The following is a 57671-nucleotide window of genomic DNA, read 5'->3' on the forward strand; positions in this document are numbered from 1 at the left end:
TGAGGATCAGAAAGCTTGTTTGAATCGATGTATTTCATCCGCAGATTATGCACGAATGCTAAGAAATCCGGAGTGCAAATATTAACCAAAAAGAAGATCGTTTTTTGATTTATGAAAGAGATCTAATATCTAAAGCTTTGGAAAACTCCAACTCAAAGTCAATCCAAGTATCAATGTGATTCAAATGATGACTAAAAAAATTATACCAAACATTGTTTTGAAGCCTAAACTTCAAATTTGCTATCTCTAAACTTGAGATAGATATTTTATCTACTTGATATATAGATTTTGTTTTTTGAAAAAAAACGTTCTCTTCGTCAAAGATATCATCAAAGTACATATCTTCATTAGGTTCTGACCAATTCTCTATATTTTTCATAACACTCATGAAGTGTTCATACTTTGTCGGCAAATAATGCGACAAATCAAAGCCATTTCCGACAATTAAAATATTCATTGTTCTTATTTACCCCAATAAAAAAGCGCATCAATCGATACGCTTTTTATGAGGCATACTTGCCTAAATTTCAACCATAAATCAAAGATTTATTAAGGACACTTCGCCGATTGGAAAGTCTTGGTATTTTTACCACGTTGGCACTGATATTCCTTTTGCGTATTTACACGCTGCCAGTCACCATCCACCAATCTAAAACTATAAATGGTACGAATTGATTTCACCGAATCATCCATCAAACCCGTTTCCGTCACTTTTACCTGCCCCGCATTTGGCGACTCAACACGGTTAAAGTACTGACGAATTTCTACAGTCGACAGCTCTTTACGCAAATCAGGACGTTCTTTTAATACCTGATCGAGTGGCGTTGCAGAAGAACCGACTTTAGACACAATTTTCTGCGTTGTCGCACAACCCGCCAACATCCCCACACACAATGCAGACACAGCAATTAAACGATACATAGAACCAACTCAAATTTATTATTCAGTCCTATCATGCCGAACATTTGTCCAAAACACTATTTAAGCAATGTAAAAGAAGTACCTCACTCCACAAAATCACCGTGCTGTTTCTCATCCATACGCGGCTAAAAAGCATGCTATAGCCATAAAAAAACGCATCCGAAGATGCGTTTTCAATCGTCTTTAAAAAATTAAAGATCGAACAATTTACCTGGGTTCATAATTGCATTTGGATCGAATACTTTTTTCAATGCTTTCATATATTCGATTTCTTCTGCTGAACGTGTGTAATCGAGGTAAGGCTTCTTAGTCATACCCACGCCATGTTCTGCAGAAATTGAACCGTCATATTTTTTCACGGTTTCAAATACGTATTTGTTTACCACTTGGCATTTTGCAAAGAATTCATCTTTACTTAAATCCGCAGGTTTCAAAATATTTAAGTGCAAGTTACCGTCACCAATATGACCGAACCAGCAAATTTCAAAGTCTGGGTAGTTCGCTTCCACAATTGCATCAATTTCTTTAATAAATGCAGGAACATGTGTAATCAGAACAGAGATGTCATTTTTGTATGGAGTGAACGGTGCGATTGACTCTGAAATGTCTTCACGTAAACGCCATAAGCTGTGTACTTGGTCTAAGCTTTGGCTCATCACGCCATCCAGTACCCAACCTTGTTCCATGCAATGTTCAAAGATTTCCATTGCCGCATCCATGATCGGTTCAAATGGTGCTTCAAACTCAAGTAATACATAGAATGGACATGGTGTTTCAAACGGACGTTGTACATGACCATTGTCCAATACTTTTTGCATTGCAAGCTCACCAAAGAACTCAAATGCAGTCAGGTCGATTTTCTTTTGGAAGGCATGTAGAACAGGCATAATCGCATCAAAATCAGGCACACCGAGAACCAACACTTGTAAGTCATGTGGTTGGCGTTCAAGTTTGATTTCAGCTTCAGTCACGAGGCCCAAAGTACCTTCACCACCAATAAATAAGTGTTGAAGCGCATAACCAGTCGCGTTTTTGATCATGCCTTTGTTCAAGCGCAGGATGTCACCTTTACCTGTAACCACAGTCATGCCCAACACCCAGTTACGGGTCATGCCGTATTTGATGACTTTAATACCACCTGCGTTGGTACCAATGTTGCCGCCAATTTGAGATGAACCTGAAGATGCAAAATCAACTGGGTAGTACATGCCTTGTTCTTCAGCATAGTTCTGAAGCTGTTCAGTCACCACACCTGCTTGTACGCGTACCATACGGTCAGCTGGGAAGAATTCCAAGATTTGGTTCATCTTGTCCATGCTCACCACGATTTCACCGTTTGCAGCCACAGCACCCGCAGATAAACCTGTACGACCACCACTTGGTGTGATCGCAACATTAAATTGGTTGGCAAGTTTTACAATTTGTTGAACTTGTTCTGTGCTTGAAGGGAAAACGACGACCGACGGGTTTGGATCGAAGTGCTTAGTATGGTCACGACCCCAATTTTGGAGACTATCCGCATCGGTTTTAATTCGGCTTTCGCCAACAATAGCGGTCAATTGGGTCAATAACTCTGGGGTTAAAGCGACTGGAGCATTCATCGTTTTCAGACCTTGCAAGAAGTAAACAAGTTTTTTTAAAGGTCCAGACTTCATTCAGTCAAAACTGCGGTAACGCATATTTCAAGGGAAAAAGCCTGAAACAGAGCGCATCAAAATGTCAGGGAATTGGTCATGATGATTTTGAGCGGCACCATTATAAGCTATAACTGGGCTTTTTTTGACAAAACCCAAAGAAAAACGTGATTTCAAAATGTCACGAGGAATATGACCAAGTTAATTAGACCAAATCTAAAAAATATTGACTCATCATTCGCCAAAATAGCCATGACGTCGGTCATAAAGGAAATGTATATCAGGCGACTTCCTATGCTATTATATGCGCACTAAATTTGGCCTTTGTAGCGGAGCCGTAATGAGCCAACATCTTTCTTTACCTAAAGATAAAATTCGTTTCTTGTTGTTAGAAGGCGTTCACCAAAACGCAATCGACACTCTAAATGCTGCTGGATACACCAACATTGACTACCGTAAAACTGCGCTTGAGGGTGAAGCGTTGAAAGAAGCGGTTAAAGATGCTCACTTCATTGGTATTCGTTCACGTACTCAATTAACTGAAGAAGTTTTTGAAGCGGCGAACAAACTGATTGCTGTGGGTTGTTTCTGTATCGGTACAAACCAAGTGAACTTAAATGCTGCAATGATTCGCGGTATTCCAGTATTTAACGCACCATACTCAAATACTCGTTCAGTTGCTGAATTAGTACTTGCTGAAGCGATTCTATTACTTCGTGGTGTTCCTGCAAAATCGGCTTCAACTCACCGTGGTGGTTGGAACAAGTCTGCAGTTGGTTCATTTGAAACTCGTGGTAAAACTTTAGGTATTGTTGGTTACGGTTCGATTGGCTCGCAACTTTCTGTACTTGCTGAAGGTTTAGGTATGCACGTGATTTATTACGATGCAGTGACTAAGCTTCCGATGGGTAATGCACGTCAAGTCGGTTCTATGGGTGAACTTCTTGCCAATGCAGACGTCGTATCTCTACACGTTCCAGACGTTCCATCAACTCGCAACTTCTTCGGCAAAGACCAATTTGCTCAAATGAAAGAAGGCGCAATCTTCCTCAATGCTGCACGTGGTACATGTGTAATCATTGAAGATCTTGCTGATGCAATCAAATCTGGTCATATTGCTGGTGCAGCTGTAGACGTATTCCCGAAAGAACCTAAAGCAAACGGTGAAGAATTCGTTTCTCCACTTCGTGGCTTAGACAACGTGATTTTGACTCCTCACGTGGGTGGTTCAACCATGGAAGCGCAAGCGAACATTGGTCTAGAAGTGGCTGAAAAATTCGTTGCTTACTCTGATAAAGGTATGACTTTATCTGCAGTGAATTTCCCAGAAATCGCGTTACCGTTGACTGAAGGTAAACACCGTTTACTTCACATCCACAAAAACGTACCGGGCGTTCTTTCAAAAATCAACAACTTGTTTGCTGAACACGGCATCAACATCTCTGGTCAGTCTTTAATGACCAAAGGTGATGTCGGTTACTTAGTGATGGACGTTGACGCAACTGCTTCTAAAGAAGCTTTGGATACACTTCACGAAGTTGAAGGTACGATCCGAGTTCGCGTATTGTTCTAATCGCATTAGACACTGAAGCCACAGCCTTCGGGCTGTGGTTTTTTTATTGTTATAAACTTTTAAAATCTGGCTAGTGCCACTCTCCCGCTCTTCGAGTCATCGAAACAAATTTAGTTTATGCCAAATTTTAAAGTTGCACCGGCTGTCCAAGCACCGCTGATCTTGCTTATTGCTATGATCAGCATGCAAAGCAGCGGTTCCTTTGCCAAATATCTTTTCGGTCAATTTCCCATACTGACCGTTTCGGCCATGCGTTTAATGCTAGGCGCTTTGATTTTGGCGATTATTTTTAAAGTTTGGCAGATCAATTTTAAACAAGTGAAATGGTCGTCTATTCTGAGCTATGGCTGTGCCTTAGCAGGGATGAATGTATTATTTTACTTGTCGATTGATCGTCTTCCACTCGGCATTGCCGTGTCTTTTGAATTTATTGGCCCTTTAAGTGTTGCATTATTGGCAGCAAGACGAAAATTCGACTTCGTCTGGGTCGGCCTTGCAATTCTAGGCCTAATTTTACTGTTTCCATTTGATCAAGCAGCACAACGTCTTGACCCAATTGGGATCTTACTTGCCCTCGGTGCAGGTGCGTGTTGGGCACTCTATATCGTGGCAGGTCAAAAACTATCAGGGGTCTCAGGCAATCATACCGTTTGCTTAGGCATGTTCGTCGGCATGTGTGTTTTGATGCCCATCGCAATCTTTGCAGGTATGCCGGCACAGGCGTTTGAGCCAAGTAGTCTGCTGTATTTTATTGCACTTGCGACCTTAGCCAGTGCTTTACCTTTTACTCTAGAAATGATTGCGCTACGTAACATGACTGCGTTGAGTTTCGGTACACTCATGAGTTTGGAACCCGCTGTTGCCGCTCTCTCGGGTTTTATCTTTTTGCATGAACAATTGTTATGGACACAATGGTTGGCATTAGTAGTGATTATCAGTGCTTCGATTGGCTGTACTTATACCACGCAAAAGGCCAAATCAATTTAAATTCAAACCGCCTTAATCTTTTGAAAATATCTCCATTTTTTATTTTGAATTTAAAAATAATGGCAATTTATAGACGATTTTTTATATCCAATTTGTTTAAATTCAAAACCTAAAAATTGCATTTCTGCATTTGAAAAGTCATCAATGATTCAACATTAATCGCTATACTGAGCAGACTTAAAATAGGGGGCAATTTGTTTACCCCACCATAGCGTGCCGCATGCCAAACTCACAATTATTAGCAGTCGTTTTCATGGTACTTTCCATGATCTCCTATCAGATCAGTGCTTCATTTGCCAAACAACTGTTTTTGGTGCTTGATCCACTCAGTGTGACCATTTTACGACTCTGTTTTGCTTCAATTATTATCTGTTTAATGTTTCGTTCATGGCACATTTTAAAACGGCTGTCTTTTTTAAAATGGCGGGATCTGCTCTGCTATAGCGCGGCACTCTGTTTGATGAATGTGTTGTTCTATATGTCACTGGGTAAATTGCCACAAGGCATTGCCGTGGGTTTAGAGTTTATCGGCCCTTTGGGTCTGGCATTGTTATCCATTAAAAACAGCAGTGATTATATTTGGGTCTTTTTAGCAATCTTAGGCATTACCTTGATGGTGCCTTGGGGACAAGCTCATGATGGTAATTTCTCAATACTTGGGGCAGCCTGTGCCTTAGCAGCGGGACTCTGTTGGGCATTCTATATTTATTTCGGGCAAAAAGTCGTACACCAAAATATTGGTATGCATGCGCTAACGATTGCCATCACACTGTCCGCACTGACCTTGCTCCCGATTGGACTATATAACAATGCACCCGCCCTACTCGATACCCAATATTGGCCGAAAGCCTTATTAATTGCGATTTTAGCCACGGCCATACCTTATGCACTGGATTTAAAAGCGTTAAAAATCCTCAGTAAACTTAGTTATGGGACTTTATCGAGTTTGTCGCCTGCATTAGCTGCCATTACAGGTATGGTTCTGCTTGGCGAAAATATTGGAACGTGGCAATGGGTGGCCTTAGTCTGCATTATGTTGGCGTCCGTCGGGGTGACTTTACGTTCCTCTCGCAATACTCCGAGCAGCGTATCAGACTAAATTTTTATATTTATAGTTGAAACAAAAAGACGGCCTCTGCCGTCTTTTTTTTGATTTTGCATTCGTCTTCAGGCTTCACTTGCGTTTAGCCCGTCAAACTGTCTTTATCTGCTTTCTTGTATTTCTTATATTCCGCCAAATATTGTTTGGCTAAACTTTGCTTTTGTTTTTCATCTAAGATTTTACCTGCTTGCTGAAAAAAGCCGTGCTCTTCTTCCTGCAAATGATGATGTACCGTTTCAGATAATTTTTTCGCAATCGCCAACCAACCTGGATTACTAAATTCAGTTTCCGTCAGTTGCTCTAATAATTCATCCATCTCATGATGTTCCGCCAATGCATGACGGGTGATGTTTAGGCCTGAATCAGTCATCATTAACGGGATGTAAAAATAACGATCTTCGCCAACAGCATGAGCAAATAACTCATTTTTGAGCAGCTCAAATAAATCTCGACGCTCAGGTGTATCCCCTGATGTTTGAATGAGTTTTTCAGCAAGTTCACGTTGCTTTTCATGACTTTGGCGTAAAGCTTCAAATATATTCATTGTAGTGATGACCTCTGATGCTTAGCTAATTGTGTATTATGAAATTTAATTATTATCCACAACTCAAACGAGTCGCTTATTTCATACTAATCATTTCAGCGACAGAATTCAGCAACGCTCTGTTAAGATTTGTTTTAAGCTTGTCCCGTAAAGGTTTGATAACCCAACCGTACAATCAAAATACTCACCAAAATCAAAAATAGAATTCGAATAAAGCCACTACCGTATTTAATTGCCGCACGTACACCAACGATCGAGCCTAAAATATTTGCTACAGCCATCATTAAGCCTATCGCAAATAACACATGGCCAGTGGGCGCAAAGAAACTCAGTGCAGCCAAATTGGTGGTTAAGTTGGCCACTTTAGACAAGGCAGAGGCATGTAAAAAGTCTGCTTGTAGATAACGAATAAAAAAGAAAATAAAGAAACTGCCCGTACCCGGCCCAAAGATACCGTCATAAAAGCCAATCACCAGACTACCAATAGCAGCTAGACCGAGGATTTTAGGAGTCAGTTCTTGGCGTACATGCATCTGACCAAATTGTTTTTTGGCAAAGGTATAGATCGCAATCACGATCAACATGACCAAAACAAAAGGACGTAAGACTTCTTTTGGAATCATTGATACACAGGCTGCTCCCACAAAGGAGGCAACAAATGCACAGCTTGCAATGACCGCAAGTAATTTCCAACAGAGTTTGACTTGGCGTAAAAAAGAATAGGACGCCGAAGCCGTACCAAAAATCGAAGACAACTTATTGGTGCCAAACACCGTCGCCGGAGATAAGTGCGGCATGGCATTCATAATGGCTGGAATTTGAATTAATCCTCCGCCCCCCACTGCTGCATCAATTGCACCGGCAAAAAATGCAAAAAATAGCAGGCTTAAAATGATTTCAATTTCCATAATTTGGCTTCAGTGGCTGTTGATGACTATTCAAGATTTAATACACGTTTTGGTACTAAGCGCTTACGATCGGTAATTTCCGCTAGACCTAAGCAACGTTCCCCATCAAATACCAAAACCTGCGCTTCCGCAGCATGCTCAATATTACTTTCCATTCCACGACTAAAATATTCAGCTCGACCTTCCGGCGCTTGCACTTTGCAGAAATGATCGACAGGTGAATACACCGGCAGCAATAATGCTTCACGCTCAGCTTCGGTCAGACTCTCTAAATATTCAATGGTAAAGCTTGGGTTAAGATCAAAATGACCCGTTTGAATACGGTGTAGATAGGTTAAATGTCCAAAAGTACCCAATGCTTTGGCAATATCTTCGCCTAATACACGAATATACGTGCCTTTGGAACAGGTGATGTCGAGTGTAATACTATTCTCATTAAATGATAATAACTCGATGGCATAAATCGAAATTGGACGTGCTTCACGCTCAATTTCTATGCCTTTACGCGCCAACTCGTACAGCGGGCGACCTTCTTTTTTCAGCGCAGAATACATCGGTGGAATTTGTTGGATATCTCCCACGAACTCTGCCAGTACCTGCTGAATAGATGCCTCGGTCAAAACAGGTACAGCTTGTTCTATCAATACCTCACCTTCCACATCACCCGTCGTGGTGCTGTGTCCTAAAAAGACGGTGGTTTGATAACGCTTGGTCGAGTCGAGCAAGAAATGTGAAAACTTCGTCGCTTCACCCAAACAAATTGGCAATAAACCTGAAGCCAGTGGATCAAGCGCACCAGTATGCCCTGCTTTTTGCGCACGATATAGCCAACGAACCTTCTGTAAGGCTGCATTCGAGCTAATACCTAATGGCTTATTCAAAAGAAACACACCATGTACAGGACGACGTTGGATCTTAGGAGAGGCTTTTTTCATGTCAAAATTTGGCTAATACAGGAACAGCGCAATGGTAACAACCCACCTCTAACGTTTACAACTCTTCTATGTTTTTATCTGCGTTTTATGTCATATTGAGTTCGCATTTAGAACTCTAAAACAATTAAAAACGGAATAAAGGTGCATTGGGATATGCAAAAAAATAAACTTTGGCTCATCATTGCCTTGGTCGTTATCGCTGTTGCTGCATTTATATTTTGGCTGACGCCAAAAGCATCACAAAATGATCCTTCAGATCAATCGATTCAACAACAAAATACGCCTTTAGCTCAGGGCGAAACCGCTACGGCTCAAGCAACAAGCGGTTCTTCGCTGCTCAGTCCAAGTCAACAAGACACGGAAGTTAACTGTCAAATCAGTATGGATGGTTCAAACCGTTTGATCGTGAATGAACAAACACGGAATTGCTTTGAATATTTCATTACTCAGTATGGTGAAAAGTCGATAGATCAAATTAAAAAGGATTTTAAAGCCTACATTGCACAAGGTCATAAAGAACCTGCGCTGTCCCAAATTTATGATTTGTGGGATCGCTATATGAAATATCGTGAACAATTAGGTCATTTACAGCCACCAAGTGATGACAAAGAATCACCACAATATTATCGCTCGATCTATAGCAGCACCCAGAATTTAAGAAAACAGTTCTTTTCTGATTATGAAATTGAAGGTTTATTTGGCAAAGAAAATACCTATCACGAATACACGCTGAAACGCATGGAAGTGGTGAATGACAAAAAGCTGTCTGAATCAGAAAAAGCCAAAAAACTAAAAGCCCTGTTTGATGAACTCCCAGAAGACTGGAAAGAAAATCTGGAACAAATCAATAAACTTGAAGATTTACGCAAACTCACTGCGGATATTAAAGCCCGTGGTGGTTCAAGCGAAGAAATCCATCAAATGCGGTTAAATTTAGTTGGTCCTGAAGCCACTCAGCGCCTTGAAAATCTAGACAGCCAGCGCAGCTCTTGGAAATCTAGCGTGAATCAATATCTCACAGAGCGTGACAGTATTGTGAAAAGCAATATGAGTGACAGCGCTAAACAACAAGCAGTGCAGCAACTCCGTAATCAACATTTTAAATCGAAGGAAGATCAGCTCCGCGTCAGTACCTTTGAATCTGTGCATGATCAAGGTGGAAAATTACCTTTCGCAGAATAACTGCAAACAACAATTTAAAAACAACCTCAATTTCAGGATGAAATGATGAAAAAACCACAAGCTCTTTTATGCGCAATTATGGCTGTATCAGCAGCGATCGCCAGCACACAATCCCAAGCTGCAGCAGGACTCCAACATATCACCGCCAACAGCTCGGCAAACTATGCCAAGACCAAATATCCGATTGTGTTTACCCATGGTATGTTCGGGTTTACTCGCATTGGTTTTGACAGCTTTGGCATGGATTATTTTTATCAAATTTTGCCAGATTTAGCTCGTAATGGGGCCAATACCTTTGCTGCCCAAGTTTCTCCGCTAGAGTCGACAGAAGTCCGTGGTGAGCAATTGCTCTCTCAAGTCGAGGAAGTTCTTGCTCTGACCGGCCAACCCAAAGTGAACCTCATTGGTCATTCACATGGTGGACCGACAACTCGCTATATTGCAGCGATCAAACCTGAGTATGTAGCTTCGGTCACTGGGATTGCAGGCACTTATCGCGGCTCTCTAGTCGCAGATAAAATTCAAGCCAACAAAACCATAGACTCAATCTTTGGCATACTTGGAGATCAACTTTTAGCACCTATTATTACTTGGGCTGAGGGCAACTCTAGTCTACCTAACAGTGTTGATGCATCACTTACCGCGATCAGTGAAAAAGGTTCGGCTGAATTTAATGCAAAATTTCCAACCGCAGCACTAGCAGCGAACTGTAATCAATCGGGTGCCAAAGTCGACAATGGCGTGTATTACTACTCATGGACTGGTACAGCGCAAACCACGAATGTATTAGATGTATTAGATACGGTCATTAGTCAGCTTGCCCCTTTGGCCTATGGAAATCGTGACAATGACGGTTTGGTTGGACGCTGTAGTACTCACATCGGACAAGTAATCCGTGACGACTACAATCACAACCACTTAGATGAAGTGAATATGGTCTTTGGTCTACGCAGCCTATTTTCACCTGACCCAGTTGCGCTCTACCGCCAACATGCCAATCGTTTAAAATTACAGGGTCTGTAACCTCAAAAGTTGGTTCCCTTTCAGCACTGAAAAGGATGCCTTTAAGCGTCCTTTTTTGTTTACAATGTTTTTATTTGTAAGTATTAAACAAGCTAATTCAATAAGTTATTAAATCATAACAACTAAAATAAATAGCAAAAATAAAAGACGAATGTATATAAATATACTTGTCACCTCAACGCCGCCCATGTCCTAAAATGACATGGAATTTCAAACCGAGCATGAAAAAATGGCAAGGCATCTTTGTCTATTCAAACTCTCTAAAATCAAAGATATGGCCTGGCCAGTCACAAAGATGTTGCTTAAAAACAGAGAGTATTTTCATGATTAAAAAGTAATAAAAACAACATCAGATCAAGGAACATTTATGCGATCTTTAGTAAACACGGCCAAGATGGCCTCTGTAGCTGCAGTTGCAGGCTTAGCGATGAGTATATCGGCAAGCACTCAAGCTGCGCCTAGCGTCCTCCAGGTGAAGGAAACGGCAAAATCGGACTACGCAAAAACCAAATATCCAATTTTAATGGTGCATGGTTGGCTCGGTTGGTCACGTATCGGCACCGACACCATCGGACTGGATTATTGGTACCAAATCTTGCCAGATATGGCACGAAATGGCTCAACCGTATTCGCAGCGCAATTATCTCCTGCAAATACCACAACACATCGTGGCGAGCAGTTAATTGTACAAGTTGAAGATGTTTTGGCTATTACAGGGAAACCAAAACTTAACTTAATTGGTCACTCTCATGGTGGTCCAACTGTATTGTATGTTGCTCAAACAAAACCACAGTACATTGCGTCTATTACAGGTGTTGCAGGTACCTATCACGGCTCTAAAGTAGCGGATGATATTCAAGGCAACTCACTTTCTCGTACTGCCTTCAATATTTTAGGTGATTATATTGTCGGCCCACTGATTGCTTTAGGTCAGGCAAAACCTGAGCTTGAAATTGATTTCGATGCTTCTATGAAATCATTATCACAAACAGGCTCTGCTGCATTTAACAGTACGGTTGCAAAATCTGCTGTAGCTGACGGTGTTTTGGCATCTTCAGAAAATTGCAGTAAGAACTTAAAGCAAGTCGACAGCAAAGGCATTCAATACTATTCATGGACCGGTGTTGCGCAAACCACGAATTTACTTGATATCGACACGATCCTAATGCAACTCGGGCCATTGTCTTATGGCAATAAAGACAATGACGGTATGGTTGCACGTTGTAGTGCTTATATCGGTAAAGTCATTAACGATAGCTACAAACTTAACCATACCGATTTAGCCAATATGATGTTTGGCTTAACAGGGCTATTTGCACAAGATCCTGTGGCGCTGTACCGTCAACATGCAAACCGTTTAAAACTGCAAGGACTTTAATTCTTATCGTTGAAATTTAAATGCAATAAGAGGGCTTCGGCCCTCTTATTTACTTTAATCGATCTGATAAATCATGCTCTTTTATTTTGTTACATTTAGCGGCGCAGTTAATCTTTTTCAATTTGCAACAGGTGATCTTTATTGCTTTATTAGAAGTGACAATAAATATTGTCATAAAACAATAATACATTGAGGATCGCTCATGAAATACGGACCATTTTTAGCAGGTTTAATTGCAGCTACGTTCATCGGTAATGTATCTGCATCGCAAGCAACCCAAGTCACCGCCAAAACTAGTTCTAGCTATGCAAAGACCAAATATCCAATCGTATTTAACCATGGTATGGGTGGTTTTATTACCGTTGGTACGGACTCATTTGGACTCGACTATTGGTATCAAATCCTTCCTGATCTTGCCCGAAATGGTGCAAATGTTTGGGCAACTCGCGTATCGCCTTTTAACTCTACCGAAGTGCGTGGCGAACAGCTTCTACAACAAGTTCTTGAAATCCAAGCACTCACAGGTGCGGATAAGGTGAATTTGATTGGACACAGCCATGGTGGGCCAACAATTCGTTATGTTGCCGGTGTGCGCCCAGATGTGGTGGCTTCATTAACCAGTGTTGCAGGACCTCATCAAGGCTCCCCTGTAGCAGACTTAATTTTAAAAGCTGAAGGCACCGCTGTCGAAGCACCCTTAGTCGGAGCTGTGAATTTTGTCTCTAAAGCCATTGTTTGGGCGCAAGGTCTAGATCCAACGACTTATCCTCATGACGCATTGGCAGGTGGTTCAAGTTTAACGCTAGCGGGTTCTGCAAAGTATAACGCCGCATTCCCTCTGGGCTTGCCTAAATCCAATTGTGCTGATGGCAATAGCGTGGAAAAAGGCATTTACAACTATTCATTTACAGGCGTTGGCCAAATCACCAATATTTTAGATTTAGACTCAGCCCTAAAAGTGACCGCATTACTGATCGATGGCGGAAAAGACAATGATGGCCTCGTATCACGCTGTAGTGCCAAATTTGGTAAAACCATTCGTGATAACTACAACTGGAACCATTTAGATGAAGTCAACCAAGTGCTTGGTCTCAAAGCGTTGTTCGCACCAGATCCTGTCGATGTTTATCGTCAACATGCCAATCGTTTAAAACTTCAAGGTTTATAATTTAGTAAAGCTATACATTAAACCCTGTAAATTCAGGGTTTAATGATATTTTCATTAATCAATATACAAAATATCTTTCATTCTATCGATTAGTTCTCACATTTTTCTTTCCTTTTTTATAATCCTTAATGACAATAAAAATTGTCAGATAGGCAATTTTGTCTATTTCCAAACTAAACTGAATCAAAGTTTGAAAACCAAAACAAAAAGAAAGGAATGAAAAATTGCTCTGTGCCACGCTCCTTGCAAGTATGGCAGTGACCCAAACGCATGCTGCATTGGGTATACAGCAAGCGACCACTAAAAAAGTCATCGACAATTATGCTGAAACCAAATACCCCCCTAGTGTTTGTACACGGGATGTTTGGTTTTAATCGCTTAGGCGGTGCCGTTTTTGGTCTAGATTATTGGTATCAAGTTCTCCCTGATTTAGCAAGCCATAAGGCTACGGCCTTTGCTACACAAATCTCCCCGTTGGAGTCCATTGAAGTTCGCGGTGAACAACTGTTAGACCAAGTTGAACAAGTGGTTGCGATTACTGGCAAACCTAAAGTGAATTTAATTGGTCACTCACATGGTGGCCCTACGGCTCGATATATTGCGGGTGTACGACCTGATTTGGTTGCCTCTGTCAGTACGGTCGCAGGAACCAATGACGGTTCACCTGTGGCAGATTTAGTACAGAGTGTCCCGATTTTAAATGGCGTATTAGCGACTGTTATGGATGCCTTAATGACCCCAGTGATTAACTTCGCCCAGCAGTCTAACCTCCCTTCAAATTTTAAAGCTTCGATCTACAGTATGTCTCAACCGGGTGTGAAAGCCTTTAACGCAAAATTTCCACTCGGTATGCCTGCAACCAAATGTGCTGATGGCTCAAGTGTTGCCAATGGCATTAGCTTCTATTCATGGACAGGTATATCTAACACCACCAACTTACTTGATCCAGATACGATCTTTACTGCAATGGAGCCAATTGCATTTAGCGGACAACCGAACGACGGCTTAGTGAGCCAATGTAGCAGTAAATTGGGTAAAACCGTCCGTGATAATTATAAGTGGAACCATTTCGATGAAGTCAATCAAGTATTGGGCTTGAAAGGACTATTTGCACCAGACCCTGTTTCAGTCCACCGTCAACATGCCAACCGTTTGAAACTTGAAGTTTTATAACTTTCTTTCATGCATAAAAAAATGCGCCTAAAGGCGCATTTTTTTACAGCGTTGTAAAACAAATTATTTTGCTTTACGAGCTGGTAATTTTTCACGAATACGTGCAGCTTTACCAGACAATTCACGTAGGTAGTAAAGTTTAGCACGACGAACGTCACCTCGACGTTTCACTTCGATACCAGCAACGATTGGTGAGTGAGTTTGGAATACACGCTCAACACCGAAACCGCTAGAAATTTTACGTACTGTGAACGCAGAGTTCAAACCACGATTTTTCTTAGCAATTACAACACCTTCAAATGCCTGAAGACGTTCACGCTCACCTTCTTTTACTTTAACTTGAACAACTACTGTGTCACCAGGAGCAAAAGCAGGGATGTCTTGTTTCAACTGTGCATTTTCAACAGCTTGTACTAAAGGATGTTTACCGCTCATGGGGTATCTCCGATTATGCGAGTTAGAAGAGGTCTAATCATCGCTGGGGCTAGAGGCTAAAGCGCATAGACCCGATTGACTTTCCCTTTATGCTTGACCGCTTCAATGCATAAAGAGCCTAATATAAGATTTAAAAAATTAAACCTTGGAATCTTTTAGCCATTTCTTTTGCTGCTTGGTCAATTCAACTTTTTCAACCAACTCAGGTCGGCGTTCTAAAGTGCGTTGATATCGCTGCAAAAACCGCCACTTCTCAATATTGGCATGATGTCCCGATTTTAATACTTCAGGAACATCTAAACCTTCAAAATGGTCTGGCTTGGTATATTGTGGGCAATCTAAAAGACCATCCACAAATGAGTCTTGCACATGTGATTGCTCATCAGACATTGCACCCGGAAGTCTCCGAATCACACTATCCAATAAAACCATCGCAGGGAGTTCACCACCAGATAAAACGTAATCGCCTATTGACCATTCCTGATCAACATATTGTTGGATCAAACGCTCATCTACACCTTCATAACGACCACACAATACAATCAATCCATCATATTTGACGAAATCTTGTACCGAAGGTTCATTTAAGGTTTTTCCTTGCGGCGACATATACACCACAGGGACATGAACAGCACCCGCTTGCTTGGCAAGCTGTTTGGCACGATGAATTGCTTTCGCTAATGGCTCAGCCATCATCACCATACCTGGACCACCACCAAATGGACGTTCATCCACTCTTTTGTAGTTGCCCTCAGCAAATTCGCGTGGATTGATACAATGAACTTGCACAATGTCACGTTTTGCTGCGCGCCCGCTAATACCGTAGGCTGTAATCGCTTCAAACATTTCAGGAAAAAGCGTAATGACTGCAAAAAACATCGCAGACTCCTCTATTTTCCTGCTGCGTCAATCCTTAAAGGATTAATAATCTACGCCCCAATTTACGTAGATACGACCAGCTTCGAGATCAACACGCTGTACTACATCTTTATGCCATGGAATCATTCGCTCTTCGCTATCGACACTGTCAGCAGTAGCGCGAACTACCATCACGTCGTTAGCACCTGTTTCAAACAATTCGTGGATTTGACCGAGGTTGACTTCTTGTTCATCTTCTCCAAGACCTAACACTGTTAAGCCCTTCAAATCTGACCAGTAATACTCGTCCACGCCTGCTTGAGGCAGTTGCGATTTAGAAATCCAGATATTTGCGCCAACCAAGTTATCTGCCGCGGTACGATCACTCACATCTTTTAGCGAAACAACCAAGCCTTTGCCATGTGGTTTCCAACGTTTTACATCTACTGTTTGCCAACCTGCTTTGGTCTCAATGTACCAAGGGAGGTAGTCAAAAATATTGCTCATAGGTTCTGTATTGGAATAGACCCAGAGCCACCCATTTAATCCATATGCTGAACGTAGCTGTCCAATCTGAATACGATCTTCGGGAACATTCTGTGTTGGTGTCATGGGTAACCTACTACTAATTAAGCAGTAGCTGCAGCTTTCTTAGCTTCAGCAGCTAAAGAAGCAACACGTTCTGAAGGTTGAGCACCTTGTGAAACCCAGTGAGCAAAACGGTCAGCATCTAAACGAAGTTTTTCTGCTTTACCTTGAGCTGTAGGGTTGAAGAAACCGATACGTTCGATGAAACGACCGTCACGTGCATTACGGCTATCAGTCACAATGATTTGATAGAACGGACGTTTTTTAGCACCACCGCGTGCAAGACGAATAACAACCATGATAGAACCTTATAGTTTTTACGGATTATCCCTGTACCGACCATCGATACATTTCAAACCCCTTTCATAGAGGGCAATATTTTACGTTAAATTCATTCAAAGGGAAAGATTAATATTTACTTATCCACAGCTTTGAATTTAATCTCAATCCCAATTAGATGTGCCATCAGGTATACAGCGTGTTAAATCATTATTAGGTGTCCAGCATTTCTGCCCTTGACTATCTAAACCTAAGGCTCCATCCCCCTTTTGGTTATTATCGGTGATGGCAACTAAAAGCCAACTGTTTTGCGTTACATTTTCAATAGAAACCTTATACGTAGCTGTACCGCTCTTTGGAAAATTCGCAATACCCGAATAATCAGCAGCATATCCCAAATCAGAAAAAGTAATAGCTGTACCATTTGGTGTAAAAGTATGATGTACTGCCTTAAACTGCTGCAGTTTAGATGCAATTTCTAAAAGCTCACTTTGCATTTCAACTCGCTTTGTTTTACGTACATGCTGTTGATATGACGGAATTGCTATTGCCGCTAAAATTGCAACGATTGCAACAACGATAATCATTTCGATAAATGTAAATCCTTTAGACTTAATCAACTTCAGCCCTCCTATTTACATTCATCTGGAACATTACAACTGGTATCAGACCATTCACAATGAGCGCCTTTACTATTCTGCGCAAAGTTTTTATAACGGCTGGCATTATCTAACGCACTATTTACACACCCCTTCATCGTCCATGTTTGGACTTGAGGATCTATAGAAACCGTATAAACCACCTCACTGGAAGATGGATTTTTCATAATTTCAATATCTGCATCAGGAAAATTATTGTAACTGAAATTACGTGACTTCTCTTTTTCAAGTTTCAGTGCAATATCACCCATCTTTTGTACGACTAATTTTTCATGATTTTTTCTAACGTAAGCCGCATAGCTGGGTAATGCAATAGCAGCTATTACTGCTATTACAATTACCACAACCATAAGCTCAATCAAAGTAAAGCCTTTCATAATTTTCATTATTTATTACTCTTTGCTTTGTATGGCGAATACTCAAACCATTTCTTCGGCAAAAGCTTATTCGCTGTTACGTATTCATCTGGCTTAGGATTTGGCGGCTGATTAAAAATAAATGTTCGATGGTCATCTTTTGACCCTGGACCAACTGTAAGCCCAAGAATACCTGCACCTAATTTACCCACCTTATCGACACTTGTTTTGCTGGCACCACAATCACCATCAGGCAAGCAAAACTTATACAAAGTGCTCTCACCCGTAATGCCGCCTGTACAAGAGGTAGCATTCTCGCCAGCTGTACTATTTCGCGGATCAAAAATAGCCATATACAGATCATTATCTAACGCAACACCCTCTTCAATAATTCGGCTTTGATATGTCTCACTTTCGACACTTTGTTTTGGTAACACGTAATACCAGCCTTTATGGTCAGCTGTCTGCTTTTGGCTCTTATAAATTTCTCTTAAATTCCCCTCAAGAATTGTAGCTTGAGCACTTGGCGTTCGTTGAGTCACACCATAGTCATACAATCCAACCAATAAGTCATTCACTTGAGAAGATCTTAAAGGACTGCTTCTATCACCAGACCCCATCGACAGGACTGCGTATCGTGTCATTCCTGACTTATGAATTGTGAATGTAGGCGGCTCATAAAAACGGCGCTGTCCCAAATCAGCAAACTCAAAAGCATTTAACGTAAATGGCTGGTTCTTATCTTCATCATCACTAATAAAATGTTTAGGATTTAAATCAATTCTAAAGACTTTTCCACCTAAATCACCTGTATACAAATGATCTGCAATACCATCACCATCACGATCAATTACTTTAATTCGTGATGGAATACTATTATACATTGTTCCAATTTCATTAAAGGCAGGTGTAGTGACAGCACCATCACTATCTAAAACAGCATCCGATGACTCGTCCGCAGTTGTATTTGTACCTTTACTCGCCCACCACAACAGTTGGCCATTTTTAGCATCAAAAATGTAAATACCATTACCTTTGACCGATTTTGAACCATCATTATTGGTAAAAGCTGGATCCTCATATTCCTTGTCATAACCGCCACCGACAATCATCGCAAGTTTCTTTTCGCCATTCCAGCGAATATAAGCTAACGATGGTTTTGACCAGCTTTGCCCCATATGCGATATCGGACCAGACTCAACCGCATCTGGATTAATATGGAACATCAATTTTGGTTCCGCCATATCCGAAAGATTCAAAGCATAATAGCTGCGGCCGCCCATACGTAAACCGCCATAGACATATTGATGACTTTTAGAACTATTTGCCTTTACAACCAACGACCCGCTTGTACTTTCTAAAACTTTTTTACCATCTACTTCTTTATAATTATCAGTCACCTGTGGCTCATATACAGTATGCGCTACCCAAGGGCCATCCACGCCATATAAGAATGTATCTACAGAATCAGTGCGTTCCATAGCTAAAGATTCAGCAAAACCTTTCGCTTGATTTGCAATAAACTCTTGAGGCACAAAGCTAAAGACATCAGTACCGCCATTAACATCAATGGCATCTGTGTCCTGCTGCCCTGCTTTTACAATATGCAGCACACCTTGCGTGGTGCCAAACATAATATAATCTTCACGATTTTTAGAAGACTGGACTCCTTTCACAACCTCCACAGCACCTTTCTGAGTCAGCAGTACTGGCGTAGAGTGAAGCACAGAACCTAACTGATGGCCTCTAGCATCAGTTTTACCTTTTAAATATTCTAGCTGCTGCGCAGAATTCATGGTTTTCAAAGTATCAAAATCAGCTTGTTTTAGTTTTGAAAACCCTAAAAGGCCATATAAATATTCACTATTAGCAAGTTTATTTGCGTCAGATAAAACAACAGATGCTTCTACAAGCTCATCGCCTCTATTTATATACAATTTACGATTTAAGTCTGGTGCACCATCCATTTTTGGTAAATTATTGGCTTTTAAACGGCTTAAATGCCCACCCCAGCCCACTGATGGATCAGCATCACTGCTGCCAGCATCACTAAACCAGAAATCTCTTAACTTTGCACGAATTTGATCTTGGTCAAAAACAGTCGCATCTTGAGTATCGTAAATAGAACCATTACTGACCTTAAATTTCTTTAAATTGCCCACCCAGAGCTGCGCCTTTGTACCAATGAGCGGTTTAAACATTGGGAAATACGAATAAGGCTGTAATTGCGTTGAATTTAAAGCATCTACAGGAATTGTACTTGTGCCCATTGTTGAGCCTTCAACAGGAACTGATACATCACTAACAAATTGCTTAATGCTGCCTACAATATCCTCAGCCGACTGTGCATTGTAAAATCCACCTTGACCATATTTTTGGTTTTTAGTGCCCCATAAGCACAGACCTTTTTCAGGGTGGCTATACACAGAACATTCAAACTCACCATTTTTGGCATAATCAGAAGTTAAGTAATACCCACCACCAAAACCTACAGTTGCTGTTTTAATTAATTTTGAACCGTCATATAAAGTTTTAGCTTTACCAGCAACTCTACGCCAATGATCTGTTGTGAGATCATTACCGTACCAATCCCTGCCATAAACATAATCAAGCGCTGAATCGGCAACTTTTTCATCTTCAAAAAAATCTGTTGTTGCTGGATCAGGCTGTCCATCCGTTAAAAAGTAAATACCATTACCACTGCATGATGGCTTAGCATTACTTACAGAATTACCAGTTGTAATTATCGAGCTGGCTTCTCTATAAGCCGATGCAATAGGTGTACCACCATTGGCTGTTAAGCCCTGCACTATTGCCGCGACCTTAGCTTTCCCCTCATCCGTCATACTTGTAAAAGATATTTCAGTAGAAAGATTAGTACTGGAATATTTTCCAATCGCAAAATTATGATCTTTTGTGATATCAGAAGAATTAATTAATTGATAAAAGCCTTTTTTTAAGTTAGCTAATCTAGTAAGACAGTTATATTCTCCAGCCTGACCCTCCACAGGTTCACAGATTTTCTTAATTCTTGTCAAATAATTTTGGTCGGCAGCATTTGATGCATTTAAATCCGCCTCTTTGACTAAGCAATAGGCTTCACCACTCTGCGCATAATCATACCCATGTTTAGATAAGGTTTTCGACAATGTAGTACCGCTCCAAACCCACCCTTTTTTATTATGCCAAGATGACCATGATTCCGGACAGATATTAGTGCTTACATTATTACAGCTTTCAACCGTTACTTCTGTCGCATTATAGCTAGCAGCACCATAAAAACTTTTTGTGTCGATATTTTTTATACTGTAACGACCCTTGTTTTCGCCAACAAACACATAGTTTTTTCCATCTTTTTTATAGCTCCCCTTATTGCTACCTTTATCTTCAAAAGTTATGTAGTAATTTCCTGTACTAGATTGCTTATACGTAATCCCTTTATCACTATTACAAACCTCTTTTGTAGCAGTATACCCATAATCATCTGGCAGGCTAGTACTCCCCATACTGCCAGACACGTCCAGCATAAAATAAATATTAATTGCGCCTGTACCGCCAGATTGATAAATATCAATATCTGAAGCAGAAATTTGGGTAGGAATACTGCTGACAATTAGCGCCGTAATAGATGTAGATAAAGCCGATACTTTAAATTGCATCCATTTTTTCTTAATGTATGTGCCATTTTTCATAACGACTCTCCTAAACTGCAACTTTTTTAATAAATTGTCCCAAACTGTATTCAGAGACTTGGGTTTTAAATGGAACCGAATGCTTACTTAAACACTCAGCAACCGTTTCCGCACTTACAGATGCATCTAAATAGCTCATCCCTCTTAGGCAAGCATTAATTGTCGCATTTGTCTCAGAACTTAATGCAGGCATAACCGTCGTAGCTGTAATAATTAACCGTACAGCCTCATCCAACTTGCCTGTTTCCGTATCCGTTCCTTCTTGATAAAACGCGAAAGGATCACTATCCGCTCCAGTATCCCCTGAAACTCTTACCGCAATCTGGGTCATTGCAGCTGCACGCCCGCTGACGAAATCTGCTTTATCACTGGATACTTGACAAAAACCCGAACGTGAAGCGCCGCCAATATTTTCTGTTTTAACTTCATCAACGCCATCAGTTTTTTCTATATAAGCCAAGCTTGCACGGTAGAATTGATAAAACTCAGTACTCTTGCCTCTATAGCAGATCACCAATTCTTTATCTCGGTTTGTATCCATTTTAGGATAGCCAAATAACCCCGTACCCACTAAGAACTCAGGAAATTGTGCACTGTCTTCAATCTTAAATAAGGCTGCATCATTATTTTGATCCATAATTCTGGAAACTTGGCTGCTCGTCGCCACATTCAAGCCAAATATGCCAGAACGTACCGCCATAACACCAATAATGGTCAGCAGCAGCACAACAACCAAAATGACGATTAACGCTGAACCCGTTTGCTTATTTTTAATCATCAGCGCTCCCCTAAACCATTTTTTAACGCAATCGTTTGCTCTACAGGTATTCGAATAAATTTCGTTGTCATCGTATCTGGCTTATACACACTGTACGATTCATTCAATAAAGAGTATTGCGTTTGTTCTGGTGTATTCGTTCCAGAACTGTCAATCGAACGTGCCAATAATCCAACCTGCAGAGAAACTGCACGCTTCCCTTTGTCAGCACTCACTGCTGCAGGCACTGCCGCAAACTGAGCTAAAGTCATATAACTAAGTTTATTTGTTTCAATATCTTGAACCCCAACCAACACCTTAAAATGGTCAATTCGGGGCATAATTATTTGACCGCCTTTGGTACTATCAGCATTCAATCCGCTAACAGTAGTTGATGCAGCTGTATATCTTCCAGCATCACACGCCAAAGCCAAATCATGTGCAGCTCCATTTTCATCTGGTCTTAAAAAATAACGCTGAACCACAACTTCTTGAGTACTTTCAATTAATGTACCTTCGCAATCGTATCCTCCCGTAACATTCGGACGGTATTGAATCACCAGTACATCACTTTTCTCCACTTGAGTACTGGCACTAGCCACCCCAGTAGAACTCACGCTTCTATTTGCCGTAATTAACGATGGATAATTTGAAGCATTTACAACAAGGCCTGAAATACCCGTGCTCTTCATATCGCGATTAATAATATTCAAATTCGTTAATTTCAAATCACTGACAACATAATTCAAGCCAATGTTCGCATTATCCTGCACATCAACCATTGCTGTTTGGAAAGCTAAACTTTTTTGACCTGACAACAGCATTTGCACAGCAACCAAGACAATAATTAGACCCAATGCAAGCGAAATCATTAACTCTACAAGCGTGAAGCCCAAATTCTTTTTATTCATTAGAAGGCCTCAATGACAATACATTTAGATTCTGGATAGTATGCAAAGTTATCGGATGCAGTACATGCATTATCATCCTCATCACCTTGTTCAGCTTTAGTTTCATCCCAAGCAACATAAATACATGCTCTGTTATTGGCAGTATCTGGACAAGTCAACAAGTTAATATCCATCGCTTTAGATTCTGCAATAGACTTAACATCTGCAATATCTTTAGCCATAAAGTCAACAGGATCACATTCAACGATCGCATTATCCTTACTCAAACAATCAGAGACATCACCTTTATCTAAAAGCCCTGAATCATCCGAATATACAATTCTATTTACATAAATACGTTCAGATAGATTACGAGCTAGATTGACTGCCTCAACTCTTTGCATTGCCTCTGCTGCTAGCTCAACAGAACGATACTGCAAAGCCATAAACCCTAAAACAGCAATTGCCAACACTAAAATTGAGACTATGATCTCAATCATTCCAACACCTTTCTGATAATTCATGGCTCCACCTCTCCACAGGCTCCATTAGAAGCCTGCTGCATCCCCAACTGCGACAGTTCTATTTTTTTTGTTTGTCCGCTTTTAATATGCGTCAGCTCGAAACATAACGGAAAATCCCCTGCAGCCGGATCTATCACACCATTATTTCTAAATAAAATCTCTTCACCATTCATATTAAAATCATATTTATCTTCATTAACATGCAAATATAAAGACTGATCGGGATCACCCGTCTCAGGCTCCCTGAAATATATAGGGACAGATTGGTTAGACACTCGGGATGTAGTTTTGCCATCACCCAGCACATATCCAAGCTCTTTGAATTCTTTTTTTAATTCATAATCATAAATCATAGATTGAAAAGAAGGCACCGCCATCATTGCAATAACTGACATGACCGCGATTACAATCACAAGCTCTATCAGCGTAAATCCTTTGCTTTTATACATGCGCCCCCCAGCAAACAGACAATTTCCTATTTGCATCATATCTACTTATTTTACAAAACAGACACAAATAGAGATAAAAGGTATAAAAAAACAGATCATTGCCAAAAAGCAATGATCTGTCAAATGATTAGAAATATCAGAATGTTAAGTCATTAACACTTTATGCCTGAGTTACAGGAATACGTAACTCTTTTGGCAGACTAAATGTAATATTTTCTTCGCGACCATCCAATTCTTGCGGCGCTTTTGCCCCCCAATCTTGTAGTCGCTGAATTACCTGTTTAATTAAAATTTCAGGTGCAGATGCTCCTGCAGTTACACCAATTTTAGTCTGTTCATTAAACCATTCTTGCTGCAACTGATCTGCATTGTCCACCAAATACGCATGCTTACCCATCCGTTCAGCCAATTCACGTAATCGGTTCGAATTCGAAGAGTTCGGTGAACCCACAACCAATACAACATCACATTGTTCAGCCAGATCACGTACGGCATCTTGGCGGTTTTGAGTGGCATAACAAATATCATCTTTGCGTGGCCCCTGAATTTCAGGGAACTTCTGACGTAGAGCATCAATCACTTTTGCGGTGTCATCTATAGAAAGCGTTGTCTGAGTTACAAACGCTACTTTTTCAGGATGCACCACTTTTAGATCAGCAACATCTTGTTCATCTTCAACCAAATAAATCGAACCACCATTTTTGGTGTCATATTGGCCCATCGTCCCTTCAACCTCAGGATGACCTTCATGACCAATCAAAATCGCTTCCACACCTTCACGTGCATACTTGGTCACTTCTATATGCACCTTGGTCACCAAAGGGCACGTCGCATCAAAAACTTTTAGCCCACGGCGCTCAGCTTCTTGTTGTACCACTTTAGATACACCATGCGCACTGAAAATCACGATATTGTCATCTGGCACTTCATCCAGTTCATCCACAAATATCGCACCGCGTTGACGCAAGTCGTCCACCACAAATTTATTGTGAACCACTTCGTGACGTACATAAATGGGTGGGTTAAAGCATTCCAATGCACGGTTCACAATCGCGATGGCGCGATCAACACCTGCACAGAAACCGCGTGGATTAGCTAAAACAATTTCCATAGAATCCTCAATGCCCACTCAATTTTACGGGTATCACTTGAAATAAATGTAAACAATAGACGTCTGACTATTTTGTTTGGCGCGCGTCTACTCTAAAATAGAGAAGATATTTTATCATATCAGGAAAAATATCATGTCGGGTCTCTTGTTTGTCGTTTCTGCTGCTTCGGGAACGGGCAAAACATCCCTCGTTAAAGCCCTGCTTGAACGTGTAAACAATTTACATGTCTCTGTTTCTCATACCACTCGTGGTCAGCGTCCTGGCGAATTAGACGGCGTACATTACCATTTTGCAAAAAAAGAAGATTTTCTATCTTTGGTAAATGAAGGTGGCTTCATTGAATATGCAGAAGTTTTTGGTAATTATTACGGTACTGCACAGCGCACAGTAAAAGAACAATTGGCCAAAGGTCATGACGTTTTACTTGAAATTGACTGGCAAGGTGCTGAACAGGTTCGTAAACTTTTTCCTGAATCTAGACAAATTTTTATTCTCCCTCCGAGTCAGTTCGATTTACGTCAACGTTTATCCAATCGTGGTACAGACTCTGTCGAAGTAATTGAACATCGTCTCAGCTGTGCCGTAGAAGATATGCAGCAATACGTTAATTTTGACTATATCATTATTAATGATGACTTTAATAAAGCACTGCATGACTTAGAGTCCGTTATTATTGCCAATCGTCTTGTTTTAAAACAACAAGCCATGCGCCATGAAAACCTGATTGAGAAATTAATCACCCCTACGGAACAGTGATTAAAACTTGAGTCTATAGACAAAGCACCTTATACTGCACAGTCTGTTAAAAATTTATATTCAAACGAGAATTCTTATGGCACGCGTAACCGTTGAAGATTGTTTAGACCATGTAGACAACCGCTTTGAGCTTGTACTAGTGGCAAGCAAACGCGCGCGTCAATTGGCACGTCAAGGTATCGAACCTACTGTTGAGTGGGACAATGACAAACCAACCGTTGTTGCTCTTCGTGAAATCGCAGCGGGTCACGTTTCTAAAGACATTTTGAAACAACGTGAACAAGACTACCAAACTTCAAGTTTAGACCTTGCACTTTCTGCAAATAACCTAAACTTAGACGGTTTTTCTTTCCAATAAGATAAACCTGACCTTAAAAGCCTAGTTTTTAACTAGGCTTTTTTTATGGATTCTCTTTAATATTTTACTCAGAACAGTTATAACATAAGCTTAAGACGTGCAAAGCAAGCAAAAAAGATTTTCATTTTTTTAAACTAAAAAATTGACAAGTCATGCGATATGCATTTCATTAAAGTATTAACCGTTTCATTTGTAAATCAGTAGTAAAAGGGTGTTCTATGCCAGGCCCAATGGTCAGCCAAGCCAAGCAACAGTTAAATGTGATTATCGACGCTTACCTTTCAGTAAGTGATGTCGAACGCGTGCTTGAAGCTTGCGACTATGCGGATATTGCCCATGATGGCATTACACGTAAAAGTGGCGAACCCTACATCCTTCACCCGATTGCGGTGAGCTGTATTTTGGCGCATATGCGTCTTGATGCGGAAACGTTAATGGCCGCTTTACTACATGATGTCATTGAAGATACTGAATTTACCAAACAAGATATTACTGAAAAATTTGGTCTGACCGTTGCTGAACTCGTCGATGGCGTCACCAAACTCAGCCATTCTAGCGATAAAGAATATAATAAAGCCGCATCCTTCCGTAAAATTCTGCAAGCCACCCTACAAGACCCACGTGTCATTATTATTAAACTGGCAGATCGCTATCACAATATGACCACACTAGGTGCTTTACGCCCTGACAAACGTGCTCGTATTGCCCAAGAAACCTTTGAAATTTTTGTGCCTATGGCACGCCTTGTCGGTATGAATGAAATGGCCGACAACCTTGAACATTTGTGTTATCAAAATCTAGATTTAGATATGTATAACAATGTTCAAGAAGCTTTATTGCAAACCAAACCTAAACGTTGCGAATACCAAACCAAGTGGGAAAACAACCTTACCACCCTACTAGAACAGCACCATATTTCAGGTCGAATTAAAAAGAAAAATAATAATATTGAATTACTTCGCCACTTTGTAAAAAATGATATCGATCTGCAAGAGCTCACCCATAGTCATGCCTTTGAAATTATTTTACAAAGCATCGCAGACTGTGACCGACTTGCAGACATCCTCAAAGAAAGCTTTAAAGTCCTTAATTACGCCGATCATATCCGTCGCCCACTCCCAGGTGGCAACCAGTCACTAATGATGCGCTTAAAAGGTGAAAAGACCATTTTATCACTGACCATCCAAACAGAGTTGATGCGTAAAGCAGCGCGCTTTGGTGTGGTCCTCGGTGAAAATGCGCCGCAAGCTTGTCGTTCAGCGATCCAAGCCTCCATGCAAAACTTAAATGCGTTAGTCGATGGCGCATGCGCCAAGACCACATTTAGTGAATTACTCGATTATCTACATCAAGAAAAAATTTGGGTTTATACCCCACACGGTCATTTGCATGAACTCCCTCAGGGTGCAACAGCTGTTGATTTTGCTTATTCAGCAAGCTTATTTTTGGGCAACCATGCCGTTGGTGCAAAAATTAATGGGGAAACCAAGCCCCTTTCAACACCATTACTAAGTGGTCAAGTAGTAGAAATCATCACCGATGTTCTTGCAACACCGAATCCTGACTGGCTAAGCTTTATTAATACCCAAAAAGCCCGTCGTGCATTACAAAATATCCTTCGTGACCAAGACCAAGATGAACAACGTTTAGTTGGTCAGCAAGCTTTAAATCGCGCATTAAAACTCTTTAACCGTTCTGTGAGTGATTTGACATTAGCCGATTGGGAAAATGTGCTGAATTGGCGCCATTTAAATGATAAAGAACAATTATTTGAACAGATCGCCGTGGGTGATTTACTGCCTCAATTGGTTGCCAATCACTTATATGCTCAAGACACCATTCAGACTTCAAACTCTGCACGCTTGATCTTGGGCACTGATGGTGTCGATGTTAAATATGCGCACTGCTGCAACCCAGTTTTAGGCGATCCAATTCAAGGTCATTTATCACGTCGTGGTTTAATTGTGCACCGTTCACGTTGTCATAATTTATTGCATGAACAGCATTTACATCCTGAAAATATCATGCCTTTACACTGGACCACAGAAGACAGTGAAGACATTAGTTTTACAGCCTATTTATGCCTAAACATGCTGTTAAATGATGAGCAAATTTCAGAACTGATCTATCTATGCCGTAAAGAAAAAGTCGGTGTAGAGACTGTCCGCTCACATGAAGAAAAAACCTATGTGAATATTGTTGTACATAACCGTAAACAAATTGCCGAAATTATCCGTAATTTAAGAATGCATTTTGGCTTCCCACGCATCAGTCGTTTGGCACAACCTGTTGCCATTGCTGAGCCTGCGAAAGTTGCCAGCTAACCTGACACCGCTTATTTATATATGTTGTGTCTGTGATGATAATAGGAGAAATAGATGTCCCGCCAGGTAATCCATACTGAAAATGCACCCGCTGCAATTGGTACTTACTCACAAGCCATTTTAGTGGGCGACACTTTGTATTTATCAGGTCAAATTGGCTTAGATCCATATAGCATGGAGCTGGTAGAAGGCATTGAAGCTCAAATTCGCCGTGTATTCGACAACTTAAAAGCGGTATGTGAAGCTGCAGGTGGTACGCTAGCAGATATCGCTAAGCTGAATATTTTCCTCACTGACCTTTCTAACTTCCAATTGGTCAACCAAATTATGGGCGAATACTTTGCTCAACCCTACCCAGCACGTGCAGCACTCGGTGTAGCCAGCCTACCCAAAGGTGCGCTAGTTGAAATGGATGGAGTGGTGATTATTAATCAATAAGTTAGTAAACATCGCTTAAGCCCTTCACTAAATATCACATTCTAAAAGAACAAAAGCCTCACATGGAAATCTGAGCATTACTCAGATTTCCACTTAAATGACATTTTTTATTCAAAAACTCAATCACCTTAAATGCATTTTTAAATGATTTTTATTGACAAAAGATAATAATTATCAATAATATTACCTATCCCATTTATTCACTTGGTTTGATTTCATGTACGTTTGTTTGTGCCGTGGTATTACTGATCAAGACATTAAAGATGCAATTGCCAATGGTGCAGAAAGCTATCGTGAAGTTCGCGATATGCTTGATTTAGGCACCTGTTGTGGTCGCTGTGCTCCTGAAGCTCGTATGATCATCAGTGATGAAGTTGCGCAAATTGCAGCCCGTATCGCAATTGCTGCATAAGCCAAGCTTTAAATTTTCTCAACAATCATAATTATAAAACCAATGGTCTCAGACCATTCCTCCTCCCCCGCTTCTGACTCTAAGCGGGTTTTTATTTATTAAAGGCCTAAAAATTAGTTCCTTGTTTTGATTGTGATTTTCATTTGCTGTTCTATAAAACACTCGCTAAATTACACTTTGTTGTTTAAGATATTTCTATTCTCATATCGAATTTATATTGCTTAGTTCGAGCTTTATTGTGGTTAAGGAGTCAGACATGAAAGGCAATCGTGATGTAATTAATCAGTTAAATCAGGTGCTTTATCATCATTTAACTGCGATCAATCAATACTTTCTTCATTCACGTATGTTTAACGATTGGGGCATTGAGCAACTGGGCTCTGCGGAATATAAAGAATCCATTCGTCAAATGAAGCATGCTGATAAAATTATTGAGCGTATTCTATTTTTAGAAGGCCTGCCTAATTTGCAGCATCTCGGTAAACTCTATATCGGTCAGCATACTGTTGAAGTCTTAAATTGTGATGTGCGTAAAGTCAAAGAGAACATTGAAGCCATTCAAACTGCAGTTAAGCTAGCAGAAGAGCAGTTAGATTATGTCACTCGAGATCTGGCTCAAGAAATCTTAGAAAAAGAAGAAGAATGGTTGGATTGGGCAACAACTCAGTTAGACCTTGTTGAGTCTGTGGGTATAGAAAATTATATTCAAAGTCAGATTTGAGATTAATTGATTAATATAAAAAAACCTGCTTAAGCAGGTTTTTTTATACTTATTTTGAATACCGCAAATCTACAATTTTTACAATTTCCGCCTTATCTTTATCAATTAAAACAACTAAAGGTAAAGCATATGTTTCTAACGGTAACCACGCTGTCGCATGGGGGTTTTCCTTTAAAATTTTTTCAACCTCTAATTTAGAGTTTACCTCATAAAGTTCAGATATATTTCTGGCTTCTTGACGCAAATCATGACTCAGCCGCGTAAGCGGCGTGTAGCGTTCTGGAAATTGCGCCAATGACGTTCCATTTAATAGTGATGACATTTGCTCAACTTGCCGCTGTTCAGCATTTTCAGCTTGTTTTACACCCACAAATTGCGGGTAAAGTAGCGATGGTCTGGAAAATTCTTGTTCGACCGCTGTATCAGCATTAGTTTGCATTTCATTATTACGAACCAGCTCAAATTTATCTGCATTAAAAGCAATCCATACTGGACGGGCTTGCGCAATGCTATAAACCCCATAACCAAGAGCAGAGATTTGAATCAATATAATGACCGTCAAATCAAATTTTAATGTCTTTTTCCCTTCTTTAAAGACTAAAAACCCCAACAATGGCCCCAAAATCACATCAATGATCAGCAGCATCAGAAAAATATGAGTAACACCAACTGCCTTGGCTAACGGTGATGGATACCATACAAAAAAAACAAAGCTCATCACTAGCAATGCTGCAAATACAGAAATCAATAAATGGCTTAGAAAAAATTTTTGCCGCTTGGACATACGCCAACTCTTAACACATAGGTAAACCTAATCTACGCAAATTTCAAACACAGTCAACTGGTTTCAATTTAGCTTCAATGCCAATAGAAGTACCGCACCGCCATGTGCCATTTAAATCACGGCTTAAATAAACATAGCTGCCATTTATAATCGTAGCTGAATTCTGCAATTTACAGACTAAAGCCTGGGAAGAATTTCCTGAATTGTCAGGCGCATTTACAGCATACACACAAGTCTTAGATTGTGCGCCAGAAAAAAACATATTGGGAACACTAAAATCATTATCACCTGAAGCTGAGCCATTATTAATAATGAGTTCATATTGCGGCTTTGCGCCATTTAACTCAGCAATTGCTACAGTGATTTGCGATTTCGCAACATATGTCTGGTACATAGGAATTGCAATTGAGGCCAAGACACCAATAATTGCAACGACGATCATTAACTCAATAAGAGTAAAGCCTTTTTGCATTAGATTACCCTCTAAATAACAGCAACAATACAAAAAGTATGCCAAGATTTATTTTTATATATTTCAACAACCTAAGACTATAATGAGTTATTTCACGTCAATAATTTACATTTTTTGTCACAAAGGTGAACTATTTATCTAAAATTTGATAGAACTTTTTTTCCAGCAAATTTTCATCAAATTTTTTATCTAAAAGTGAAGCTCCATTTCCAACCCACACTACCACCTCACCCGCCTCACTAATCGCAGTCAAAGAGGTTGCGGCGGGCAATCCGCCATTTCTAAAAAAAACCTTTTTAGAGCTGTTATCACGTTGATATACCCACATTGCAAATCCATTGCAGGATTTAAAAGTATTGATATTACAACTGCTTAAGCTTTTATCACTAATGCTTAATATATTATAGGGATGCTTATTTAACATTGGTTTAATCAACTGAGCCAAAGCACTGGCGCTGCCTGTTAAACCAGCAGACGAAGAAAGCTCATTAAAATGAAATGAGTTATCATCTGCCTCCATCCAATAATCATTATTTCTAAAGTCGTATTTCACCTCATCAGAAAAATAACCTGAATTGATGAATTTAATATTATTTTGATTTAATTTGTAGTTTTGTGACATATACTCACGGTAACTCATGGCTGATATACGCCCTATCACTGCACCTAATAGACAGCTATTACGGTTATCATATGCATAATATTCATTTGGATCTGAATCTAATTTTATTGCCAGCAATTTATTTAAATTTCTGGGGCACCAAGGTGTTTCTGCTGTAGAGAACATGATGTCTTCACTTTTTAAACGGTCAAACCCGCTTCTTTGCTGCAACAAGTCGCCGATCGTTATTTTTTTTATCCGTTCATCTTTAAAATTCTGATTCTGAAATTCATCAAATCTATCTACAAAAGGTTCATTTAAATTGAGTTTTTTTTGATTCAGCAAACTGATTACAGCATCATTCGTTAAAATTTTCGTCATACTGGCATAGCGAAATCGTGTGTTCTCTGTCACTAATTTAGAAAACCCGGTTGTTCCGACCCATCCACTTTGACATGCAAATAATTGATTATAATCATTTATATATGCCAATTGATTAGATAGATTTTTCTGTTCCAAAATAATTTCACTTAATAAGCTGCGCATCCATTCTGGAGATTCATCTGAACATTGAATGGTCATTATTGATAAACGGGCCTGTACAGGGTAAATCAAGCGCCAGAAACTATTTCGATCAATCAATATATAATGTGCAGAAATACCTACTAATATTAAAGTAAATATAATAAATACAAATTCGTAAAATTTCAGTTTTCTAATTTTCATAATTTAACTTTTTATATGCAAATGCTATAGCCACAAATAAACAAAATGTACTGATCGTAACAACGTAATATGCTCCACCATTAAATAATGATGCAACAAAAATATTTATAGTTACAGCTACGCATATAGCATAGATAGCATTAGTTTTCTCATAACGAAATTTTTTAAAAATTTTATATAAAAGCATACTCAAAAATATTAAACCCATAAGCCCAAACTCAACCAAAATTTGTAAAATTGAATTATGAGCTTGCGCTGTCAATCTATTGTCTCCTTGATAAAATCCTAATTCTTTTACAGACTCTGCTCCAAGCCCCCAAAGAGGATGATAACTAAACCATTCAAAAATTGTTTTATATAATTCGACCCTATTTGAAGAAATACTATTTAAACTATTACCCGCAGAACGGCTAAAAGCACTAAAAAAACCTACATTAAAATGTGTAGTTTGAAAAAATAAAGTTAACACCGCAGATGTTACACATATAAAAGCTATAGAAATTAAATTACTGACTCTTTTTCTTAACAAAAAAAACAAAACTAAAATTGAAGGGAAAATACCAATATAGGCAGCTCTAGATCCAGTCCAAAATACGCAAGTTAAAATAATTATACTCATTAAAAGCCAAAACAGCTTAGCTTTCTTTCCGATTGCAGTTAAAAAAAGAAAAAGCGCACAAAGAAAAGAAATAGATATATAATCAGCTAAATGCCTTATATTGCTAAAAAAAGGAATCCCATTTATCCAGTTATATTTCGCAGGAATCTCCTCAGAAAACCAGATATTCAGCAAAACTATTGTATGAAATAGACCGAGCGCAGCAATAACAGCAATAACACTTCTAATATTAACAATTCTATTAACAATAACAATATAAGATAAATATGAAAATAATAAACATGCCGCTATGGCATAATATCTTAGCCATACATCAGCATTATTTTTAAATTCAGTATAAAAACATGAGATAAAAAAACTAACCATCATAATCAAAATCGGATAAAGAACCTCCTTATTAATATTAGATATCATCTCTTTACGAAAGAAAAAAAACATCAATATAAATAAATACAGAAATCCATATGAAATATCCTTGTTATTTTGCATTCCAGCCCCTGTACTCCCCACTCCTATATATATAATTGTGAGATAAAAAAATATAATCGTTAAATATTTTTTTATATTTATCAACTCAAGCATTACTTAACCTTAAAATTCAAAATGGAAACCTGATTTTCAAAAAAAACTGTCTTATTTTCACCATATGTTGGCGCCTCATGATCTCCAACAACAATTACATGTACCCCCTTCATTTCTGGTTTTCCTATTAACTCTCCTAAATAGTAAAAAAACTGTTTTTGCAATTTCAAATTACGGCAACTTGAAGAGTTATTTTCTATATTGTACTTAGCACAATTAAAATGATCTTTCTTTAGGTCATTTAAATCATAATTTACGTGCGTGTTTAAAGTTAACCAATAAAAGAAAACATTTTTCTCTCTAAATGCATTTGCAACAAACTGATTTAAATCTCTATCACAAAAACCTGGAAATGAATAACATCTTGAATTTAGATTGTTTACTGTATCTCTAAATATTAATGCATCAAACCCTGCTTTTGGGTACCAATATTTACGATCATACATAGCTCCAGTAGCCCCATGCATTGCATAGGTGTGGTAACCCTTTTTTTTATATATATTTGGTAAACAATTTTCAAAACCTTTTATTTGATTTTTTAAATTAAAATGTTTTAAATCTTTTTGACATAACTCTCTAATTTCAGCATTAATCGTAAACCCATTCACATTCATAGCGCTCAAGGAATAATATTCTACTAAATTATTTTTTATTATATCGCCAACTATATCAATATTTATTGAATTATCTAATGCATGACCCCATGATTCATTTACAATTAATAGTATTTTATTTTTTTTATCATCAACTTGAAATAGATCTTCTGATGCAGATTTTAATTTTATATCATTAAATGCATCACCTTCAATACTAAATCCTTGTATAAAACCATCGCTTCGCAACTCATAAGCATTCAGCAATTGGGACTGAACTATATATTTTGAATCATTTTTCCACAATCTATTACTTTCAACATCAAAAAAATAATTTTGTATAACCAATAAAAATAATAATATATTAAATATTAAAAATATAAACACTTTTTTTATTTTCAAAGTAAGCATATTTAGTAATGCAAAATAAGTATATATAAAAAACAAAAAAAACATAGGAATTAAAAAATTAATCCAAGATGAAAGCAATGAAAATTTAACTAAATAGATTAAATCCCCGAAACGGATAAAAGGAAAAATTTGAGAGAATATATTAACAAAATCAAAAAAATTTAAAAAAATAAAAAAAATAATAGCCGATTTTTTACGTCCATAAATATAAAGAAGTACAGGGAAAAAGTAATCAATATTAATAAAACTTCTATTTGTATTTAATATAAATGACAATAGCCCCCAAAATAAATTTGGGCTGATTACAATTAAAATATTATAAAAGTATTTCATAGTTGAAACCAAAAAAAGAGGGATTTCTCCCTCTTTTTTTGGTACTTAAAAAATTAAGAACCTGAACCCGCACAACCAGATGGACGGTATTTAGTCTCTACTTTCGTAGTACAAGACCAAGCGCCTGTTTCACCATTACGTGTCCAAGTTAATGTACGCTTGCCATCTACTTGCAATGCTTGTGCTGCGCTCGCGCCAAATCGAGCTACAATTGTACTATCAGCAACTCCTTCACCAAATGTAACTTTTAAGCCTTCACCTTGAACGGATGCATTTGTTGCCGCAGCACCTAATAAATTACTGTTTGTCCATCCAAGGTCACAGTCTGCAGCAGTTGCAGCTGCACCAGCAGCAGGAAGTGAAGTTTTGCCTTCAAGCAAACAGCTTTCAATTGCTGTTTTCAAACCGCCAGTTTCTGACATTACACGGCTAACTTGAGATTTAGCGATGTAGTTTTGATACTGAGGAATCGCAATCGCTGCAAGAATACCGATAATTGCAACAACGATCATTAATTCAATAAGAGTGAAACCCTTTTGAGCGTTCATAACATTCTCCACAAATGTTTTTTAATTTAATTATTTAATAAAGCTATGTAGCTTGTTTTATAAATAGCACAGAGCGTGCCAAGATTTATTATAGTGAAAATGACAGAAAAAACAGCACTTTAAAAAAATATTTTTATTTTTTGTAATCATTACGTCTCTTTTTGTGTTTAAAAGTGACGATTTGTGTCACTTTATCACCGTTTTTTAGCGCAAAATTATTGGTGCATTTGCGATTTCATTCGTTCGATCTTCAGACTTCCCGGCATAAAAGTGATCCATCACTTCACCAATCTCTTTTACGCCTGCCGTTAAAGCTATTCGGTATTGTTTATTTTGCATGCTTTGGATAATTCGCACGCAAATTTCCTGCCACACTTGGGCATCGGTTGCCTGCCTCATCCCGCGATCAATCACAATCTCAACCTGACGTTCACATAAGTTTAAATAAAGTAAAACACCACTATTAAATTCTGTATCCCACACACCCAGTTCCGCAAAGAGCTGTTCAGCACGTGCACGGATATTTTGATAATAGGCTTGGTTCGAAGGAATATGCCCTTCGATCACCACCTGTATTTCGCCCACATGGCCATGCTCAGCTTCTGTCACCGCTTGCGCAATGGCCTGCTGATCTTGCTTATTAAAAAACCGGTTTGCTGCAGGCATATAAAAAAAGTGCTTCAACCAGCGTTTAAAACTTGGTTGTTGTATTTCCTGTGTTTTAGGACAGGTGACAATTTCTGTTGTTTCTGTTTTCGTTACCATGAACCTGATGCTCCCCCACCGCCAAAGCCACCACCGCCTCCGCTATAGCCGCCGCCACCAAAGCCACCACCTCCGCTACGGCCTCCACCGCCCCCACCACCAGCAAGGAACATTTGAAAAATGGTTTGAGCAATAGCCGTAATCAGTAAAAAGAAAATTGCTCCACCCATCAACAGACTGGTGAGTAGACCTGCACCGTTGACCAAACCAGCAACGGTACCTGCAACAGCAGCAGTTGACGCACTTAAGCGCTTACCCACAATAAAGGATGCAAAAATACCAATCACCAAAATGATGAGAACCGTTGTAAACGTTTTCTCTTTGGCTTGTTGTTCGTGTAAGGCTTGTTCCTGACGCTCTTTCAACTCTTGGGCTGCCTGAGCTGCAACTTCAGGGTCTTGATTTAAAATACGTGTTATTTCCGTTAAGCCAGCATCTATGCCTTGAGCATACTGAGCTTGCTTAAAATACGGTGTGATTTGATTACGAATAATGCGACTAACGATGATATCGGGCATGATTCCTTCTAGCCCATAACCCGTCAGGATTTGAATTCTGCGATCATTCACAGCGATCGCCATCAATATCCCGTTGTCACGTTTTGCTGAACCGAGTTGCCATTTTTCTGCAACACGCATGGCGTAATCAAAAATATCTTCTTGACCTGTGGTTGGCACAATCACGACACCAATTTGTGCCTTACCTTGTTCGTGCAACTGTAGAATTTTCTGACTAATGGCTTGCTTTTCAGCAGCCGAAAGCAAATTTGCCTGATCAACTACCGGTTCATTGAGCGTCGGCAAGCCACGAATCGACTCGCCATCTGCCATATCATTGGCGATATTCGGCTGCTGAATTTTGATTTCAGGCTGTGCTGTTGTTTCTTTTTGTGTAGCTGACTGCTGATCTTTTAATATTTTACCGACAACAACTGTTTCAGCATCTACATCTGTAGCGGTGGCAGTTTCTGCATGTGTGAAACCCACCACACACAATAAGCATGCTAAAACCATGCGCTGCAGCCACAACAAACCTGTATGTTTTAGCTCAAAATCCACCATCAGCCCACCTCACAATGCAGTGATGCCAATTAATCAAAATCAACTTTCGGTGCAGTTTGTGCACTTTGCTCTGCGCTAAAGTTAGGCTTGGTATCCATACCGATGACTTTAGCTGTCATCACTTGCGGGAACTGGCGTGCATAGCCATTAAAGTCTTGTACCGTAGTAATGTAGCGATTACGTGCGACAGCGATCCGGTTTTCAGTGCCTTCAAGCTGTACCTGTAAATCACGGAATTGCTCATTGGCTTTTAAGTCTGGATAATTTTCCGAGACTGCAATTAAACGAGAAAGTGCGCTGGTCATCTGCGCTTGAGCTTCTTGATATTTTTGGAACAGTGCTGGATCTTCCAAAACTTCCTTATCCACTTTTAAGCCCGCAACATTGGCACGTGCTTGAGTCACTTCTGTCAGTACTTCTTCCTCATGTTTCGCGTAACCTTTAACCACATTGACAAGGTTAGGTACCAAATCTGCACGACGTTGATATTGGTTTTGCACCTCAGACCATGCTGCTGTAACGGCCTCGTCTTTGACTTGTAATGTGTTATAGCCACAACCACTCAGGGTCAACGTACTGACTAATGCGATTGCGAGCATGCTTTTTTTCATTGAATTCATAACCCTTAACCTCAAGTATTTATTTGTAATTGTTTAAATAAATTCATTCTAACCTTATTTTTCGAATGAATTATGTATTTTCTTTGTGATTAAACTGATCTACTCGAAAAATATTTAGCATTAAAAAAAGCCCACAACTCGGGCTTTTTTAACATTTTGAATTAACTATACAATTGCGGTGTAATTTCAGTCTGAAAACTTTCCATTTGATATTCATCAGCAAGGCGTTCTTTCCAATATTTCACGATCTGACTGTAATCAATTTCGCTCGGATGGAATTCTGCTTTGTAATATGACAAATATTCTGGCGTCAATTGAATAAACATTTTTGCCAATAAATACGCCCCGAATATATTTCCACCAACCTTCGGCAAACTTTTTTTCTTATCCTGCATAAATAGCTTCGTTGCAGAATAAAACGTAAGACTTGCAAAACCCGTGGTCACACTGCGCATAATCATGCGACGTATTTTGTCATCACCATAGACATGCTGGTATACATCGAATGCTACCGCACGATGCTCAATCTCTTCAATCGCATGCCACACCCAAAGTTTCACTGCATCATCATCTAAAGTACTGAGCACTTCAGGATGTCTTAAAATATAGCCACCAAGCAAAGCGGTAAAATGTTCAAATGCACAGGTAATTGCCAACTGTATTTTTGGATGTAAATTTTTTACATAGCTGTCTTTACGTGCCAGCCATGCTTGGAAACGATCTAAATTATAGCTTTCACTGCGCCAAGCATCGTTAAATTCAGCATAGGCTTTGGAATGCATCGCTTCTTGTCCAATGAATGCTGCGATCTCAGCTTGCAATTTTTCATCACTGACTTTATCGCGTACATTGCGCACGCTATGCACAAAGAATTGCTCACCAATGGGAAAGGTCGATGACAATGCCGTCAACAAATGCGACATCACCGGTGAGTTGGCAAAATAATGCCGGCGAATCGCTTTAGGATTGAATTGTGCTCGACGTACCGTTATGCCAATAGCTTTAGGACGATTTAGATATGTTTTTTGTGTCGTCACTTGCGTCATGGTCGCTTCCTAAGATTTAGATCATGATCGCAGTATGTAATTCCTAAGCTCTTTCACACATGGCAAAATGTGCTAGCACACTTGCATAATTCACCATTCTAAAGCGCTGTCTGACAACTTTTCAGCGTATATATCTGCAAAATCCATTTACGTGTTATTTGAGGTAAATTCCAAAAAATAAAAAACCCGCCGAAGCGGGTTTTTTGAATGAATCCAGTGCAATCACTGGCATGTCATGACTTAAACATCTAAGTAGTCAAGAATACCTTCCGCAGCTTGGCGACCTTCCCAGATTGCGGTTACCACAAGGTCCGATCCACGTACCATATCACCGCCGGCAAAAATTTTCGGATTCGATGTTTGGAACTTAAATTCTTGCTGTTCAGCAGCAATGACGCGACCTGAACCATCCATACTGATGTTTGATGTAGTAAACCAATCTGCAGGGCTGGTACGGAAACCGAAGGCAAGCAATACTGCATCTGCTGGTAAAATTTCTTCTGAACCTGGAACTGGCTCAGGGCTACGACGACCGCGACTGTCAGGCTCACCGAGTTGAGTGGTCACGACTTTAACACCCGTTACTTTGCCATTTTCACCGACAATTTCGATTGGCTGACGGTTAAATTGGAATTCCACCCCTTCTTCACGCGCATTTTTCACTTCACGACGTGAACCCGGCATGTTTTCTTCATCACGACGGTAGGCACAGACAACGGATTCGGCACCTTGACGGATTGAAGTACGGTTACAGTCCATCGCGGTATCACCACCACCGAGAACAATCACTTTTTTGCCTTCCATGCTGATGTATTCAGATGGATCTTTTTCCCAACCTTGCGTACGGTTGACATTGGCAATCAAGAAATCCAGTGCATCATGAACACCAACAAAGTCTTCACCCGCGAAACCGCCCTTCATGTAGGTATAAGTTCCCATACCCATGAATACAGCATCGTAATCAGCCAAAAGCTGGTCAATGGTCACATCTGTACCAATTTCGGTATTTAGACGGAATTCAACACCCATGCCCGAGAAAATCTCACGGCGACGTTTCATTACGTCTTTTTCCATTTTGAATTCTGGAATACCAAATGTCAGCAAACCACCAATTTCAGGGCGTTTGTCGAATACAACTGGCTTCACACCATTACGTACAAGAATATCGGCACAGCCAAGACCAGCAGGGCCCGCACCAATAATCGCAACTTTTTTGTCTGTCCACTTAACGTGTGACATATCTGGGCGCCAGCCCAATGCAAAGGCTGTATCGTTAATGTATTTTTCAGCATTACCAATGGTGACTGCACCAAAGCCGTCATTTAGCGTACACGCGCCTTCACATAAACGGTCTTGCGGGCACACACGACCACAAACTTCAGGCAAGGTGTTGGTTTGATGACACAATTCTGCCGCTTGGAAAATGCGACCTTCTGCAATCAGTTTTAACCAGTTTGGAATGTAGTTATGTACTGGACATTTCCATTCACAATACGGGTTACCGCAACCTAAGCAGCGGTGTGTTTGGTTTTTTGCAACTTCAGCTGTAAACGGTTTATAGATTTCCACAAATTCTGCTTTGCGGACAACTAGATCTTTTTTCTCTGGATCTTGGCGTGCTACATCCAGGAACTGAAAGTCATTATTTAGGCGCTCTGCCATGTCTCTCTCCGTGGGTAGGTGTAAGCATGTTTGGACTTACACCTGCCTATCAAATCTGCAGTAGTGGAATTATTGTGGATCAGCTTGAGTTGTTTTCAACAAAGTCTGCAAATTAGCAGCTTTTGGTTTCACAAGCCAGAATTTACGGCTATAGAAGTCAAACTCGTTGCGGATCTTATACGCCCAAGCACTACCTGTTTCTTTAATATGTTCATCTAAGATACGGCACAAGAACTCTTTGTGTTCTTCCATCGATTCTGTAGAGATACGGTTCAATTCAATCAGTTCGTGGTTGTAATGGTCAACAAAGTCATTATCAAGGTCGAGCACATAAGCGAAACCGCCTGTCATACCCGCACCAAAGTTATGACCCACTTTACCCAATACAGTCACGATACCACCTGTCATGTATTCACAGCAGTGGTCGCCTGCACCTTCAATCACAGCAAACGCACCTGAGTTACGTACTGCAAAACGCTCGCCTGCTGTACCTGCAGCAAACAATTTACCACCTGTTGCACCATATAAACAGGTGTTACCAATGATCGCCGTGTTTTGCGTTTGGAACGGTGAACCTTTCGGTGGGAAGATTGAGATACGACCGCCAGCCATACCTTTACCCACGTAGTCGTTCGCATCGCCTTCTAGGCTGATGTGTAAACCACCGGCGTTCCAAACACCCAATGACTGACCTGCAGTCCCTGTTAATTTAACTTTAACAGGATGCGCTTCCATACTGAGGTTGCCATAACGTTTTGCAATCTCACCCGAAATACGCGCGCCTATTGAGCGATCACAGTTACCAATTGTGAAGCTATATTCACCGCCTGTACCTGCTTCAATCGCTGGCAGCATTTCAGCTACCATTTTCTCAGCCAATAAGCCTTTATCAAATGGTGCATTACCTTGTACTTCACAGTACTGTGCTTTGCCTTCAGCCGCAGGATGCGATTGGAGTAATGCGCTCAAATCAAGGTGTGCATGTTTTTCAGTTTCACCTGGAAGCATTTCCAGTAAATCTGTACGGCCAATCAAGTCTTTCAAGCTTGCTACACCAAGCGCTGCCAGCCATTCACGCGTTTCTTCCGCAATAAAGTGGAAGAAGTTGATCAGCATTTCAGGCTCACCGATATAGTGTTCCTGACGTAAATGATCTTGTTGTGTTGCAACACCGGTCGCACAGTTGTTTAAGTGGCAAATACGTAGGTATTTACAACCCAATGCGATCATCGGTGTAGAACCGAAACCGAAACTTTCTGCCCCAAGAATCGCTGCTTTCACAACGTCTAGACCCGTTTTCAAGCCGCCATCAGTTTGTACACGGACCTTGCCACGCAGGTCATTCACACGAAGCGCCTGATGCGCCTCAGATAGACCAAGTTCCCATGGTGAACCTGCATGGTGAATTGAAGAAAGTGGAGAAGCCGCTGTACCACCGTCATAACCAGAAATGGTAATGAAGTCTGCGTATGCTTTTGCTACACCAGCCGCAATCGTACCAACACCCGGCTCAGAAACCAGCTTAACGGACACCATCGCCTGTGGGTTAACTTGTTTTAAATCGAAAATTAACTGTGATAAATCTTCGATTGAGTAGATGTCGTGATGCGGCGGTGGAGAAATTAAAGTCACACCTGGTACTGAGTAACGTAAACGTGCAATTAAGCCATTCACTTTACCGCCCGGCAACTGACCACCTTCACCTGGTTTTGCACCTTGCGCCACTTTAATTTGAAGGACTTCTGCAGAAGTTAGATATGCAGGGGTCACACCAAAACGGCCAGATGCAATTTGTTTGATTTTCGAGTTACGAATAGTGCCGTAACGCGCTGGGTCTTCGCCGCCCTCACCCGAGTTCGAACGACCACCAATGGTATTCATAGCGATTGCAATGGCTTCGTGTGCTTCAGGCGATAATGCGCCTAAAGACATCCCAGCCGAGTCAAAACGTGGTAGAATTTCTTCCACGGATTCAACTTGATCAAGCGCAATTGAATTATCAGTTTTAAGTTTGAATAAGTCGCGAATCGTTGCGATTGGACGGTTATTCACTAGCTCTGCGTATTCTTTAAAGTCCGCATAATTACCAGAACGCACAGATTTATGCAGCGCATTGATCACGTCTGGGTTAAATGCGTGATATTCCTTACCGAATACAAATTTCAGCATACCGCCTTGATCGATTGGCTTACGTGATTTCCATGCCAAATCTGCCAATTTTTTCAAGTCATTTTCTAGATCAGAGAATGTTGCGCCTTTAATACGGCTCGGTACGCCAGTAAAGCATTTTGCAACCACTTCATCAGAAAGGCCGACCGCTTCAAACAACTGACCGCCACGGTAAGAGGCAACAGTAGAAATACCCATCTTAGAAAGTACTTTCAATAAGCCTTTCTCAATACCTTTACGGAAGTTAGCTTGCGCATGAATTGGGTCACCCAACAATTCGCCTTTCGCGATCAAGTCATTAATCACGTCATATGCAAGGTAAGGATAGATCGCTGTCGCACCGAAACCAAGAATCACCGCAAACTGGTGTGCATCACGTGCTAAACCAGTTTCGACAATGATGTTGGCATCTGTACGAAGACCCACATTGATTAAATAGTGGTGAACCGCGCCAGTTGCCATCAATGCATTTGCAGGTAAGAAACCTTGACGGATTTTCTTATCAGACAATACAAGCAATGTTTTTCCGTCGCGAATCGCTTGTGCAGATTCTTCACAAATACGCGCGATAGCAGCTTCTAAGCCTTCAGCTTCTGCATAGTTCAGGTCGATGTCTGCAATTTCGTAACCTTTACGACCAAGAGTACGAATTTGATGCATTTTCGAATTTGACAGTACTGGGCTTGAAATGATCAGACGATCTGCATGCTCTGGACCTTGTTCAAATACATTTTGTTCACGGCCAAGACATGTCTCTAATGACATTACGATCGATTCACGTAATGGATCGATTGGCGGATTCGTAACCTGAGCGAACTGCTGACGGAAATAGTCAGACACATGGCGCACCTGACGAGACAATACTGCCATTGGCGTATCGTCACCCATTGAGCCCACGGCTTCCTGACCACTTTCAGCGATTGGACGAAGCAATTGGTCACGTTCTTCAAATGTCACCATGAACATCTTTTGTGAAGCTTTCAGGTCATCACCTTTTAAGCCTTGATCACATAAATATTCTTCCAGCTCTGGACTGCCTTGTACACGTACTGAGTTTTCACGTAACCACTGACGGTACGGACGCATACGTTTGAGGTGATTACTCACATCTTGAGTATCGAGCATTTTGCCGGTAAAGGTATCAATCACCAAGATTTGACCCGGACCGACACGGCCTTTAGACACAACGTCTTCTGGTTCATAACCCCAAACACCAATTTCTGATGCCAATGTGATGTAACCATTTTTGGTAATTACCCAACGTGCTGGACGTAAACCATTACGGTCAAGCATACAAATCGCATGACGACCATCTTGAATTACCAGACCTGCTGGACCATCCCATGCTTCCATATGCTTCGAGTTGAATTCGTAGAATGCACGTAAGTCCGCATCTAAAGTTTCAACGTTTTGCCAAGCAGGTGGAACCAACATGCGTAGCGCACGGAACAAGTCCATACCGCCACCGACAAGGATTTCCAGCATATTATCTAAGCTTGAAGAATCCGAACCTGTACGGTTTACGATTGGATTCAGCTCAGTTAAACCCGGCAATAATGGGTTTTCAAATTTTGGTGTACGTGCCATCGCCCAGTTACGGTTGGCGGTAATGGTATTGATCTCACCATTATGTGCTAAGTAACGGAACGGCTGAGCCAATGGCCAACGAGGCAAGGTATTGGTTGAGAAGCGCTGATGGAATACAACAATGTGTGACTTTAAACGCTCATCAGCAAGATCGGTATAGAAATCAGCAATGGCTGCTGGCATCATCAAACCTTTATAGCTGATCACAGTTGAGCATAAAGTGGTTACATAGAAGTATGGGTCAGCAGTCAGCTGTTGTTCTGCACGACGACGTGCCATCACCAACTTACGGTTGAATTCAACCTCTGAAACACCCATTGGGCAATTCACGATAATTTGTTCAAATGCAGGCAATGACTGCATCGCGATTGAACCCAACACATCGTTATTGGTTGGCACAACACGCCAAGCGATGACTTTACAACCTTCGTCTTCGATTTCTTTGGTTAAAATTTGTTTTGCATGTGCGGCTAATGCAGGGTCTAGGTTTAGAAATACCGTACCCACAGCAAAGATTTCACTCAATGTAATGTCACTGAGTTTTTTCGCTTCTTCACGGAAAAATTCTTTGGGCATAGCAAGGAGTAGACCGCAGCCGTCACCGGTTTTACCATCTGCGGCAATACCACCACGGTGGGTCATACAACTTAAACTATGCATTGCGGTTTTGACGAGATCATGGCTTGCATCACCCTGCATATGGGCGATTAAACCGAAACCACAGTTATCTTTAAACTCATCCGGTTGGTATAAACCTTGAGCGGGAGCTACAGTATTAGGCGATGGCATGTGCATAGCGTACCCTTCTTTTCTTTACAGCTCTTTCGAGCACTTAACAAACTAATTTCTTGTTGCGATTCGTCTTAACTTACTCACATGAATTGTTCTGTCGAGCAAAATTATTTCTTATTCACACCCTTAAGATAAACCGAATTCACCTTTGATGCATGAATAAAAAGTCAAATTTTCTGCTTTTGCAGTTCAGATCAGGGATAACGACTGGATTAATGACTTCGCACTTTTATCGAATCATTTTCGCGCCAAAACAGGGAGAAAAGTTCAATTTACGCACCAATTAAGCAATTTATATGCCAACTTGATGCATTTTCTCCTAAGATGGCTGATTACAAGCATTTTTTAGTTATAACAAATAATTCAAATTGTTCTTTTTTAATTTTATGCACTTTTTCTGTGCAGTTTAGACTTTTCCTAAGAGGTCTTGCGCTATTTTAGAACTAATTAAAAGGATCGGTTACTTCTTGTTCTACCGGTGCAGGTTTTGGACGTGGTGCATCTACACTACTTTGTGATTTTTGCACATCAATCACATTTCCTTCAGCATCACGACGTGTCACCGTAGTACTTGTCGTTGCATTAGTTGGTGTTGTTACCGTCGCTGCAGCCGCTGCTTTTCGTGCGGCGATTTGAGCTTCATCAATTTTCGGTAAAGGCACAGATTTTAATTTAACAGCATATAACTTTTGACTCGACGACATTTCTTCCGTGCCTAAATCATTCACATATGCTTGATATTGTTTAAATTCCACAACTTCAGGTTTGATTGAAGCAGGCAAAGCGATGTTGAGGCTCGACATTGCAGCTTTGGCATCATTTTGCGACGAATATGGTCCAGTTAAAATGACGTATTGCTCAGGATGGTCTTCACCTGAAAGACGTAGATAAATAAATTTATGACGCTCAGGCTGCTTGCGTAAGAAACTTTTTAAAATATCTTCCTCAGAAACCCGAAATAATTCAACACCATAAAGTTTGGCAGAATCATTGATAAATTTAGTGCCGCGAAATTCTGGCTCATGTTGAGCTGTAGCAACCACACGGGTCGTCATATCAAGTGGACGTACTTCTTCATTTAATGCACCAAGATGGGACATTGCTGCCACTTTCTCTGGCTGAATTTGCAAATCCACTTCGGTTTCCGCTTGCTTTTCAACTTCAACCAATTCTTTGGTATCTGTAATCGCCCAGAAAACCAATGCAGCGAACAGACACACAGCTCCACCCACCAACCATGCGTAGTGATGAACTTTTTGCCATTGAGACTGCCGCGCTGCCATGATGTACCTACTCTGCCTGATTTGCCAAAATTGCCTGTTTCATTAACTCAACATCAAACTCTTTGGTGATGATGGCCTGACCTAATGATTTCAGTAAAATAAGTCGTAATTGCCCATTCAATACTTTTTTATCATGAGACATATACGCCAAAAAATCCTCTAGCGGAATTTTAGGGCAAACTATCGGTAATTGTGCACGTAAAATGATTTTTTTTGTACGTTCTAAATCTTCAGCAGTGATCCAACCCATACGCTGGGACAAATCTGCAGCCATTACCATCCCTGTTGCAACGGCTTCACCATGTAACCATTCACCATATCCCAAGTACGATTCAATCGCATGACCAAAGGTATGACCCAGGTTTAATAACGCACGTTCGCCTTGTTCTTTTTCGTCATTGGCCACAATACGCGCTTTATGAGCACATGAACGATAAACCGCTTCAGCCAACAAGGTTGCATCACCTGCAACTAAAGCATCCATATGCTGTTCAAGCCAAGCTAAGAATTCAACATCACCTAACAATGCATATTTGATCACTTCGGCCAAACCTGCAGAAAGTTCACGCGCCGGCAAAGTTTTTAATTGCGCCATATCCGCAAGGACCACTTGGGGTTGCTGGAAAGCGCCAATCATGTTTTTACCCAGTGGATGGTTTATCCCAGTTTTTCCACCGACACTTGAATCCACTTGAGAAAGCAAAGTCGTCGGCACTTGAATAAAATACACACCACGTTGATAGCATGCAGAAGCAAAACCGGTCATATCCCCAATGACACCCCCACCTAATGCCAAAACCGTACAATCGCGGTTAAAGCCTGCTTCGAGCAAGGCATCAAAAATTAAATTCAAATGCTCTAAATTTTTATACTTTTCACCATCAGGCAAAATACATGTTGCAACGGTTTTCCCTAATGCCCCAATTGCTTCTACATAATGTTTTAAATAGAGCGGGGCAACTGTGGTATTAGAGACAATCATTACTTGTTTACCCTGAATATAAGGCTCAAGTAAAGTTTGTGGATTAAGGTCACTCCCAATAAAAATAGGGTAGCGACGATCACCGAGTTCAACATGTAAGGTTTGCATGAATTTAACCTTTTTCTAACGAGATATATTTTGTGAAACAATTAAATTAAAAATTTTTTGCGCAAGATCTCTCGCAGCACCTTGATTGGTTTCAATAATATAGTGCGCGACTTCACGATAAAGCGGATCACGGGCAGCCAATAAATCTCGTAGCTTTTGCTCTGGATTTTCCACTTGAAGAAGTGGGCGATTTTTGTCGCGGTAGGTTCGTTGTAACTGAATTTCCACCGGAGTATATAGATAAACAACAATACCACGTTGTTTTAAAAATTCACGATTTGGGGGCTGAGTCACAGCACCACCGCCAGTCGCTAAGACCAGTTGTTTCTTTGCAGTTAACTCATCAATGACATTCGTTTCACGACTTCTAAAGCCTTTTTCCCCTTCCTTTTCAAAAATCCAAGGAATGGTCGCACCTGTTTTACGTTCAATTTCATGATCACTGTCTAGAAATTCACGTCCTAACAATTCTGCTAAATGTCGCCCTACGGTTGTTTTTCCTGCCCCCATTGGCCCTACCAAATAGATATTTGGTAGGGTTTCAAACTCTTTGCTTGGCAAGGAGTCACCTATTTCTTTTGTTAAATTGAAAATATATTAATGATTTCTGGTAACACTGTCATTAACAATTCGCGGAGTAACAAAAATCAGGAGCTCTGTCTGTGCGCTAGTTTTCACATTATTTTTAAATAAGTTTCCGAAAACCGGCAAATCCCCCAAAAAAGGTACTTTGGTATATTGATTTTGTTGAATGTCATCAAAAATACCACCTAGGACCACTGTTTCACCATCACCGACTAAAACATTAGTCTCAAGTTTATTGGTATTAATTAAATAACCAGCCGCGGTTAATCGACCAACAGTATCCTTGTTAACTTTTAAATCCATCTGTACCCTCCCATCTGGCGTAATACTTGGGGTCACTTCCAGTTTCAAGTTTGCATCAACAAAACTAGTTGTCGTACCACCTTCAGCACTCCAACTTTGATACGGAATTTGATCGCCTCTTAAGATTGTTGCTTTTTGCTTATCACCCGTTAAAACTTTTGGTGCTGCTAAAACTTCACCGTGACCATCCGATTGTAAAGCTGTAAGTTGTAGATCAAGCATAAAGTCTGAAATTTTAAGCAACCCAAAACTAAAATTTCCTGCTGATGCCGTCCCTAAATCTACCGCTAAATCTAACTTTGGAGAATAATCTCCACCCCAAACATTTGATCCATTAGCACCACCACTTAAACTCGGATTATTACGCTGTATACCCCAGTTAACACCGAGTTCTCTCGAAAATTCTGTTTGAGCGGTCACAATTCTTGTTTCAACCATGACTTGTTTGACAGCAACATCTAATAGATCAATCATCTTACGAACTTTATCAATATTCTCAGATGTATCATTAACAATAAGTGTATTGGTCCGGTTATCAGAAACTACACTACCTCTTGGGCTCAGCATACTTTCTAATGCAAGTGATGTACCTCCTGCTGTGCCATTCGACTCGGCTCCTTTTCCATCTCGGGAATCTTCTAATAATTTTAAAATATCTGAAGATTTCGCATAGCTCAGCTGAATATATTCAGTTTGAATCGGCGCTAATTTTATTCGCTGTGCAAGTGCTTTTGCTTCATCATCTTCCGCTTTAATCAACTCAGATACAGGTGCGATCCAAATCACATTACCATTACGACGTTTATCTAAATTCTTGGTTTTCAACACGATATCTAGCGCTTGATCCCAAGGCACATCTTTTAAGCGAAGTGTAATATTTCCTTGAACCGTATCAGCAGCAACCATATTGATTTCAGTGAAATCAGCCAAAAGTTGCAGCACACGACGTACTTCAATATCTTGGAAGTCTAATGAAATCTTCTTACCGGTATAATGATTGGCAGCTTTAGGACGTAATGGATTCTTATCTTCCGGACGTTTCAAACTTACCGTTAATTTATTATCAGTTTGGTACGCCATATATTCATAGCTGCCCGTCGACTGAATGGTAATCACACCATTACCGCCATCATTATGTGCATCCACCGTTGCAACAGGTGTTGCAAAATCATTGACATTTAAACGGCGAGTCAAATGTGCAGGTACTTTATTGCCTAAAGTACGGATCACCACTTTACTGCCTTGCTGTTGAACATCAACGGGAGTATTTCCACCCAGTAAATCAACAACAACTTGACCTTCACCATTAGAACCACGGTGGAAACCAATATTTGAGATGCCCTGTTGCTGACGTTGTGCTACAGGCTGTACATATTTTGCAGCTTGTGCAGAGTTGATTTTTAAAATAAAGGTATTACCTTCAACACGCGTGGTAAAAGCACCAGCATTGGCTAAATTCACAGTTAAGCGCGCACGTTGTGCATCCGAACTCACATCCACAGTGCTCGCTTCAGCCGTTGCAACAGGAATTGAACTTTGTTTTAAATTTTGCTGTGCTTTATCAAAGTCTAAAACTAGTCGTGATGGTTGATCGAGTTGATAAGCTTGTGGTTGTGGCGGCAAGCCATTAAACATCACGCGAATTTCAGTCCCTTGACCTGGAATTTGCATTGGTACCACATTGGTTACACTCACCTGAGCATTGGCAACTTGCATCATCGCCATTGCAACAGCCCCCATCGAAAACTGACGAAACACATGATTCATTGTATTGCCATCCCCAAAAATAAAATCTTGTACACTATTCTTCATTTTTATTCCTTTAAGCTTAAGGTGCTGGTCCAATTAATATGAGACTTCTAGGACGCTCTACATATCCTTCTCGCCCATCCGGAATAATCTCAATCAAATCAATTTGAGTCGGGGTAATATTTACCACTCGACCATGATTGAGCCCCATATAACTTCCACGTTGAATACGCTCAACTTCACCATCAGGTGTCTGAATCAAGGCTAATATTTGCCCAGATTGGTTACGCATACTACCCTTCATATTCAGGGTTTCAAGTGCATAACTCTCCAAAGGTTGAGGCTGACGGCTCAAGTTTGGATAAACACGCTTACCTGCCATGATTTTAAGTTCTGCTGCCAAGGAACTTGGCAAGAACGGACTTTTTAAAGAATGCGCCGCATAATTAAAAGTTTCGACAGGTACAAAATCTGGCGCAGGTTCAATCGCTAGTGGAGCTTGATTGCGTATATTTGCCATCTCTTGATTGACCACATCAATACGTGATTCACAACCAGCCAATACAAATCCAACCATCACAGAAAGTGCCAATTTATTCATTTTCATTTTGGAGCCTCCTGTGTGCTTGCTGAATCTACAGCTTTCGCAGCACCTTCAGTATTTCCTTCATAACGATATGTTTTTGCAGAAATCACATAGTCAATTTTTGGAATATCTGAGTTCTTTTCTTTATTTTCAGTTGCTGTAATCTTTAAATTATGCAAAGTCACAATCCGTGAAAGCCCCGCAATACCACTTACAAATGAACCAAAGGCGTGGTAATCACCTGTTGCTTCAATACGAATTGGTTGTTCCGTAAAGAATTCTTGCTTCACTTCAGGCTCAAGACGAATAATTTTAAATTTCAATCCAGAATTCACGCCTGTTAAGTTGATATCTTCAACCAAACCTGGAATTTCAGTTTCTTTCGGCAATTGTTCTAACTGTTGATTAAAACGTGCTTCCATATCCTGCAACTGCAATTGATATTGTTGCAAATTACGTAGTTTTGAATCTTTTTCACGAAACTCATTTAACAAATTTTGTTCTTGTGCTTTGGCACTTGAAATAGCTTCAATCTTGCCTTTAATCGCCAAGAAATAGCCCAAAATTGCCACAAGGATAATGATAAAAATCCAGCAGGTAATTTTGACTGAAATTGGCCAACTACCATAGTTATTCGGATCTAGCGTATTGAACTGCTGTACAAACTTATCAAAAGTCATTTTCTTTTTCGGAATGACCACAGCATCTTGATTCAATTGTTCAAATTCATCACGACTCATTTTGCAGCCTCCGGAGTTGGTGTTGCTGCAGTTTGTGCGTCAGATGTTTGCGCCGATGAAGCTAACTGTCCTGCATTTGCTGCTGGATCATTAATGGTCGGCTGCGCAATTTGCTCCAAATCAGCAGTCACAGTAAATGCACCATAAGATTCTTCTACGCGAGGAACCACTGACGTCGGCGCTTTGTCTTTTTTCTCTTCCGCCACAAGGAATGAGCTCATGAAGGCATTACGATACCAAGGTGATGCTTCCAAATTACGCAGTAAATCTGCAACAGTATTTGGACTTTCCGCACGCCCTTCGATCATAAATTTGTCGCCATTACGCTCAAATTTTGTGATGTACATATTGGCAGGTGTTACACGAACCAATTCATCTACAAGATGTACGGCGATTGGACGTTGACCTTGTAAGCCTTGAATCAACTTCATGCGTTCAATAATGGCATTACGCTGCTCTTGTAAACCATCTAAAGACTTTAATTGAACATCTAAATTTTGGTTATGACTGATAATCAATTGGTTCGCTTGTTCTTGATCTTTTAATTTGTGATCAAAGTACAACCATGTTAAACCAACCCCAATTACCCCAATTAAGAAAGCCCCAATACAAAGTGCAATAAATTCTTTTTTTCGTTTCTCTCTTAGCTCATCACGCCAAGGGAGCAAGTTAATTTTTGCCATTAATCAAAACTCCTCAATGCTAGACCGCATGCCACCATGAGTGATGAGGCATCATTTTCAATTTTTTTAATATCAATTTGAGGTGAAAAACCCATTTGTAAGAATGGATTGGCAATCGTGACGCGGTAACCCAATTTTTGTTGAAGTAATTTTGCAAGTCCCGGAATATTGGCATTCCCCCCTGCCAATAAAATATGGTCAATTTCGTTGAACTGTGAAGATGAGAAAAAGAACTGTAAAGAACGCGCTGCTTGTTGAACGACAGCTTCTAAGAAGGGTTCTAAGACTTCAACATCATAGTCATCTGGCAAGGCACGTGTTTTTTTCGCACGACCCGCTTCTTCGAAAGACAATGCATAGCGATTTTGAATTTCCTGTGTCAATTGTTTGCCACCAAACACTTGCTCACGGGTATAAATCACTTTGTTATTCTGCATAACAGATAAGGTCGTCATACTATGACCAATATCTAAAATACCCACGGTATTTACACCCATTGGCAAAGTATCTGAGAAAACTTTAAATGCATTTTCAATTGCAAAGCTTTCTACATCACCAATTTTTGGTGTAAGACCAGCAAGCTGAATGACTTCCGCACGCGCTTCAACATTTTCAATACGCGTAGCGACAAGCAAAACATTGACACGATTTGGGTTGGACAGACGATCTGGCAAGACCTCAAAATCAAGGCTCGCTTCATCAAGTGGGAACGGAATATATTGCTCAGCATCATCACGAATCTGAATTTCACGTTCATCATCGTTCATATCTGCGTCCATTTCGATGATTTTTGTAATCACCATCGACGTTGGAACCGCCAAAGCTGCATTAGTGGTCTGCGTATTGGCCAAATTAATTGCGCGCTCTAAACAGTCACCGACAGCTTCCGGATTCAATATGTTCTTTTCAACAACACTTCCTTCTGGTAATGGCACCAAAGCATAGCTTTCTACCCAATACCGCCCACTCTTTACAGAAAGTTCCAAAACCTTAACAGAAGTCGAACTAATATCTACTCCTATTAACCCCTTATTTGGCTTACGATATAACCTGAGCACAATATAATTCCTATTATTTTTTTATCCCCAAAAAAATTAACCCACTAATTAGCATTGGTCTATAATTTTATACAGATACAATAACTCATCTAACAATCCGTATATCGAAAGGATATACTGACCACCAATTAGTTTGCCATTAGCTCTTATTAAAACTTACTTGTTATGAAAAAGCTATCTTGTTCAGGCCTTGTTCATCCATTTTTTTTGGCCATTATTATTATTTTGGTCGCAATTCCAATGGGTTTCTATGGCATGTATCTCTATATTGCCCCGTCTTTGCCTGAAATGTCCATCTTAAAAAAGGCTCCATTATTAAAACCATTACAGGTTTATAGTGCTGATAATGAGCTGATTGCAGAATATGGTGGCAAACTTTCGGTCCCTGTAGAGTACGACCAAATCCCGTCTCATTTCATTCATGGCTTTTTAGCTGCGGAAGATTCTTCGTTTTTTGAGCACAGCGGAATTAGTTTCAAAGGATTGGGACGTGCTGTCAGTGAAAGTATTACGGGTTCAGATGTGCAAACCGGTGGTTCAACCATTACCATGCAGGTTGCAAAAAACTATTATCTGACTCCAGAACGTACTTTAAAACGTAAACTGACTGAAGTTTTCCTTGCTCGAAAAATTGAACAGAATCTAAGCAAAGAAGAAATTTTAACGCTGTATGTCAACAAAATCTTTTTGGGCAAAAATGCTTACGGGATCGCTGCAGCTGCAAAAATTTATTATAACAAGAGCTTGCAAGATTTGAGCTTGGCTCAAATGGCAATGATTTCAGGTCTACCCAAAGCACCATCAAAATATAATCCTGTAGCCAATCCAAAACGTGCTTTAGAGCGTCGTAATTGGATTTTAGGACGTATGTTGCAATTGGGTTATATCAATCAATCTGAATATCAAAAAGCGATTGCTGAACCAATTAATCTCGATATGCCTGACCGTGGGGTCAGCAATAAATTTCCCTATGTAGGCGAAATGGTTCGCTCAGAATTAGTCGAAAAGTTTGGTGAACAGGCGACTGATTCAGGCTATAAAGTCTACACCACCATCAACAGCCAACGCCAAGCCTATGCTGAGCAGGCTGTACAAGAAGGTCTCGAAGCTTACGATAGACGACATGGTTGGCGTGGTGCAGAAGCACATGATGAGCCGTTAAAAAACTTTATTCCATATGCCAACACCTATCCTGCCGAAGTAACCAAAGTCAACAACACCAGTATCGTAGTGTTGATGCAAGACGGCAGTAGTGTGACAGTTCCATGGTCAGGTTTATCTTGGGCACGCCCCTATCGCAATGCCAATAGTGTAGGCAATGCGCCTAGCAAAGCCTCTCAAATTGTAAAAGTAAAAGATATTATTCGCCTACGTCCGAACGCGGATAAAAGCTCATGGGCTTTGGTACAAATTCCCAAAGCACAAGGTCAATTGATTGCCCTTAATCCCAACAATGGTGGTATTGAAGCCATTGTCGGTGGTTATAATTTTTATCAATCTAAATTTAACCGTGCCTTACAAGGCTGGCGTCAGCCGGGTTCAACCATTAAACCCTTTGTTTATGCTTTAGCACTTGAACGTGGCATGACTCCGTATTCCATGGTCAATGACAATCCAATTACGATTGGCAAGTGGACGCCTAAAAACTCTGACGGTCGCTATTTAGGGATGATACCTCTACGCCGTGCCCTCTATTTATCACGTAACACAGTTTCAGTTCGCTTATTACAAGTCGTCGGAATTGAACGTACTCGCCAATTATTTATGGATTTTGGCTTACAAGAAAACCAAATTCCACGTAACTACACCATTGCTTTAGGTACCCCACAGGTGTTGCCGATTCAAATGGCGACAGGTTATGCGACATTTGCCAACGGTGGATATCGTATTCAACCGCACTTTATTAGCCGTATTGAAGATGCTTATGGCAAAGTCATTTATCAAGCCAATCCTGAATATGCATGTATTCAATGTATCAATCAAAAAGACGAAGTTGAATCAGCAGATCCGACCACGCCGGATGATGAAGTGATTGAAGTCACTAATCAGGATAATAAACCTGCTGAATCGAAAATTTCCGATACTGAAGCAGCAAACTATAAGCAAGCTCAGCGAATTTTGAAGTCGAGTTCGGCCTTTGATATGGCGAACATCTTGCGTGACGTGATCCAACATGGTACAGGTCGAGCGGCTTTAAAAATTGGTCGCGGTGATTTAGGCGGTAAAACCGGTACAACCAATGATGCAAAAGACGCGTGGTTTGCTGGATTTAATGGAAAATTGGTCACTGTGGCTTGGGTCGGTTTTGACCAACCCTCTACTTTAGGTCGCCGTGAATATGGTGGTGTTGCAGCATTGCCTATTTGGTCAGATTTTATGGCGAAATCACTTAAAGGCACACCTGAAGCTTGGGTGCGTTTAGACACCCATGCCAAGAATCCAATCAACCGTAATTCGGCTAAAGCGACTCAAGGTCAACCTGAACAAGATCGTGCAGCAACGCCACCAATGGCTCAACCGCTGTATCGTCCTGCTCCTGTTGCACCGAAGCCTCAGGCTTCGCAAAATGATTTTGACGACCTTCCTGGGTCTACTGAAACCAATCTTGCACCGACTCGAACTGCGCCTCCGCCAATGCAGCCTAAACCACAAGGTGCAGAGCATAAAACGGACGCACTTGATCATCTCATCGATCAAGTTCAGTAAATACTGCATAAAAAAAGCCCTCAAACGAGGGCTTTTTTATCACTTCCAATGCATTATTTCTTTTTAAAGAGATAAATTTGATACTGCGCTTGCAACTCAAATTGTTCATTTTTTTCTAGAGCTTCTCGACGCTCAGCTTTCACTTTATATGCATAAGGCGTCATTGCAATTAAGTTTTTGAGATCCTGCTGAGAAAGTGACATTTTCGCTTGAACCACTTGTTCACTTTCCAATTCAAAATCATTCGCCAGTTGTTCCACAAATTTATGCGGTTCATGTGGTTTTACTTCTTCAAACAAAGCTTCACGCATTGCATAAAGATGCTCTGGTGCAGGTGTAACCACCATCAAGTGCCCCTCAGGCTTTAATACGCGAAGGATTTCTTCTTTTGGAATAGGACTAAATAAACTCGTACACAAGTCAATCGAATGGTCTAATACAGGCAAGGTCGCCCCTGTACCAACCACCCAAGTCACCTCTTTATTCAGTTTAGCGGCCACTTGTACTGCATTTTTAGCAATATCGACACCCACACACTGTAATACTTCAGCTTGCATTGCATTGGTGTAATAGCCTTCACCACAGCCAATATCCAACAAGTTTTCAACACGTAACTTTTGAATCAAAGCCACTACTGCCTGTTGCAAAGGTGCATAGTGACCTGCACTCAAAAACGCACGACGCGCCTGTATAGATTCAGGCGTATCACCCGGATTTTTACTGTGTTTATGTTGAACCACATGTAAATTGACATAGCCTTGTTTTGCAACATCATAGCTATGATTATTTTCACAGCGCCATGTCCGCTCTGTGAGTTTTAATGCTTCACGGCATACAGGACACATCAACAGGTTCATCATTTACTCCACTATATTTTTGAAATAAAAAAACCGGCATCTGTGGGAGCAAATGCCGGTTTCGTTTATTTATTTGCTTAACGTAATTTTAAAGTCATTAGACCTAAAACTACCAGCATAATTGTAATAATCCAGAAACGAATCACCACCTGCGTTTCACGCCATCCCTTTTTCTCATAATGATGGTGCAGCGGTGCCATTAAGAATACGCGCTTATTCCGCATACGCAGCGAGCCAATTTGCAAGAAGACAGAAATAGCTTCAACCACGAAAACACCGCCCATAATGGCAAAAACGATTTCTTGACGAACCATGACTGCAATCGTACCGAGCATCGCACCTAGAGATAAGGCACCGACATCACCCATAAAGACTTGAGCAGGATGCGCATTAAACCATAAGAATGCCAAGCCAGCACCGATCATTGCCGCACAAATCACGACAAGTTCAGATGCGTATTTCACATAAGGAATATGTAAATAATCAGCAAAACGGACATCACCAGCCAGATAAGCAAATACACC

The 57671-nt window shown here is 40.4% G+C and carries 54 protein-coding genes and 1 pseudogene (1 of these 55 running past the window's edge); 15 read left to right on the forward strand and 40 right to left on the reverse strand.

The window, feature by feature from the left end; genetic code table 11:
• Positions 1–109: 109 nt before the first annotated feature.
• The 3 genes from FTU06_RS05525 to FTU06_RS05535 all read right to left on the reverse strand — a co-directional run bounded on the left by FTU06_RS05525 (position 110) and on the right by FTU06_RS05535 (position 2522).
• The gene (locus FTU06_RS05525) at positions 110–457 is read right to left on the reverse strand and encodes an AbiH family protein (RefSeq protein ID WP_180145422.1); all 348 of its coding nucleotides are present in this window, start codon (positions 455–457) and stop codon (positions 110–112) included.
• Positions 458–549: 92 nt separating this feature from the next.
• Positions 550–921 (reverse strand): hypothetical protein, encoded by a 372-nt coding sequence (locus FTU06_RS05530; RefSeq protein ID WP_078192499.1) that lies wholly within the window; start codon positions 919–921, stop codon positions 550–552.
• 191 nt (positions 922–1112) lie between these two features.
• Positions 1113–2522, reverse strand: coding sequence for an FAD-binding oxidoreductase (locus tag FTU06_RS05535; RefSeq protein WP_078189543.1), 1410 nt, complete (start codon positions 2520–2522; stop codon positions 1113–1115).
• Between the two features lie 373 nt (positions 2523–2895).
• On the opposite strand from FTU06_RS05535, the gene serA reads away from it, so the two are divergent.
• From serA to FTU06_RS05550, 3 genes are all read left to right on the forward strand, one after another.
• Positions 2896–4128, forward strand: a complete 1233-nt coding sequence (gene serA / locus FTU06_RS05540; protein WP_078189340.1) for a phosphoglycerate dehydrogenase — start codon at positions 2896–2898, stop codon at positions 4126–4128.
• Between the two features lie 117 nt (positions 4129–4245).
• On the forward strand, positions 4246–5115 hold the full coding sequence (locus tag FTU06_RS05545) for an EamA family transporter (protein WP_180145425.1): 870 nt from the start codon (positions 4246–4248) through the stop codon (positions 5113–5115).
• A 220-nt stretch (positions 5116–5335) separates the two neighbouring features.
• On the forward strand, positions 5336–6214 hold the full coding sequence (locus tag FTU06_RS05550; RefSeq protein ID WP_180145428.1) for a DMT family transporter: 879 nt from the start codon (positions 5336–5338) through the stop codon (positions 6212–6214).
• Positions 6215–6299: 85 nt separating this feature from the next.
• Here the strand turns inward: FTU06_RS05550 and FTU06_RS05555 are convergent, their stop codons facing one another.
• The 3 genes from FTU06_RS05555 to truB form a co-directional block, all read right to left on the reverse strand.
• Complete coding sequence (locus FTU06_RS05555) at positions 6300–6761, reverse strand: hemerythrin domain-containing protein (protein WP_180145431.1); 462 nt, start codon at positions 6759–6761, stop codon at positions 6300–6302.
• Between the two features lie 134 nt (positions 6762–6895).
• Positions 6896–7669 (reverse strand): TSUP family transporter, encoded by a 774-nt coding sequence (locus FTU06_RS05560; RefSeq protein ID WP_180011376.1) that lies wholly within the window; start codon positions 7667–7669, stop codon positions 6896–6898.
• A gap of 26 nt (positions 7670–7695) precedes the next feature.
• The gene (gene truB / locus FTU06_RS05565; protein ID WP_180011374.1) at positions 7696–8604 is read right to left on the reverse strand and encodes a tRNA pseudouridine(55) synthase TruB; all 909 of its coding nucleotides are present in this window, start codon (positions 8602–8604) and stop codon (positions 7696–7698) included.
• A 153-nt stretch (positions 8605–8757) separates the two neighbouring features.
• On the opposite strand from truB, the gene FTU06_RS05570 reads away from it, so the two are divergent.
• The 5 genes and pseudogenes from FTU06_RS05570 to FTU06_RS05590 all read left to right on the forward strand — a co-directional run bounded on the left by FTU06_RS05570 (position 8758) and on the right by FTU06_RS05590 (position 14528).
• On the forward strand, positions 8758–9786 hold the full coding sequence (locus FTU06_RS05570; protein WP_180145434.1) for a lipase secretion chaperone: 1029 nt from the start codon (positions 8758–8760) through the stop codon (positions 9784–9786).
• A 78-nt stretch (positions 9787–9864) separates the two neighbouring features.
• Positions 9865–10809, forward strand: a complete 945-nt coding sequence (locus FTU06_RS05575; RefSeq protein WP_257224178.1) for a triacylglycerol lipase — start codon at positions 9865–9867, stop codon at positions 10807–10809.
• Positions 10810–11176: 367 nt separating this feature from the next.
• Positions 11177–12187, forward strand: coding sequence for a triacylglycerol lipase (locus FTU06_RS05580; protein WP_180145437.1), 1011 nt, complete (start codon positions 11177–11179; stop codon positions 12185–12187).
• 202 nt (positions 12188–12389) lie between these two features.
• The gene (locus FTU06_RS05585) at positions 12390–13355 is read left to right on the forward strand and encodes a triacylglycerol lipase (RefSeq protein WP_180062828.1); all 966 of its coding nucleotides are present in this window, start codon (positions 12390–12392) and stop codon (positions 13353–13355) included.
• Positions 13356–13606: 251 nt separating this feature from the next.
• Positions 13607–14528 (forward strand): annotated as a pseudogene (locus tag FTU06_RS05590) (esterase/lipase family protein).
• 63 nt (positions 14529–14591) lie between these two features.
• Here FTU06_RS05590 and rplS read toward each other — a convergent pair.
• The 12 genes from rplS to ispH all read right to left on the reverse strand — a co-directional run bounded on the left by rplS (position 14592) and on the right by ispH (position 25126).
• A complete protein-coding gene (gene rplS, locus FTU06_RS05595) occupies positions 14592–14963 on the reverse strand; it encodes a 50S ribosomal protein L19 (protein ID WP_078189351.1) in 372 nt (123 codons plus the stop codon).
• A gap of 138 nt (positions 14964–15101) precedes the next feature.
• Complete coding sequence (gene trmD, locus FTU06_RS05600) at positions 15102–15842, reverse strand: tRNA (guanosine(37)-N1)-methyltransferase TrmD (RefSeq protein ID WP_180064838.1); 741 nt, start codon at positions 15840–15842, stop codon at positions 15102–15104.
• Between the two features lie 42 nt (positions 15843–15884).
• Complete coding sequence (rimM, locus tag FTU06_RS05605; protein ID WP_180145439.1) at positions 15885–16433, reverse strand: ribosome maturation factor RimM; 549 nt, start codon at positions 16431–16433, stop codon at positions 15885–15887.
• Positions 16434–16450: 17 nt separating this feature from the next.
• Entirely contained in the window at positions 16451–16708 is a 258-nt protein-coding gene (gene rpsP, locus FTU06_RS05610) for a 30S ribosomal protein S16 (RefSeq protein WP_078189354.1), read from the reverse strand.
• Positions 16709–16852: 144 nt separating this feature from the next.
• Entirely contained in the window at positions 16853–17308 is a 456-nt protein-coding gene (locus tag FTU06_RS05615; RefSeq protein WP_180088963.1) for a type IV pilin protein, read from the reverse strand.
• Positions 17309–17319: 11 nt separating this feature from the next.
• The gene (locus tag FTU06_RS16985) at positions 17320–17733 is read right to left on the reverse strand and encodes a type IV pilin protein (RefSeq protein ID WP_180088962.1); all 414 of its coding nucleotides are present in this window, start codon (positions 17731–17733) and stop codon (positions 17320–17322) included.
• Entirely contained in the window at positions 17733–21395 is a 3663-nt protein-coding gene (locus FTU06_RS05625; protein WP_180145441.1) for a pilus assembly protein, read from the reverse strand. Before FTU06_RS05625 ends, FTU06_RS16985 begins: the two co-directional genes overlap by 1 nt.
• 10 nt (positions 21396–21405) lie before the next feature.
• Positions 21406–22173, reverse strand: a complete 768-nt coding sequence (locus FTU06_RS05630) for a hypothetical protein (protein ID WP_257234292.1) — start codon at positions 22171–22173, stop codon at positions 21406–21408.
• Positions 22173–23063 carry a PilW family protein gene (locus tag FTU06_RS05635; protein WP_180088959.1) on the reverse strand — a complete coding sequence of 297 codons (891 nt, stop codon included), beginning with the start codon at positions 23061–23063 and terminating at the stop codon, positions 22173–22175. The genes FTU06_RS05630 and FTU06_RS05635 overlap by 1 nt, the downstream gene beginning before the upstream one ends.
• Positions 23063–23566, reverse strand: coding sequence for a type IV pilus modification protein PilV (pilV, locus tag FTU06_RS05640; RefSeq protein WP_180145443.1), 504 nt, complete (start codon positions 23564–23566; stop codon positions 23063–23065). The genes FTU06_RS05635 and pilV overlap by 1 nt, the downstream gene beginning before the upstream one ends.
• Positions 23563–24015 carry a Tfp pilus assembly protein FimT/FimU gene (locus FTU06_RS05645; RefSeq protein ID WP_180145446.1) on the reverse strand — a complete coding sequence of 151 codons (453 nt, stop codon included), beginning with the start codon at positions 24013–24015 and terminating at the stop codon, positions 23563–23565. Before FTU06_RS05645 ends, pilV begins: the two co-directional genes overlap by 4 nt.
• A gap of 160 nt (positions 24016–24175) precedes the next feature.
• The gene (gene ispH / locus FTU06_RS05650; RefSeq protein WP_180145449.1) at positions 24176–25126 is read right to left on the reverse strand and encodes a 4-hydroxy-3-methylbut-2-enyl diphosphate reductase; all 951 of its coding nucleotides are present in this window, start codon (positions 25124–25126) and stop codon (positions 24176–24178) included.
• 133 nt (positions 25127–25259) lie between these two features.
• Here ispH and gmk point away from each other — a divergent pair, with 133 nt between their 5' ends.
• The 6 genes from gmk to bfr all read left to right on the forward strand — a co-directional run bounded on the left by gmk (position 25260) and on the right by bfr (position 30136).
• Entirely contained in the window at positions 25260–25883 is a 624-nt protein-coding gene (gene gmk / locus FTU06_RS05655) for a guanylate kinase (protein WP_180145452.1), read from the forward strand.
• A gap of 76 nt (positions 25884–25959) precedes the next feature.
• The gene (gene rpoZ, locus FTU06_RS05660; protein ID WP_067762989.1) at positions 25960–26241 is read left to right on the forward strand and encodes a DNA-directed RNA polymerase subunit omega; all 282 of its coding nucleotides are present in this window, start codon (positions 25960–25962) and stop codon (positions 26239–26241) included.
• Positions 26242–26459: 218 nt separating this feature from the next.
• Positions 26460–28565, forward strand: coding sequence for a bifunctional (p)ppGpp synthetase/guanosine-3',5'-bis(diphosphate) 3'-pyrophosphohydrolase (locus FTU06_RS05665; protein ID WP_180145455.1), 2106 nt, complete (start codon positions 26460–26462; stop codon positions 28563–28565).
• Between the two features lie 54 nt (positions 28566–28619).
• Complete coding sequence (locus FTU06_RS05670; RefSeq protein ID WP_078189365.1) at positions 28620–29003, forward strand: RidA family protein; 384 nt, start codon at positions 28620–28622, stop codon at positions 29001–29003.
• A gap of 217 nt (positions 29004–29220) precedes the next feature.
• Positions 29221–29415, forward strand: a complete 195-nt coding sequence (locus FTU06_RS05675; RefSeq protein ID WP_078192519.1) for a bacterioferritin-associated ferredoxin — start codon at positions 29221–29223, stop codon at positions 29413–29415.
• 256 nt (positions 29416–29671) lie between these two features.
• Positions 29672–30136 (forward strand): bacterioferritin, encoded by a 465-nt coding sequence (gene bfr, locus FTU06_RS05680; RefSeq protein ID WP_180145458.1) that lies wholly within the window; start codon positions 29672–29674, stop codon positions 30134–30136.
• A gap of 49 nt (positions 30137–30185) precedes the next feature.
• On the opposite strand, the gene tfpZ is transcribed toward bfr, so the two are convergent.
• The 20 genes from tfpZ to FTU06_RS05780 form a co-directional block, all read right to left on the reverse strand.
• Positions 30186–30920 carry a TfpX/TfpZ family type IV pilin accessory protein gene (tfpZ, locus tag FTU06_RS05685; RefSeq protein ID WP_180145461.1) on the reverse strand — a complete coding sequence of 245 codons (735 nt, stop codon included), beginning with the start codon at positions 30918–30920 and terminating at the stop codon, positions 30186–30188.
• A gap of 43 nt (positions 30921–30963) precedes the next feature.
• Positions 30964–31392: a pilin gene (locus tag FTU06_RS05690; RefSeq protein ID WP_180064848.1), complete on the reverse strand. Its 429-nt coding sequence runs from the start codon at positions 31390–31392 to the stop codon at positions 30964–30966.
• A 130-nt stretch (positions 31393–31522) separates the two neighbouring features.
• Positions 31523–32719: a serine hydrolase gene (locus tag FTU06_RS05695; RefSeq protein ID WP_180145464.1), complete on the reverse strand. Its 1197-nt coding sequence runs from the start codon at positions 32717–32719 to the stop codon at positions 31523–31525.
• On the reverse strand, positions 32709–33920 hold the full coding sequence (locus FTU06_RS05700) for an O-antigen ligase (RefSeq protein ID WP_180145467.1): 1212 nt from the start codon (positions 33918–33920) through the stop codon (positions 32709–32711). Before FTU06_RS05700 ends, FTU06_RS05695 begins: the two co-directional genes overlap by 11 nt.
• Positions 33920–35257, reverse strand: a complete 1338-nt coding sequence (locus FTU06_RS05705; RefSeq protein WP_180145470.1) for a sulfatase-like hydrolase/transferase — start codon at positions 35255–35257, stop codon at positions 33920–33922. The genes FTU06_RS05700 and FTU06_RS05705 overlap by 1 nt, the downstream gene beginning before the upstream one ends.
• Positions 35258–35310: 53 nt before the next feature.
• A complete protein-coding gene (locus FTU06_RS05710; protein ID WP_180145473.1) occupies positions 35311–35805 on the reverse strand; it encodes a pilin in 495 nt (164 codons plus the stop codon).
• A gap of 204 nt (positions 35806–36009) precedes the next feature.
• Positions 36010–36570, reverse strand: a complete 561-nt coding sequence (locus FTU06_RS05715; protein ID WP_180145476.1) for a TPM domain-containing protein — start codon at positions 36568–36570, stop codon at positions 36010–36012.
• Positions 36564–37631 carry a TPM domain-containing protein gene (locus FTU06_RS16990; protein WP_180145479.1) on the reverse strand — a complete coding sequence of 356 codons (1068 nt, stop codon included), beginning with the start codon at positions 37629–37631 and terminating at the stop codon, positions 36564–36566. Before FTU06_RS16990 ends, FTU06_RS05715 begins: the two co-directional genes overlap by 7 nt.
• Before the next feature lie 29 nt (positions 37632–37660).
• Positions 37661–38251 (reverse strand): LemA family protein, encoded by a 591-nt coding sequence (locus FTU06_RS05725; RefSeq protein WP_180145482.1) that lies wholly within the window; start codon positions 38249–38251, stop codon positions 37661–37663.
• Positions 38252–38412: 161 nt separating this feature from the next.
• Positions 38413–39297: a metal-dependent hydrolase gene (locus tag FTU06_RS05730; protein WP_180088929.1), complete on the reverse strand. Its 885-nt coding sequence runs from the start codon at positions 39295–39297 to the stop codon at positions 38413–38415.
• Positions 39298–39537: 240 nt separating this feature from the next.
• Positions 39538–40959, reverse strand: a complete 1422-nt coding sequence (locus FTU06_RS05735; protein WP_180145485.1) for an FAD-dependent oxidoreductase — start codon at positions 40957–40959, stop codon at positions 39538–39540.
• Positions 40960–41028: 69 nt separating this feature from the next.
• The gene (gltB, locus tag FTU06_RS05740) at positions 41029–45504 is read right to left on the reverse strand and encodes a glutamate synthase large subunit (RefSeq protein ID WP_180145487.1); all 4476 of its coding nucleotides are present in this window, start codon (positions 45502–45504) and stop codon (positions 41029–41031) included.
• 446 nt (positions 45505–45950) lie between these two features.
• Positions 45951–46790, reverse strand: a complete 840-nt coding sequence (locus FTU06_RS05745; protein WP_168378178.1) for a hypothetical protein — start codon at positions 46788–46790, stop codon at positions 45951–45953.
• Positions 46791–46797: 7 nt separating this feature from the next.
• Positions 46798–47880, reverse strand: coding sequence for a 3-dehydroquinate synthase (gene aroB, locus FTU06_RS05750; RefSeq protein WP_180077111.1), 1083 nt, complete (start codon positions 47878–47880; stop codon positions 46798–46800).
• A gap of 15 nt (positions 47881–47895) precedes the next feature.
• Positions 47896–48441, reverse strand: coding sequence for a shikimate kinase AroK (aroK, locus tag FTU06_RS16810; protein WP_078189378.1), 546 nt, complete (start codon positions 48439–48441; stop codon positions 47896–47898).
• 36 nt (positions 48442–48477) lie between these two features.
• Positions 48478–50580, reverse strand: coding sequence for a type IV pilus secretin PilQ (pilQ, locus tag FTU06_RS05760; protein ID WP_180004792.1), 2103 nt, complete (start codon positions 50578–50580; stop codon positions 48478–48480).
• A gap of 16 nt (positions 50581–50596) precedes the next feature.
• On the reverse strand, positions 50597–51124 hold the full coding sequence (locus FTU06_RS05765; RefSeq protein WP_078192530.1) for a pilus assembly protein PilP: 528 nt from the start codon (positions 51122–51124) through the stop codon (positions 50597–50599).
• On the reverse strand, positions 51121–51843 hold the full coding sequence (locus tag FTU06_RS05770) for a type 4a pilus biogenesis protein PilO (protein WP_180145489.1): 723 nt from the start codon (positions 51841–51843) through the stop codon (positions 51121–51123). Before FTU06_RS05770 ends, FTU06_RS05765 begins: the two co-directional genes overlap by 4 nt.
• A complete protein-coding gene (locus tag FTU06_RS05775; RefSeq protein ID WP_180093087.1) occupies positions 51840–52526 on the reverse strand; it encodes a PilN domain-containing protein in 687 nt (228 codons plus the stop codon). Before FTU06_RS05775 ends, FTU06_RS05770 begins: the two co-directional genes overlap by 4 nt.
• Complete coding sequence (locus FTU06_RS05780; RefSeq protein ID WP_078189383.1) at positions 52526–53584, reverse strand: pilus assembly protein PilM; 1059 nt, start codon at positions 53582–53584, stop codon at positions 52526–52528. The genes FTU06_RS05775 and FTU06_RS05780 overlap by 1 nt, the downstream gene beginning before the upstream one ends.
• 165 nt (positions 53585–53749) lie before the next feature.
• Here FTU06_RS05780 and ponA point away from each other — a divergent pair, with 165 nt between their 5' ends.
• Entirely contained in the window at positions 53750–56290 is a 2541-nt protein-coding gene (ponA, locus tag FTU06_RS05785) for a penicillin-binding protein PBP1a (RefSeq protein ID WP_180073458.1), read from the forward strand.
• A gap of 53 nt (positions 56291–56343) precedes the next feature.
• Here ponA and FTU06_RS05790 read toward each other — a convergent pair whose 3' ends face one another.
• Both FTU06_RS05790 and mraY read right to left on the reverse strand, forming a co-directional pair.
• Positions 56344–57147: a putative RNA methyltransferase gene (locus FTU06_RS05790; RefSeq protein WP_180145579.1), complete on the reverse strand. Its 804-nt coding sequence runs from the start codon at positions 57145–57147 to the stop codon at positions 56344–56346.
• 77 nt (positions 57148–57224) lie between these two features.
• Positions 57225–57671: the final stretch of a phospho-N-acetylmuramoyl-pentapeptide-transferase gene (gene mraY, locus FTU06_RS05795; protein WP_078189386.1), read on the reverse strand. The gene runs 672 nt beyond the window's last position; the window shows 447 of its 1119 coding nt (coding positions 673–1119); the start codon falls outside the window, past its right edge; the stop codon is at positions 57225–57227.

The sequence above is a fragment of the Acinetobacter sp. YH12052 genome (assembly GCF_013419835.1).
Lineage (GTDB): Bacteria > Pseudomonadota > Gammaproteobacteria > Pseudomonadales > Moraxellaceae > Acinetobacter > Acinetobacter amyesii.

What these genes read in the sequence shown, in the direction of transcription:
- FTU06_RS05525 (WP_180145422.1), bottom strand. Translation starts at nt 457, where the DNA reads ATGAATATTTTAATTGTCGGAAATGGCTTTGATTTGTCGCATTATTTG.
- FTU06_RS05530 (WP_078192499.1), bottom strand. Translation starts at nt 921, where the DNA reads ATGTATCGTTTAATTGCTGTGTCTGCATTGTGTGTGGGGATGTTGGCG.
- FTU06_RS05535 (WP_078189543.1), bottom strand. Translation starts at nt 2,522, where the DNA reads ATGAATGCTCCAGTCGCTTTAACCCCAGAGTTATTGACCCAATTGACC.
- serA (WP_078189340.1), top strand. Translation starts at nt 2,896, where the DNA reads ATGAGCCAACATCTTTCTTTACCTAAAGATAAAATTCGTTTCTTGTTG.
- FTU06_RS05545 (WP_180145425.1), top strand. Translation starts at nt 4,246, where the DNA reads ATGCCAAATTTTAAAGTTGCACCGGCTGTCCAAGCACCGCTGATCTTG.
- FTU06_RS05550 (WP_180145428.1), top strand. Translation starts at nt 5,336, where the DNA reads ATGCCAAACTCACAATTATTAGCAGTCGTTTTCATGGTACTTTCCATG.
- FTU06_RS05555 (WP_180145431.1), bottom strand. Translation starts at nt 6,761, where the DNA reads ATGAATATATTTGAAGCTTTACGCCAAAGTCATGAAAAGCAACGTGAA.
- FTU06_RS05560 (WP_180011376.1), bottom strand. Translation starts at nt 7,669, where the DNA reads ATGGAAATTGAAATCATTTTAAGCCTGCTATTTTTTGCATTTTTTGCC.
- truB (WP_180011374.1), bottom strand. Translation starts at nt 8,604, where the DNA reads ATGAAAAAAGCCTCTCCTAAGATCCAACGTCGTCCTGTACATGGTGTG.
- FTU06_RS05570 (WP_180145434.1), top strand. Translation starts at nt 8,758, where the DNA reads ATGCAAAAAAATAAACTTTGGCTCATCATTGCCTTGGTCGTTATCGCT.
- FTU06_RS05575 (WP_257224178.1), top strand. Translation starts at nt 9,865, where the DNA reads ATGGCTGTATCAGCAGCGATCGCCAGCACACAATCCCAAGCTGCAGCA.
- FTU06_RS05580 (WP_180145437.1), top strand. Translation starts at nt 11,177, where the DNA reads ATGCGATCTTTAGTAAACACGGCCAAGATGGCCTCTGTAGCTGCAGTT.
- FTU06_RS05585 (WP_180062828.1), top strand. Translation starts at nt 12,390, where the DNA reads ATGAAATACGGACCATTTTTAGCAGGTTTAATTGCAGCTACGTTCATC.
- rplS (WP_078189351.1), bottom strand. Translation starts at nt 14,963, where the DNA reads ATGAGCGGTAAACATCCTTTAGTACAAGCTGTTGAAAATGCACAGTTG.
- trmD (WP_180064838.1), bottom strand. Translation starts at nt 15,842, where the DNA reads ATGTTTTTTGCAGTCATTACGCTTTTTCCTGAAATGTTTGAAGCGATT.
- rimM (WP_180145439.1), bottom strand. Translation starts at nt 16,433, where the DNA reads ATGACACCAACACAGAATGTTCCCGAAGATCGTATTCAGATTGGACAG.
- rpsP (WP_078189354.1), bottom strand. Translation starts at nt 16,708, where the DNA reads ATGGTTGTTATTCGTCTTGCACGCGGTGGTGCTAAAAAACGTCCGTTC.
- FTU06_RS16985 (WP_180088962.1), bottom strand. Translation starts at nt 17,733, where the DNA reads ATGAAAATTATGAAAGGCTTTACTTTGATTGAGCTTATGGTTGTGGTA.
- FTU06_RS05625 (WP_180145441.1), bottom strand. Translation starts at nt 21,395, where the DNA reads ATGAAAAATGGCACATACATTAAGAAAAAATGGATGCAATTTAAAGTA.
- FTU06_RS05630 (WP_257234292.1), bottom strand. Translation starts at nt 22,173, where the DNA reads ATGATTAAAAATAAGCAAACGGGTTCAGCGTTAATCGTCATTTTGGTT.
- FTU06_RS05635 (WP_180088959.1), bottom strand. Translation starts at nt 23,063, where the DNA reads ATGAATAAAAAGAATTTGGGCTTCACGCTTGTAGAGTTAATGATTTCG.
- pilV (WP_180145443.1), bottom strand. Translation starts at nt 23,566, where the DNA reads ATGAATTATCAGAAAGGTGTTGGAATGATTGAGATCATAGTCTCAATT.
- FTU06_RS05645 (WP_180145446.1), bottom strand. Translation starts at nt 24,015, where the DNA reads ATGTATAAAAGCAAAGGATTTACGCTGATAGAGCTTGTGATTGTAATC.
- ispH (WP_180145449.1), bottom strand. Translation starts at nt 25,126, where the DNA reads ATGGAAATTGTTTTAGCTAATCCACGCGGTTTCTGTGCAGGTGTTGAT.
- gmk (WP_180145452.1), top strand. Translation starts at nt 25,260, where the DNA reads ATGTCGGGTCTCTTGTTTGTCGTTTCTGCTGCTTCGGGAACGGGCAAA.
- rpoZ (WP_067762989.1), top strand. Translation starts at nt 25,960, where the DNA reads ATGGCACGCGTAACCGTTGAAGATTGTTTAGACCATGTAGACAACCGC.
- FTU06_RS05665 (WP_180145455.1), top strand. Translation starts at nt 26,460, where the DNA reads ATGCCAGGCCCAATGGTCAGCCAAGCCAAGCAACAGTTAAATGTGATT.
- FTU06_RS05670 (WP_078189365.1), top strand. Translation starts at nt 28,620, where the DNA reads ATGTCCCGCCAGGTAATCCATACTGAAAATGCACCCGCTGCAATTGGT.
- FTU06_RS05675 (WP_078192519.1), top strand. Translation starts at nt 29,221, where the DNA reads ATGTACGTTTGTTTGTGCCGTGGTATTACTGATCAAGACATTAAAGAT.
- bfr (WP_180145458.1), top strand. Translation starts at nt 29,672, where the DNA reads ATGAAAGGCAATCGTGATGTAATTAATCAGTTAAATCAGGTGCTTTAT.
- tfpZ (WP_180145461.1), bottom strand. Translation starts at nt 30,920, where the DNA reads ATGTCCAAGCGGCAAAAATTTTTTCTAAGCCATTTATTGATTTCTGTA.
- FTU06_RS05690 (WP_180064848.1), bottom strand. Translation starts at nt 31,392, where the DNA reads ATGCAAAAAGGCTTTACTCTTATTGAGTTAATGATCGTCGTTGCAATT.
- FTU06_RS05695 (WP_180145464.1), bottom strand. Translation starts at nt 32,719, where the DNA reads ATGAAAATTAGAAAACTGAAATTTTACGAATTTGTATTTATTATATTT.
- FTU06_RS05700 (WP_180145467.1), bottom strand. Translation starts at nt 33,920, where the DNA reads ATGCTTGAGTTGATAAATATAAAAAAATATTTAACGATTATATTTTTT.
- FTU06_RS05705 (WP_180145470.1), bottom strand. Translation starts at nt 35,257, where the DNA reads ATGAAATACTTTTATAATATTTTAATTGTAATCAGCCCAAATTTATTT.
- FTU06_RS05710 (WP_180145473.1), bottom strand. Translation starts at nt 35,805, where the DNA reads ATGAACGCTCAAAAGGGTTTCACTCTTATTGAATTAATGATCGTTGTT.
- FTU06_RS05715 (WP_180145476.1), bottom strand. Translation starts at nt 36,570, where the DNA reads ATGGTAACGAAAACAGAAACAACAGAAATTGTCACCTGTCCTAAAACA.
- FTU06_RS16990 (WP_180145479.1), bottom strand. Translation starts at nt 37,631, where the DNA reads ATGGTGGATTTTGAGCTAAAACATACAGGTTTGTTGTGGCTGCAGCGC.
- FTU06_RS05725 (WP_180145482.1), bottom strand. Translation starts at nt 38,251, where the DNA reads ATGAATTCAATGAAAAAAAGCATGCTCGCAATCGCATTAGTCAGTACG.
- FTU06_RS05730 (WP_180088929.1), bottom strand. Translation starts at nt 39,297, where the DNA reads ATGACGCAAGTGACGACACAAAAAACATATCTAAATCGTCCTAAAGCT.
- FTU06_RS05735 (WP_180145485.1), bottom strand. Translation starts at nt 40,959, where the DNA reads ATGGCAGAGCGCCTAAATAATGACTTTCAGTTCCTGGATGTAGCACGC.
- gltB (WP_180145487.1), bottom strand. Translation starts at nt 45,504, where the DNA reads ATGCCATCGCCTAATACTGTAGCTCCCGCTCAAGGTTTATACCAACCG.
- FTU06_RS05745 (WP_168378178.1), bottom strand. Translation starts at nt 46,790, where the DNA reads ATGGCAGCGCGGCAGTCTCAATGGCAAAAAGTTCATCACTACGCATGG.
- aroB (WP_180077111.1), bottom strand. Translation starts at nt 47,880, where the DNA reads ATGCAAACCTTACATGTTGAACTCGGTGATCGTCGCTACCCTATTTTT.
- pilQ (WP_180004792.1), bottom strand. Translation starts at nt 50,580, where the DNA reads ATGAAGAATAGTGTACAAGATTTTATTTTTGGGGATGGCAATACAATG.
- FTU06_RS05765 (WP_078192530.1), bottom strand. Translation starts at nt 51,124, where the DNA reads ATGAAAATGAATAAATTGGCACTTTCTGTGATGGTTGGATTTGTATTG.
- FTU06_RS05770 (WP_180145489.1), bottom strand. Translation starts at nt 51,843, where the DNA reads ATGAGTCGTGATGAATTTGAACAATTGAATCAAGATGCTGTGGTCATT.
- FTU06_RS05775 (WP_180093087.1), bottom strand. Translation starts at nt 52,526, where the DNA reads ATGGCAAAAATTAACTTGCTCCCTTGGCGTGATGAGCTAAGAGAGAAA.
- ponA (WP_180073458.1), top strand. Translation starts at nt 53,750, where the DNA reads ATGAAAAAGCTATCTTGTTCAGGCCTTGTTCATCCATTTTTTTTGGCC.
- FTU06_RS05790 (WP_180145579.1), bottom strand. Translation starts at nt 57,147, where the DNA reads ATGAACCTGTTGATGTGTCCTGTATGCCGTGAAGCATTAAAACTCACA.